Raw genomic sequence first — 55,131 nt, 5'->3', positions numbered from 1 at the left:
CTCGTCGGCCGTGACGCGGCTCTTCTCGTCGTCGTAGCGCAACGGCCGCACGACCGTGAACAGCGCCCCGTCGTACGCTTCCATCTTCGGCCGCTGACGGGCCTTGAGCGCGTCCTCGACGGCCAGCGGATGCAGGTCGAACTCGGTGGCGACCCGGTCGAACTCGCTCGTCGTCGGCTCGTGCATGCCGATCCAGACGAAGCAGTTCCCCGACGCGCGGGCCTCGGCGAGCGCGTCGGACAGGTCGTCCGGCGTCTTCTCGCGACGACCGTCCCGGTAGATGGCGCAATCCACGATCACGCGGTGATCCCTTCGGTGAACGTCCGCGGCCGTACCACCCACGCCCGCGCGGCTCCCAGGGCCCGTCCGGCCCTGGCCCGCTCCTGCCCGGAACGCGCCGCTTCATGGCCGGATCGCGCCTCCGCCGCGCCACGCCACCGCGCGACCCGCCCGGTCGGCGCGGATCCCGGCGGCGCGGCTGACAGACTGGCCGCATGCAGGACACCTCCTTCTCTCTGACCCGTGTCCGGCTGCGGCAGTACCGCAGCATCCCGGAAGCCGACGTGGCGCTCGGCCCGCTCGTCTTCCTGATCGGGCCCAACGGCTCGGGGAAGAGCAACTTCCTCGACGCCCTGCGCCTGGTCTCCGAGGGACTGCGGACCTCCCTCGACGAAGCACTCGACCGGCGCGGCGGCGTCGCGCAGGTCCGCCGCAGGTCGGCGGGACACCCGACCCGCTTCAGCGTCGACCTCGACTTCCGCGGCCCGCACGGCGACGGCGGCTACGGAATCCAGGTCGCGGCCGAACGCGGCGGCGGCTTCCGTATCGTCCGCGAGCACTGCACCGTACGGCCCGCCGCCGCCCGCGACGGCGCGGGCACCGCACCGGCCGAGGCCGCCTACCGGGTGGACGACGGGGTGCTGACCTCCAGCACCGAGTCCGGTATGCCCGCGGCCGACCGTCACCGCCTGCTGCTCGCCGACCTCGCCACCCGCAAGCCCTTCAAGCACGTCCACGACGGCCTCGCCGACATCGGCGTGTTCACCCTCAACCCGGAGGCCATGCGCGAGCCGCGGACGCCCGGATCCGGTCAACTCCTCCAGCGCGACGGCTCCGACATCGCCGCGGTACTGCACCGGCTGGGCCGGAGCGCGCGCGGCCGGGAGGACAAGGCGCGGATCGAGAGCTATCTGCGGCAGATCGTGCCGGGCATCCACGGCGTGACCCGGCGCACGCGCGGGGGCCGCGAGATCCTGGAGTTCACCCAGGACGTGCCCGGCGCCAAGGCGCCCTGGCGGTTCGGCGCGCCCTCCGTCTCCGACGGCACCCTGCGCGCACTCGGCGTCCTCACCTCGCTGTTCACCCCCGCGGGCGGCGCCTACAGCACGGTGGCCGTCGAGGAGCCCGAGACCGCCCTGCACCCCACGGCGACCGGCGCGCTGCTGGCCGCGCTGCGGGACGCCAGCGACCGCCGCCAGGTCATCGCGACCAGCCACAGCCCCGACCTCCTCGACACCGACGAGATCGACCCGGCGGAGCTGCTCGCCGTCCGCGCGCCCGGCGGCCGTACCGTCATCGCCCCGCTCGACGCGCCCGCCACCTTCGCGCTCCGCGCCCAGCTCCACACCCCCGGCCAACTGCTGCGCGCCGACCAGCTCCTGCCGCACCCGTCCCCGCCCGCGGGGGAAGAGCACGCGCGTGTGAGGTGAGACGGGCCGCCGTCCGCCCGCCCCGCGCGTCCACCGGTGAGCCGACGGCCGCCACGACGGAGTGAAGGACCGGTCGTGGCGCGCCGGGCGGCGCGGCGGCTGCCCTAGGGTGACGACGATGACTACCACGATCGTGTTCGACATCGGCGAGACCCTGATTTCCGACGCGCGGCACTGGGCGGGCTGGGCCGACTGGCTCGGCGTCCCGTCACACACCGTCTCGGCCCTGGTGGGAGCGGTCGTCGCCGAAGGGCGCGACGACGGCGACGCGCTGCGGCTGATCACCCCCGGCCTCGACATCCCCGCCGCCTACGCCGCCAGGGAGGCGGCCGGGCGGGGCGAGCACCTGGACGAGACGGATCTGTACCCGGACGTCCGCCCCGCGCTGGCCCGGCTGCGGGAGGCCGGCATCAAGGTGCTCGCCGCCGGCAACCAGACCGCCCGGGTCGGGGAGCTGCTCCGCGGCCTCGACCTGCCGCTCGACCTGGTCGCCACCTCCGCGGAATGGGCCGTCGCCAAACCGAGCCCCGGCTTCTACGCGAAGGTCGTCGAGGTCGCGGGGGCCGAACCCGAAGAGATCCTCTACGTCGGCGACCACCCCGGCAACGACGTCTTCCCCGCGAAGCGCGCGGGACTGCGCGTCGCCCACCTGCGCCGCGGGCCCTGGGGCCACCTGTGGGCCGACGACCCCGACGTGGCCGCCGCCGCGGACTGGCGGATCAACTCCCTGACCGAACTCGTCGCCATCGCGTCCCGCTGACCGGCACCGGCACCGGCACCGGCCTGGGCACCGGCATCGGAAGCCGTACCGCGCGCGGACCGCGACGGGATTGATCATCCGTTCCGTGGGGAGGCGGAGGAATGGGGAGGCGGAGGAATGAGGAGAGAGGGCGGGGACATGAGCACGAGCTACCAGGACGGCTGGATCGAGTGCACACCTGACGCGCTCCGGATCCGCGGCTACTACTTCCCCTGGGGCACGAAGACGATTCCGTACGCGTCGATCCGCACGGTCACCCGCGTGAAGATGGGCGTGTTCAGCGGGCAGGGCCGCATCTGGGGCACCGCGAACCCCCGTTACTGGGCGAGCCTCGATCCGCGGCGGCTGTCCAAGACGGAAGGTCTCGTCCTGGACACCGGGAAATTCGTCCGGCCCTTCATCACCCCGGACGATCCGGCGGCCGTCGAGAGCATCCTGCGCGAGCGCTCCGGCGCCGGACCGGACGACCGGGATTCCTAGGGCCTGACCGATCCCGTACGCCTGTCCGCAGCGGGGCCGATCGTACGGAGGGCGTCAGCCGAGCGCACCCGCCACCGTCACGGCGGGCCCGGTCCGGCCGACGTCACCGGTCCCCGCCGCGATCAGCGCCGAGGCGGCGGCCCGGGCGGCGACGGCCGCCGAGGGGTCGCGGTCCATCCGGGCGGAGATCCCGGCGCCGTCGTAGAGCAGATGGAGCTGGCGGCCCAGCGACCGCGGGTCGGCGGCGCCCGCCTCACCGGCGAGGCGGGTGAACAACTCCCGCAGCCAGGCACGGTAGTTGTCCGCGGCCCCCTCCACGAGACTGCCGGGACCGGCCTCCGCGCCGGCCCGGACGAAGGCGCAGCCGTGGAAGTCCGGTTCCCCGAAGAGCGCGCCCTGCGCCTCGAAGACCGCCAGCAGCCGCTCGCGCGGAGTGTCGCGGCTGTCGACCGCGTCGGTGATCCGCTGGGTGATGCCCGCGTGGCGGCTGTCGAGGTAGGCCCGGATGAGCTGTTCCTTGCCGCCGAAGGTGTTGTACAGCGACGCCTTGGCCACGCCCGCGTGCTCGATGACCCGGTCGATGCCGACGCTCCGCACGCCCTCGGCGTAGAACAGCTCGTCCGCGGCGGCGAGCAGTCGCTCACGCGCCGACGGCTTCGTGGTGGTCCGGGAAGTCGCCATGACCGTCACCTTTCGGACAGATCTGTCTGCATTATGCCCCGACGGCGGGACAAGCCCGGGGGCGGCGAGCCGGGACGGTCGGGGGGCGGTCGCGCCCGGCCCGGAGTCCGAGGTCACACGGCCGGCCGGGGGGACTGCTCGGAGGCGGCCCAGGTCAGTTGCTTGAGCTCCATCCGGGCGGCCGGAGCCGTTCCGGGCAGCGACGCCCAGTAGGGATGGGTGGAGATCCGGACGGAGAGCCTTTGCAGGCGGCGCCGGAGCACGGTGGTCTGCGTACCGGCGGGAGCGTCGGCGAGCAGGCGGTAGGTGATGTACCAGTCGCGCTGCGCCTCGATGAGATCAGCGGGGAAGTCGTGCTGCTTCATGGGGGCAATCCTGGCACGTGTTCGAATAATTGTGCGAGTCCATCTCGTCACGTTCGTACGACAGCCGCCCCTCCGCCGCCGGTGGCCGGGGACGCGGCCGGGTGGAGAGGCGGTGGAGGGGCGGAGAATGGGGGAGAGGGGGACAATCGGGGTGTTCGCCCGCGTGTCGCGGCTCACGCGCCGCGGCTCGCCCCCGGTGGAGGAGGTCCGGACATGAACGAGGCAACGCGACGGCAGGGCGCGACCGTGTGGGACCCGGCGACGGACGGCGGCACCGCGGGCCATGGCATGGGGGACCGGCCCAAGGGGCCGCACAACATCCAGAACCACTCCGAGGAGTTCGACCAGTCGGTCCGGGACGCGGAGACCGAGGCCGCCACCGCCGACCGGGCCCGCTTCCACGGCGTGTCCGTCCGGCTGCTGGAGTCGGGCACGGCGGTGCACGACATGATCCAGGCGCTGTTCAACAGGGAGACGACCGCCCCGGCCGATCTGCGGCCTGTGGCCGACGCCTTCCGTCGGCACTGCGCCGCCAAGGACGCCACGGCGGGGCGCGCGCTGGAGTCCCACCCGCCGGTCGCCGAGGCGGTCAGGCGCGACCGCGAGGAAGGCGCGTACCTCCTCGCCCTCCTCGACGGCTCCATCGCGTCGCCGGGTCCGGCCGGAACGCGCGCCCAGACCGTCAACGGTGTGCTGGCCGACATCGACCAGTTCCTCGGCCACGAACAGCGCGACTTCATCCCGCTGATCGAGCGCGAACTCCCGGTCTCGCAGAGCAACCGCCTGGCCGCCTCCTTCGACGGCTGACGGCTGACTACTGACGGCCGGAGGACGACGCGTATGCCTGACGCCTGCGACGCCTGCGCCTCACACCTGCGCGTACGCCCGAACCCCGCGCTCCGACCGGCGGCCCCGCTGCCGCCTCACTACCTGCCCATCAGCTCCCGCGCCGCCGACGCGACCGCGTCCGCCGTCAGCCCGAAGTGCTCGTAGAGTTCGGCGGCCGACGCCGACGCGCCGAACTCCTGGACGCCGATCGACCGGCCGTCGAGGCCGATCAGGTCGTACCAGCCCTGACCGACGCCCGCCTCGACCGCGATCCGGCGGCGTACGCCCGGCGGGATGACACTGTCGCGGTACGCCGCGTCCTGCGCGTCGAACCACTCACGGCACGGCATCGACACGACGCGCGCCCGTATCCCGTCCGCGGCCAGCGCCCGCGCCGCGGCGACGGCGAGCTGCACCTCGGACCCGGTGGCGATGACCACGACGTCCGGGTCGGCCGGACCGGCCGACGGGTCCGCGACGGGCGCCTCGTACCGTACGTAACCGCCCCTGACCGCCTCGGCGGCCGAGCCGAACCCGTCCGTGCCGTCGGGGAAGACCGGCAGGTCCTGACGGCTGAGGCTGAAACCGGTCGGCCCGGCGGACCCGGCCGCGCCGAGCACCTTCCACAGGGCGACGGCCGTCTCGTTGGCGTCACCGGGCCGCACGATGTCCAGGCCCGGTATCGCGCGCAGGGACGCCAGGTGCTCGACCGGCTGGTGGGTCGGGCCGTCCTCGCCGAGGCCGATGGAGTCGTGCGTCCACACGTAGAGCGTCGGCAGCTTCATCAGCGCGGCGAGCCGTACCGCCGGGCGCATGTAGTCGCTGAAGACGAGGAAGGTGCCGCCGTAGGGACGGCTGAGGCCCGACAGCGCGATGCCGTTCATCGCGGCGGCCATGAAGTGCTCGCGGATTCCCCAGTGGACGGTGCGTCCCGCCGGGTCGGCGCCGGGCTGCGCGCTCGACGCCGGAAGGAAGGACGAACTGCCCTCCACCGTCGTGTTGTTGGAGTCGCCGAGGTCGGACGAGCCGCCCCACAGCTCGGGCAGTTCCGCCGCCGCCGCGTTCAACGCCCGCCCGAACGCCTTCCGCGTGGCCACCTGGGTGTCCGCCGCGAAGACCGGACGCGCGTCCTCGAAGGCGGCGGGGAGCCCCTTGGCCGTCAGCCGGTCGAGCAGCGCCCGCCCGTCCGGATTCCCGCGCGCCCACGCGTCGAACGCCGCGTCCCACTCCCGGTGGGCCGCCGATCCCGCCGCGCGCGCCGCCGACGTCAGCCGGTCGTGGAGATCGGCCGATACGTCGAAGGCGGTGTCCGGGTTCACGCCGAGGACGGACTTCGCCGCGCGGACCGCGTCGGCCCCGAGAGCGGAGCCGTGCGACTTCGCGGTGTTCTGCGCGCCGGGCACCGGCCAGGAGATGATGCTGCGCATCAAGACGATCGACGGCCGCGTCGTCTCGGCGGCGGCTTCCTCCAGCGCCCGCGACAGTGCGGACACGTCGATGTCGCCGTCGGCCGCGAGGCCGACCCGCTGCACGTGCCATCCGTACGCCTCGTAGCGGGCGCCGACATCCTCGCTCGTGGCCAGGTCCGTGCTGCCCTCGATGGAGATCCGGTTGTCGTCGTAGACGACGACGAGGTTGCCCAGGCGCTGGTGACCCGCGAAGGAACCGGCCTCGGCGCTGATGCCCTCCTGGATGTCGCCGTCGGAGCACAGGACGAACACCCGGTGGTCGAAGGGGCTTGTCCCCTCGGGCGCGTCGGGGTCGAGCAGGCCGCGCTCGCGGCGGGCGCCCATCGCCATCCCGACCGCGGTGGCGATGCCCTGGCCGAGCGGCCCGGTCGTGGTCTCCACACCCGGCGTGTGCCCCCATTCGGGGTGCGCAGGGGTGAGGCTGCCGCGCTTCCGGTAGGCGCGCAGGTCGTCCAGCGTGAGCGGATATCCGGCGAGGTAGAGCTGGATGTACAGCGTGAGGCTGGAGTGACCGCAGGACAGGACGAACCGGTCCCGCCCGCGCCACCGGGGGTCGGCGGGGTCGTGGCGCAGGAAGCGCCGGAATATCAGATGGGCGGCGGGCGCCAGGCTGACGGCGGTGCCGGGGTGACCGTGGCCCGCCTCCTGCACGGCGTCCATGGCCAGGACGCGGGCGGTGGTCACGGCCCGCTGGTCGTCCTCGGTCCAGGGTATGTGGGCATGCTGAACGTACGTGCTCGTCACGAGCGCTCCTTCGACACGAAAAGAGGGTGCGGGCGGGGCGGGGCCCGCCGGCTCACCAGAGGGTGTAGCCGCCGTCGATGACGAGGATCTCGCCGGTGACGAAGGACGAGGCGGGGCTGGCCAGGTAGAGCGCGGCCGGGGCGATCTCCGACGCCTGCGCGTACCGCTGCATGGGCACTTCGTCGATCCAGTAGTGCTTGTACTCGGGCAGGTCGATGTCCGAGATCTCGGTCTTCGTGTAACCGGGCGCGATCGCGTTGACCCGTACCGACCTCGGCGCCCACTCGGCGGCCAGGGACTTGGTCAGGTGGTGCACCCCGGCCTTGGACACGGCGTAAGGGGCGTGCCACTGCGGGCGGTTGATGATCATGCCGGACATGGAGCCGACGTTGACGATCGATCCGGTGCCGCGCTCGACCATCGACTCGCCGACGACCTGGCTGACCTTCCAGACCGCGTCGAGGTTGGTGGCCATCACACGGTCCCAACTGTCGTCGTCGATGGTCAGGGACTCGCCGTGGATGCCGATGCCCGCGTTGTTGATCAGGACGTCGACCGGGCCGAGCTCCGCGGTGACCCGCTCGTTCATGGCCACGATGTCCGCGCGGCTGGTGACGTCGGTCCTCGTCGAGATCGCGGTGGCGCCCAGCGCGGTGAGTTCGGCGACCGCCTCGGCGTTGCGCGCCTCGTCCCGGCCCGCGATGGCGACGGACGCGCCCGCTTCCGCCAGCGCGGTGGCGATGGCCTTGCCGATGCCGCGGTTTCCGCCGGTGACGACGGCGACCTTGCCGTTCAGCCGGAACTGGTCCAGGACACTCATGCCGATTGCTCCTCGGTTGACGTCGGCGCTGACTGCGCGTTGGGCACCCGGACGATCCGGTCCGCGCGGGTGCGGGTTGCGTGAATGAGTTCTGCGTTGCGCTGGTCGGAGCCGTGCGACCGCTCGTACGCCTCCGCCGCCGACCGGCCGTACCGCATGTGCCGGGCGATCAGCCGTTCCATGCGCACGTCCTCGTCGGGGTCGACGTACCAGCACGCGTCGAGCAGCGGCTGTACGGCTCCCCACCGGGGCCCGTCGACCAGCAGGTAGTTGCCCTCGGTGACGACCAGCGGGACGTCACGGGGGACGGGCACCGCGCAGGCTATGGACTCCTCGATGGCGCGGTCGAAGAACGAGGCGTAGACGACCTCCTCGTCGCGGGCGCGCAGCCGGCGCAGGAGGTTGATGTAACCGGCCGCGTCGAAGGTGTCGGCGGCCCCCTTGGAGGCGTGGCGGCCGAGCCGGTGCAGTTCGGCGTTGGCCAGGTGGAAGCCGTCGAGGCTGACGAGCACCGCCTGGTCACCGAGCGCGTTCACCAGGGCTTCGGCGAGAGTGGACTTCCCGGAGCCGGGCGCGCCCGTGATTCCGAGGATCCGGCGCTGCCCGGAAGTGATCAGCGCCCGGGCCGAGTCGATGAGGGCGTCGTAGTCCGCGCCGTCGGCCCCGGGATTGTGCTGGGGGTCGGCGGCCGGTCCTGGGGGGTTCAATTTTCGCCTTTCGAGAGATCCGTCGGTGCCGCGTGCGCGCTCTGCGGGGCGGAGTCCCCGGCGGGTGCTTCCACGCCCACGAGGGTGTCCGGCGCCTTGGCGCCGGTCATGACGGCGACGGCTTCTTCCATGCTGGTGTCGTTCTTGTCGACCAGGGCGATACGCCGCCCCAGCCGGTGGATGTGGATCCGGTCCGCGACCTCGAAGACGTTCGGCATGTTGTGGCTGATGAGCACCACCGGCAGGCCGTTGTCGCGGACGCGCAGGATCAGGTCGAGGACCTGGTTCGTCTCGCGCACGCCGAGCGCGGCGGTCGGTTCGTCCATCACCACGACGCGGGTCGCCCACGCGGCGACGCGCGCCACCGCGACGGCCTGCCGCTGCCCGCCGGACAGCGTCTCGACCTTCTGCCGGATGGACTGGACGCGGATGCCCAGGTCGGCCATCTGCTGGGCCGAGCCGCGGCGCATGGCGCCCTTGTCCAGCTGCCGGAAGACCGTGCCGAGTACGCCGCGACGGCGCTGCTCCCGGCCGAGGTAGAGATTCTGCGAGATGTCCAGGGCCGGGGCCACGCCCAGCTCCTGGTACACCGTCTCGATGCCCGCCCTGCGCGCGTCGAGCGGGCTGCGGAACTGCACTTCCTCGCCGTTCAGACGCAGGGTGCCGGAGCCGGGGACGACCGCGCCGGTCAGCGATTTGATCAGCGTCGACTTGCCCGCGCCGTTGTCCCCGATGACGGCCAGGATCTCGCCGGGCCGCAGGTCGAAGTCGGTGTTGTCCATGGCCACGACGTGGCCGTAGTGCTTGGTGAGGCCGCGGCCCTCCAGCACCTTCGGCTGGGACCCGGACTCGGCGGGCTGGGACCCGGTGGGGGTGTACCTGCCGGGAGCGGACCCGTCGGGCAGGGATGCGGAGTGCGTCATCGCGACTGCCTCCTTCGTACGAGTTGGTCGACGCCGACCGCGACGACCACCAGGACACCGGTGGCGACCTGCTGGTAGAGCGAGTCGATGCCGGCCTGGGTGAGGCCGTTCTGCAGCACGGTCACGATCAGCGCGCCGATGAACGTTCCGATGACGCCGCCGCGACCGCCGAACAGGCTGGTGCCGCCGATGACGACCGCGGTGATGCTGTCGAGGTTGGCGGTCGAGTAACCGCTCGGGTCGGCGGTCGGGGTACGGCCGAGCGCCTGCCAGGCGGCGAAGACGTAGACGACCGCGGCGACCATGTACACCCCGAGGAGCAGGCGCTTGACCTTGATCCCGGCGAGTTCGGCGGCCTTGTGGTTGTCACCGAGTGCGTAGACCCGCGTGCCCCAGGAGGTCTGTCCGAGGGCGTAGGCCAGGACGGCGGTGAGGCCGATCCAGAGCATCACGCCGTAGGTGATCGTCACCCCGCCGACCGTCACACCGTTGTTGAGGCAGGTCAGCAGGCTGGAGTTGATCGGGTACGTCTGCGACGAGGTGTAGAGCCTGGCCGCCGCGGCCACCACGGACATCACGCCGAGGGTGACGATGAACGGTGGCAGTCTCAGCAGCGAGACCAGCGCGCCGTTGACCGAGCCGACCGCCACGCACACCACCAGGCCGACCAGCAGCGCCAGGGCCGGGTTGTTGTGGACGGCGATCTTGCCGATCACGACAGAACCGAGCACCATGATCGCGCCGTTGGCCAGGTCGATCCCCGACGTCAGGATGATCAGGGTCTGTCCGAGGGCGAGGGTGCCGACCACGACGGACTGCTGGGCGATCAGCGACAGATTCTCCGAGTTGAAGAACGTGCTGGTCGACAGCGTGAAGACGATCACCGCGACGATCAGGGCGGCGAGCGGTCCGGCGATCTGGTTGCCGGCGAAGGCGCGGAGCAGGCTGCCGCGCGAGATCCCCGTCTCCAGCGCCTCCGCGTCCGCGTCATGCGTCGTCGTTCCTGTCACTTCGGACCCCAGCAGTGGTCGAGGCCCCAGGCGGAGGTCTCGGAGGCGATGCCCTTGACCGGCTTGTCGGTGATCAGGACGGTGCCCGAGTCGGTGACGCCGGCCTTCGGCTTGGTGCCGTCCTTGATGTAGGCGGCGGCGGCCTCGACGGCCATCTCACCCATCTTGCTGGGGAACTGCATGGCGGTGGCGCCGATGACGCCGTTCTTCACGTCCTGGACGCCGGAGCACGCGCCGTCGACCGAGACCAGCGTGGTCTTGCCCGCGAGGCCCTTGTTCTTGATCGCGGTGTAAGCGCCGTGCGCGGTCGGCTCGTTGATCGTGTAGACGACGTTGATGTCGGGGTGGGCCGACAGCAGGTTCTCCATCGCGGACTGCCCGGTGTCGATCGTGCCCTGGGTGAGCGCGGTGCCCGCCACCTGCGGCGACTTGGCGGTGATGCCGTAGCCCTCGAGGAAGCCGTCGTGGCGTCCCTTGGCCGGACCGTCGGACAGGTCGAAGTCGAGCATCGCGATGTGCGGGTCCTGCGGCGAGGACGCCTTGGCCCACTGGCCGATGAGCTTTCCCGCGGCGACGTTGTCGGTCGCGTAGGTGGCGTCCGCGGCGCTCTCCGGCGACAGCGGCGAGTTGACGGTCATCACGAGGATGCCCTTGTCCCTCGCCTGCTTCACCACGCCGTTGAGCGCGGTCGCGTTGGCCGGGGTGAGCACGATGGCCTTGACCTTGTTGGCGATCATGTTCTCGATGGCGGTCACCTGGGTGGCGGAGTCACCGGGCACCTTGGCCTCGGCCTTCATGACCTTCCAGCCCTTGGCCTTGGCGGCGGCCTCGGTCGCCTTCTCCAGGGTGCCGAAGAACGGGTTGCTCAGGTTCAGCTCGACGATGCCGATCGTGACCGCTCCGCCGGAACTGCCGGTGGTGCTGCCGCTGCTCGAACTGCACCCCGCGACGGCGAGGGCACAGGTTCCGGCCAGGGCCATGACTCCGAGCTGTGCCGGTCTGCTGGCCCATCGGGTGATCTTCATGGGGTTCCTCCTGGATGCGGGGCCGTTAACTCGGCCAGTCGGCAGAGCACGGGGCGATGACAGAGATATTTCGCAATGTTTCACTGGCTGTCAAGCAGAAATATTTATCTTTTGTCTTTCCACCGACAAAAGAACGTGCTTCACTAAGCTCTGGCCGACGTCCGAGACCGGGAGTGAGATGACTGCGACGACCAGTACGACGACAGGCGGCCCGTCACCGTGGCGAGCCGACGAGGGGCCTGGAAGAATCCTGGAACTCATCACCACGGGCCAGGCCCGCACGCGGTCCGCCCTCACCCAGGTCACGGGCCTGTCCCGGTCCACGGTCGGCCAGCGGCTCGACGCGCTGTTCGCCGCCGACCTGATCCGCGAGGGCGCGGAGAACGTGCCCTCGCGCGGCCGGCCGTCCAAGACGCTCCAGCTCAACCACGCGGCGATGCTGATGATCGGCGTGGACATCGGCGAGGAGCGGACCCGTATCGCGGTCACCGACCTCAACACCAACATCCTGGTCGACCGGGTCGAACGACTCGCCCTCGGCGAGGGCCCCGACGTCCTGCTCGACAAGATCACCGAGACCGTGCGCGACATGATCGTCCAGGCCGGACTGGGCGACATACCGGTGGCGGGCATCGGCCTCGGCCTGCCCGCGCCCGTGGACTACGACGCGGGCAAGGTGCTCGGCTGGTCGATCATGTCCGGCTGGGACGGCTACGACATCCGCGGCCACCTGCGCAGGACCTGGCAGGTCCCGATCCTGATCGACAACGACGTCAATCTGCTCACCCTGGCCGAGCACCGGCGGTTCTGGCGCGACGAGCCGCACCTGCTCTACATCAAGGCCGGTACGGGGGTCGGCAGCGGCATGGTGATCGGCGGCCAGATCAACCGCGGCGCCCAGGGCGCGGCGGGCGACATCGGCCACGCGCACATCGGCGGCTTCGGCGACCCCCAGTGCCGCTGCGGGAACCTCGGCTGCCTGGAAGCCCTGATCGGCGGCTGGGCCCTCGCCCGCGACCTGCGCAGCCGCCAGCACAGCGACAGCCACGACGCGCGCTATGTCGTCACCCAGGTCAAGCGCGGCGACACCGAGGCCGTCGCCAGCCTGCGGGCCGCGGGCCGCGTCCTCGGCGAGATGGTCGCCTACGCCACCAGCCTGCTCAACCCCGACGTCATCGTCCTCGGCGGCATGCTCGGCACCACCGGCGACCACCTGCTGGCAGGCGTGCGCGAGGTGATCTACCAGCGCTCACTCCCCCTGGCCACCCGGCAGTTGCGCATCGTGCCCACCCGCTACAAGTCCCGCGCCGGGATCGCGGGCGCGGGCTATCTCGTCCGCGACCACGTCCTGAATCCCGCGACCCTCGACATCACCCTGGCCGCCGGAGGCTCCCCGATCGCGGTGACGTGACCCCCGGCCCCCGCGGCTACGTGGTCGCCAGCAGCGTGGCGACCAGGCCGCGCGCCCATGCGCTGGAAGCGGGCCGGGCGCTGAAGATCGCGCGGTAGTACAGCGGGCCGAGCAGCGTGTCGAGCGCGCGCTCCAAGGACGGGACCTTGCCGCCGCGCGCCTGCTCGCGCTCGATGATCGCGCGGAGCTGGTCGTGCCGGTCGGCCGTGCACGCGCAGCCGCCCTCCGGGCCCGAGCCGATCGTCGCGCGCATCAGCGCCAGCACGTCGGGGTCGGCGAGGTCGGTGGCGACGTCGCCCATCCACCGCTCCAGGTCACCGGCCAGCGAGCCGGAGTCGGGTACGACGATGTCGCCGCTGAACCTGCTGGTCGCGACATCGGCCAGGAGCTGCGCCACCGAACCCCAGCGCCGGTAGACGGTGGTGGGGTGCACCCCGGCGCGCGCGGCGACGGCAGGAATGGTGAGCGCGTCGCCCGGTTCCGTGGCGAGCGATTCCTCGACGGCTCGGTGCACTGCGGCCCGTACGCGTGCGGAACGGCCACCGGGACGGGTCTGGACTGCTTCGGTCATGCGGAAATTATCGCACCAATCGCTGCGTTAGCATGAACGTCGCTAACGCAACGATCACTGCAATCGGAGAGTCGTATGACCGGCGCGCTGACGCCCCAAGAGAAGAGCCCCGCGTCCCCGGGTGTCACGTCCCGGGGCGCCGAGCCCGTGGCGATACCGGGCGCGGGGAACGGCTCCCGGCGGCGCGGCCTGAGCCGTCCCGTCGCCTTCGCCGCCATCGCCGCGATCTTCATCCTGTTCATGGCGGCGTCGAGCGCGCCGTCCCCGCTCTACGTCGTCTACCAGCACGAATGGAACTTCTCCGCGTCCATGCTGACCACCGTCTTCGCGGTGTACGTCGTCGGCATGATCGGCGCGCTGCTGGTGCTCGGGGCGCTGTCGGACCACATCGGCCGCCGCCCCGTCCTCGTCTCGGCCATCGCGCTCGAAGCCGTCGCGATGCTGCTGTTCATCGTCGCGGGAGACGTCTCCGTGCTGCTGGTGGCCCGCTTCGTCCAGGGCATCGCCACCGGCGCGGCCATGACGACACTCGGCGCGACCCTGGTCGACCTCAACCCGCCGCACGCACCGCACCGCGCCGGAGTCATCAGCGGCGCCGCCCCCACCTTCGGCCTCGGAGTGGGCGCGCTCGGCTGCGGCTTCCTCGTGCAGTACGGCCCGCACCCGACCCGCCTGGTCTACGTACTCCTGCTCGCCGGTCTGGTGCTCGCGGGCCTGCTCGTCTCCCTGCTGCCCGAGACCTCGCAGCGGCGGCCCGGCGCGGCGCGCTCGCTGCAACCGCGCCTCGGCGTCGCCCCCCGGCTCCGCGCCGACCTCGTCGGACTCGTGCCGATCCTCGTCGCGAGCTGGGCGCTGGGCGGTCTGTACCTCGCGCTCGGCCCCTCGGTCGCGGTGGGACTGTTCGGCCTGTCCAGCCACGTCATCGGCGGACTCGTCGTCACCCTGCTGTGCGGACCGGCCTCGATCACCGCCTTCGCCCTGCGCGGCTGGCCCACCGAACGCACCCTCGCGCTCGGCGCCGCCCTGCTGGTCACCGGCACCGCCGTCGGCCTGGCCGGAGTGCAGGCCGAGTCGGTCACCACGGCCGCCCTCGGCACCGCCGTCGCCGGTGTCGGCTTCGGCGCCGCCGGTCTGGCCAGCTTCGGCACCCTCGCCCGGATCGCCGAACCGGCCGAGCGCGGCGAACTCTTCGCCGTCGCCTTCGTGATCTCCTACCTCGCCTTCAGCATCCCCGCCGTGGTCGCCGGATTCGCCACCACCGACGTCGGCCTCCACCGCACCGCCGTCGTCTACAGCGCGGCCGTCATCGTCTTCGGCGCCCTCGCCCTGATCGCCCAACGCGTCCGTATCAGCCGCACGGCGGCGAACGCGTAGCACCGACGCGCGGCGCCTACCCGCAGCACCCGCGGTCCTCGGCCCCACGGCCGAGGACCGCCGGGCGTCAGCGGGTGAGCAGCGCGGCGACCGCCCGGGCGGTGGGGAGGGATTCGCCGTGGGTGAAGACCGCGTTGACCGCCTCGGGCAGGACGTCCTCGGTGCCCGGCCAGCCGAGGCACACGACGACAGCGCCGGGGGAGAGGGCCAACTGCCGTGCGAGCGCCGCGTCCTGGGCGGGATCGCTGCCGGGCGTGCCGACCAGGACCACATCGGCCGGGATACCGGGGGAGGCCGTACCGTCCTGCGCCTCGCCCGGTGTCAGGTCCCCCTGCTGGGCCCGGCCCTCGACGGTGGCCGTCCGCGCGAAGACCGCCTCGACGGTCGAGCCGGGCAGCCGGTTGAGCAAGGCGTCCGCGACCAGGTCGGAGAGCCGCCCGGTCGCCACATTGCGCCGCCTGCGCACGTCCACGACGCGCACCGCCCCGCTCAGCGAGCCGGCGACCTGTCCGCGTACGCGCAGCGCCCGCCGCGCCGCGGCGGCGTTGGCGTCCGTCACGTCCGACGTCACCGAAGCTTCCGAGACGTCGCCGCCTCGGGCCCCTTGAGTCCAGTCCGCGAGGGCGTGGACGCGGGCCGCCGCCTCTTCGAGCCGGGCCACCGGCAGGCGGCCCTCGGCGACCGCCCGCGTCACCGCGTCCAGCACCGCGCGGAACTCCTCCTCGTCGGTGGGCGTGCCACCGGTCAGCGGCAGGCCCGGATTGCCCAGGCACACCAGATCGACGCCCGCGGCCAGCGCCCGTACCGCGCTCTCGGCGAAGCCGATGGTCTCGGCGACCGCCAGCATGCTGATCGCGTCGGAGACGATCACGCCGTCGAAGCCCAGACCGTCGCGGAGCAGGGCGACGACGGCGGGACTAACCGTCGCCATCGCGCTGTCCAGCGCGGGGAAGACGATGTGCGAGGTCATCACGCAGCGCACCCCTGCCGCCACCGCGCCCGCGAACGGCACGAGGTCCCGGCTCCGCAGCGTCTCCAGATCGACCGCCACGACCGGCAGGCCCACATGCGAGTCGACCTTCGTGTCGCCGTGGCCGGGGAAGTGCTTGGCGCAGGCCGCGACCCCCTCGGCCTGCATCGCGGTCACGAACGCGGCCGTGTGCGTGCCGACCAGACCGGGGTCCGCGCCGAAGGAGCGCACCCCGATCACCGGGTTGGCGGGGTCGGAGTTGACGTCCGCCACCGGCGCGAGCGCCAGGTCGATGCCCGCCGCCCGTACGTCACGGGCGATCCCGCGCGCGACCGCCGCGGTCAGCGCGAGGTCGTCGGCGCGGCCGAGCACCGCCGCACCGACGTGCGGAGAGCCGCCGCGCACATGCAGCCGGGTGACACCGCCGCCCTCCTCGTCCATCGCGATGACCGCCCGCCCGGCCGCGTGGATCCGCTCCGACAGCGCCGCGGTCTGCTCGGGCGACTCCAGATTGTGCCCGAAGTAGCAGACGGAGCCCAGGCCGTCGCGCAGGGCGTCGAGCAGCCACGGCGGCGCCGACGTACCGGTGAAGCCCGGCATGAGGACGGCGTGGACCAGTCGCCGGGTCCGCTCGTCCACGGCGGGCGCCGTGCTCGTGGTGCTCCCGGAGGCCCCGGTGTTCACAGATGACATGGAGTCCTCACTTCACGGCGCCGGCCACCAGGCCCATGGTCAGCCGTCGTTGGGCCAGCACGAAGACGATCACGACCGGAATCGTCACCAGCGTGGAGGCCGCCATCAGGCCGCCCCAGTCGTTGGTGTTCTGGCCGAGGAACTCCGCGAGGCCGACGCCGACGGTCATCCTGTTCTGGTCGGACAGGAAGGTCAGCGCGAAGGTGAACTCCTCCCAGGCCAGGACGAAGGAGAACGCGCTGGTGGCGATGAGTCCCGGCACGACCAGCGGCAGCAGGATCGAGCGGAACATCCGCCACCAGGAGCAGCCGTCCAGGTAGGCGGCCTCCTCCAACTCGACCGGCACGGCGGCCACGAAGCCCCGCAGATTCCAGATCGCGAACGGCAGCGCGAAGGCCGTGTAGACAACCGCCAGGCCCAGCAGCGAGTTGAGCATCCGCAAGTCCTTCATCTGAAGGAACAGCGGGATGACCAGCGCCTCGGCGGGCAGCATCTGCACCACGAGGATCAGCACCAGCACGGTGGTGCGCAGCCGGAACCGGAAGCGCGCCATGGCGACCGCGCCGAGCAGCGCGAGCACACCCGAGGCGACCACCACGATCACGGTGACGATCGCCGAGTTGACCATGTAGCGGCCGAAGCCGCCCGAGGCCCCCGAGGACATCACCTTCGAGAAATGCCCCATCGTGAAGTGCGTGGGGAACAGGCTGTCCGTGCCCGAACTCGCCCGCCCGTTCAGGGCCGTGGAGAGCATGAAGTACACCGGGAACAGCGTGAAGAGCAGGACCAGCGCCGTGGCCGCGAACTTGCCGGTCCTGACCCAGCTGGAGGATCTGGCAGTCATCGGATCTCATCCTCTTTGAACAGCACCCGCAGGTACACCGCGGTGATCGCCAGCAGTACGACGGTGAGCAGGACGGCGATGGCCGCGCCCAGCCCGTACTGGTTCTGGTTGATCGCCTTCATGTAGGACCACACACCGAGGTTGAGCACGTCCGGGTTGGAGCCCGCGCCGCCCGGCATCAGGTAGATCTGGGTGAAGACCTTGAAGTCCCAGATCGTCGAGAGCACGGTGACCACGGCGAACACCGGCCGCATCACCGGCACCGTGACGTGCCAGAACCGCTGCCAGGCGCTCGCGCCGTCCAGCCGGGCCGCCTCGTGCAGTTCCTGCGGCACCGTGGTCAGCCCGGCGAAGACGGTGATGGCGACGAACGGGTAGCTGTGGTGGATCACGTTCAGCTCGGCGATCGAGTAGAACGACAGCCGGTCGGTGAACCAGTTGTACCCGTCGGGACCGAGCAGCCCGACACTCTGGAAGACCCGCCGGGCCAGGCCCGAGTCCGGATCGAAGATCCACACCCAGACATAGGTGCCGGTGACCGCGGGCAGCGCCCACGCGATGAGCGCGGAGGCGATGACGGCGGCCCGCGACTTGGGACCCAGGGTCTGGAGCAGCAGCGCCACCAGCGTCCCGAAGACGATGGTGCCCGCGACGGCGACCAGCGCGAAGAGCACGGTGTTCGGCAGCACGGTGTGCCACAGATACGAGCCCGCCAGCGCCTCGCGGTAGTTGTCCACACCGATGTACGTCGGGTGGCCGGAGATGATCTCCTTCAGACCGTAGCGCTGGAACGACAGATAGGTGACGCGCACGATCGGGTAGAGCAGCAGCGCCGCGATCACGGCCAGCGGCGCGGCGAGCAGCAGCCACGGCCGCAGCCGGGCCACGAGCGGCGGCGTGCGCCGGACCGGACGGCGCGCGTCCTCCACGAGTGCGGGGACGGTGCGCACGCCGTCGGTCACGGTGACGTCCTCCACGTCAGCTCCCCTGGAGCGTCTTGGTGATGGAGTCAGAGGCTGTCGTGGTGGCCTTCTGCACCGAGGTGCCGGTAAGGATCGACTGGAGCATCTGCGTCACGGTCTGGTCGCCCTCGACGGCGCCCCACTGCGGCGCGCTCGGCACGTTCTTGCCCGCTTCGAGCATCGTCTTGGCGAACGGCGCCACCAGCGGGTCGGGGCTGTTGGCGTACTGCTTGAGCTGCGTGGTGGTGCTGGGGAAGTAACCCGCCTGGTCCGCCCACTGCTTGCTCAGGCCGCCGGTGGTCATCATCTTGATGAACTTCCAGGCCAGATCGGGGTTCTTGCTGGTCTTGAGGACCGCGAGGTTGGAGCCGCCGAGGAACGCGGGCGCGATGCCGCCGTCCTTGCCCGGGATCGGGAAGGCGCCGATCTTGTCCTTGAGGGTGGGGTCGGTGGCGACCGCGGTCTTCGGGGTCCAGTTGCCCTGGATCACCATGGCGGCCTTGCCCTTGACGAAGGAGTCGAGCAGGTCGGTCTCCTTCCAGGTCGAGGCGCCGACGCTGGAGGAGTCGTCCTTGAGCGCGAGGTTGGTGTAGAACTCCAGGCCCGCCCGGGCCTGCGGCGAGTCGAGGGTGCCGGTCCACTTGCCGCCGCTGTCCTTGGCGAAGTCACCGCCCGCACCCCAGATGAAGGGCGCCGAGGCGTACGAGCTGGCGCCGGCGATCGGCATGGGCATCATGTCGGGCTTCTTCTGCTTGAGCGTCTTCACGGTCTGCTCGAGCTCGGCCCAGGTGGCCGGGGTCTTCAGGCCCAGCTCGGTGAAGACGTCTTTGCGGTAGACGATCGCCCGCACACCGGCGTACCAGCCGACGCCGTACTGCTTGCCGTCGTAGGTCGCGGAGTCCTTCAGCGCGGGGATCAGATCCTTGGAGATGCCCGCGGAGTCGATCTGCTGGGTGAGGTCGGTGAGCCCGCCCGCGGCGGCGAACTCCGGGGTCCAGGTGGTGCCGATCTCCGAGACGTCGGGACCGCCGCCGCCCGCGAAGGCGCGGACCAGCTTGTCGTGGGCGTCGGCCCACTGCACTTCCTGGATCTTCAAGGTGGCGCCGGTCTCGGCGGCGAACTCCTTCTTCGCCGCGGCGTAGAAGGCCGTCGCGTCCGGGTTGGTGCCCTTCATGACCCACCAGGTCAGCGACTTGCCGTCGGCCGAGGAGGGGGAAGAGGAGGACGAGCCGTCGTTCCCGCACGCGGTGAGCAGGAAGACGGCCGCGGTGAGCCCGGCAATGCCTGCCTTGCACATAGATCTCATCGAGCTGTGTCTCCTTCGCGGTGCGGTGCCAGAGGTGTCGGACGGGGACCCCGGCGGCGCCGTCCCCCGTACGCGCAGCCCCGCCCTTCGGGCGTACGGCATGGCCGGACGGTCCGGCTGCGGACCGCCCTTGGGCTGCGGTGATTCGGCAAGTATGGAGATGACGGCCTGACGCGTCAATAACTACCGCGAGCGGCGGTCATAGTGTTCGTTTTTAACATCATCTCCGGGCTACGCTGTCGCTGACGTCATCTGGAGGAAGCCATGGCCAAGCGCGCACTGTTGCCCGTGCCCACCGCGCAGGACGCGTCCGCCGCGGTCCCTCCGACCGCGGCGGCCCCTCCCGTCTCCGGCGTCACGGCGCACCGGGCGCCCGACGACGCGCGCGCCGGTGACGTACTGGTCAGGATCCGCGGCGCCGTCCCCTCCCTCCAGCCCGCGGAGAAGCGGGTCGCGGCGGCGATCCTGAGCGATCCGGCCGGGGCGGCGCGGCTGTCCAGCACGGCGCTGGCCGGGCAGGCGGAGACCTCGGTGACGACGGTGATGCGCTTCTGCCGGACGATTGGGCTGCGCAATTACCCGCACCTGCGCGTGGCGCTGGCCGGAGCGGCGGCGCGCGAGGACGCGCAGAGCGCGGACCGGCTACGGGCCAGCGGCGACATCAGCGAGGCGGACACCCTCGCCCAGGTCGTGGACAAAATCGTGTACAACGAGGCGCGGGCACTGGAGGAGACCGGCGCCAACCTCGACCTCGACACCCTGGAACTGGCCGTACGGGCGATATCCCAGGCCCGCAGGATCGACATCTTCGGCATCGGGGCGAGCGGCTTCGTCGGCCAGGACCTGCACCAGAAGCTGCACCGCATCGGCCTCATGGCGTTCATCTGGACGGACGCGCACGCGGCCCTGACTGCCGCCGCCCTGCTCGGCAAGAACGACGTGGCGGTCGGCATCTCCCACTCCGGCGCCACCGTGGACACCGTCGACCCCCTGGAGGCCGCCGCCGAGCGCGGCGCGACCACCATCGCCCTCACCAACTTCGCGGGCTCGCTGCTCACCCGGTCCGCCGACCTGGTGCTCACCACCGCGGTCCGCGAGATGCCCCTGCGGTCCGGCTCCACCGCCAGCCGGATCGCCCAACTGGCCGTGGTCGACTGCCTGTTCGTCGGCATCGCCCAGCGCTCGTACGACCGCGCGACCGCCGCGCTCGCGCAGACCTACGGCGTGGTGCACCAGCGCCGCCCCCACCCCCACCCCGGCCGACGCGCGTCAGCCGAGGACCACTGACCCCGCCACACCGCTCGACTCGCCCGCCGCCACCGCCCTGCCGCCTTCTGCGCCGACGCCCTCCGTGCGCGGTACTGCCCTCAGCCCAGCGCTCCGGTGCCGGCTCCGCGGCCGTCCGAGCCCCCTTCGAAGCACCTGACGAGGCCATGGCGGCCGGGCAGGACGTGAACTGACGGTGACGCCCGGTCAGTCCGGCTGCTTCTCGATGTGGTCCAGGATTCTCTTGGAGATCAGAGCGAGCGTGCTGAGCTGACTCGGGGTCAGGGCGTCGACGAACAGGCGCCGTACGCGCTCCACGTGCATCGGCGCGGCGTCTTCGATCGCCTTGTAGCCGGCGGGAGTCGCGACGACGAATGCTCCACGGCCGTCGTCGGGGCATTCCTCCCTGACGGTGAGCCCGCGTTTCGTCATCCGCGAGACCTGGTGGGACATCCGGCTCTTCTCCCACTCCACGGATTTGGCCAGATCCAGGAACCGCATGCGCCCCCCGCCCCTTTCGGTGAGGCTGGAGAGCACGATGTAGTCGGACGCGGACATTCCGGAGTCGGTCTGGACGTGGCGGGACAGCCGTCCGATGAGGGTCTCCTGCATGCGGATGAAGCTGTCCCAGGCGGCCTTCTCTTCCGGCTCGAGCCAGCGTGGCGTCACGTCCATGCGCACAGTCTATCGATGTTGTTGACATCTCACCTGCTTCCGTGGCAAGCAGGACGCGACCCGATGTCCCCACGTCAGGCCCGCGGATCCGCCGTATGAGTCGCGAGCGCGGGCGGTGTCGGCTGAGCGTGGTACGGCTCCTTCAGTTTCCGTTCGCGGCCGAGCGTGATGACTGCCGTTCCTGGTTCCGGAACTGTGCGGGCGATGAGCCGACGACGCGGCGGAACGCGGTGCTGAACGCGCTCTCGGACCGGTAACCCGTGGCGCGCGCCAGCTCGGAGATCGACAGAGTGTCGCGGGTGAGGGCGTCGCGGGCGAGGCTGATGCGCCATTGGATCAGGTACTCCAGCGGCGGGACACCGACGTGGCTCTTGAAGGCATGGGCGAACCCGGAACGTGACATGTGGCTGATCTCGGCGAGCTCCTTGAGGGTCCAGGAGTGGGCCACGTCCGCGTGCACGGCGCGCAGGGCGGCACCGATGCCGTCCTCGTTCAGGGCGCCCAGCCAGCCGATGGGCCGGTCGGTCTGACCGGCGTGGGCGCGGAGCATGTGCACGAGCAGGATCTGCGCGAGGTGGTTCTGCACCAGCGGGCCACCGGCGGCGGTGATCCCGACCTCGGTGGCGAGGAGATCGATCAGCTGGGCGAGCCTCCCGCCATGAGGATCGCCGGCGCGGACGATCACGAGCGGCGGCAGAAGATCAGTCAGGAGTGCCGCGTTCCTGTCGTCGAACGCGATGTGCCCGACGCAGAGGTAGAGGTCCTCCTCGGACTCCGGGCCGATCCGCACGAATCCGTCGTCGGCGCCCGCCCACACCGGCTCCGCGGGGCGCGGGCTTGCGTCGAGCGTGCTGGCCAGCACGTAAGGCGGCGGGTTGCCCAGCATGAAGGTGTCACCCTCCCGCAGGAGCACCGGCTCGTGCCCTTCGAGGATCAACCAGCACGTGCCGCGTACGAGGCCCCCGACCCGCACGTGAAGAAACGTGTCGAAGCGCAGAGCCCACTTTCCCGAGGCCCGGAGATTGGGCCCGATCACCGTGCGGGGCCGGAGCAGGCTGATCGCGTCGGCCACCGGATCCCCGAACCCGAGCATCGACGACACCTCCTGGACGATACGTAAACAATGGAGGACTATCTGTCATTGATCGTACTCCACTGCTCCCGCAGTATCGATGTCGTACAGATGGGCACCGGGACAGTGAGGGAGACATCCACATGGGACAGCTGGAAGGCAAGACGGCCGTGGTCACCGGGGGCAGCACGGGTATCGGTCTGGCCACCGCGATCCGGCTGGCGGACGAGGGCGCGTATGTCTTCGTCACCGCCCGCCGCGCGTCCGAACTGGAGGCCGCCGTCAAGACCATCGGAGCGGACCGGGCCACCGCGGTCGTCGGCGACATCGCGAAGCCGGAGGACCTGGACCGGCTCTACGCCGCCGTCCGGGCGCGAGGCAACGGCCTGGACGTGCTCGTGGCGAACGCGGCGATCGGCGCGTTCGTGACACTGGAACAGACCACCGAGGAGCACTTCGACCAGACCTTCGGGGTCAATGTCCGAGGCACCCTGTTCACCGTGCAGAAGGCGTTGCCGCTGCTCAACGACGGAGCCTCGGTCGTCCTGGTCGGCTCGACGGCCGGCGACCGCGGCGTGGAAGCGTTCGGCGCCTACGCGGCGTCGAAGGCGGCCGTCCGGTCCTTCGCGCGGACGTGGTCCAACGAGCTCAAGACCCGCGGCATCCGGGTCAACGTGGTCTCGCCGGCATGGATCGAGACGCCCGGGGGCACCGCCGCCTTCGGCGACGAAAAGACCGCCCGGGCCGTCAAGGAGAACGTCGCCGCGACCGTGGCCAAGGGCCGCATGGGCCAGCCCGAGGAAGCCGCCGCGGTCGTGGCCTTCCTCGCCTCGGAGCAGAGCAGCTACGTCGTCGGCGCGAACATCTACGTCGACGGCGGCACCAACCAGATCTGACGTGGACGGGACGATCCCGAGGTCACCTTCGGCGTCGCAGCCGACGAGCCCGTACGGAAGCGCCACCGGGCGTGCGATGTCGGCCCCCAAGGCCGAAGCGGCCGAGACGTGCGGCGGATCGACAGCGCGTCGGGGTCGGTCACCAGGTCGACCGGGAACGGTCCGTCGTGCGAGAGCGCCCGCCTCCGCAGTACCCCTGCATCTGCTCGGAGGTGCTGATCATCTCGCGGTATTCGCCGCACTCGACGAACAGCCGTTCCAGGTGCTCCTCCTGGAAGAAACCGGTGCCGATCTGACGGGACGGGATGGGTGAGGCGAGTGCCAGCACGGGCGCGCCGGAGCGGTGCGCGTTCCTGGTGCGAGCCGAGTCACAGGCCGGGCGGTGGGGAGGGCCGGCATGAACGCGTGAGCGATCAGTCTTGAGGAGCCTTGAGTTCGAGACTCGCCGGGAGCGCGGCGACGGTGCGGTTGAGGAGAAGGACGAGACTCTCCGCGCTGTCGCCGTCTTCCGGGCGCCGCATCCAGACTCGTTGGGCGTCACGCGAGGCGACGAGGAAGAGGTCGAGCAGGAGCCTGGGCCTGGGATCGTCCGCATCCGAAATGCCCAGGACCGGTGCCAGGGTGCTCAGCGCAGCCTGAACGGCCTCGTCGCAGAACCGGAGATTGTGCGCGGCGAACGACGGGTGGACGGCGTCGAGCCCGAGCGCAAGGAGCGTGAGCCGGGTCCAGTTCGCGTCCCGAGCCGCACATTCGCGGATGGAGGCGACCAAGGTGTCGCGCAGGACGGAGAGGACTGTCGCGTCGGCGTCGCGGGACTGCGGCTCCGAATCCAGCCGCCGCAGGAACTCGCGCCACAGATCCTGCAACGGCGTCATCGCCGCGTCTTCCTTGCTGGTGAAGTACCGGAAGAACGTGCGCTTCGAGACGCCCACCTGAAGGCACAAGTCGTCGAGGGTGACAGCATCCGCGCCGTGAAGGGTGAAGGACTCCAGCGCATGGACCACCAGGTCCCGGCGGGTCTGCGCCTTCTTGCGCTCCCTGAGTGTCTCCGGCCGGGCTCCGCCCTGCCCTCCGACCGGTCTGGCGCCATCCACGCGTGCAGCCTACCGTGAAACCCTCGATGTGCCACTTGGTAGCATGTGCCTCTCAGGGGCACATTGAGGAGGGCTTCCGTGAGGGCACTGATGGTCGACCACACACGCGGTACGGCGCTCCGGGTGGGCGAGGCCGAACCACCTCGGCCCGGCCCTTCCCAGGTCCTGGTGAAGGTAGACGCGTTCTCGCTCAACTACGGGGAGATCGTGACCGCGCGCGAACTGCCCGACGGTGCCATTCCGGGGTGGGAAGCGGCCGGACATGTCGTCGAAGCCGCACGCGACGGCTCCGGGCCCCCGGTGGGTACGCCTGTCATCACACTCGACGAGGCGAACGGCTGGGCCGAGTACAGGGTCGCGGACACCGCGATGATCGGTGTGGTTCCCCGGGACGCGGATCTCGGCGGAGTGAGCACCATCCCGGTCGCCGCCAACAGTGCTCTGCGCGCGCTACGGCGCATCGGCCCCATCATCGGCCGAACCGTCATGGTCACGGGCGCCACCGGGGGAGTCGGACGCTACGCGGTGCAACTCGCGCGCATGGGCGGGGCCACGGTCGTCGCCGTCACCGGCTCGGCCGCGCCGTACGCCGACGAGCTGCGCTCTCTCGGTGCCGCCGAGGTGGTCTCTCGCCCCAGTGAGTACGCCGGATCCGTGTACGGAGTCGTCGAGTGTGTCGGTGGCGCGCTCCTCGTGGAGGCGTTCGACCTCCTGGAGCGGGACGGGGTGCTCGTCGCCCTGGGGCACGTCGCTCCCGAGCCGGAGTCGTTCCCGCCGGGTGCCCTCATCGCCGGTCCGGCGCGTCACAACCGCAGCATCGTCACCTTCCACCAGCTCGACGGCGCTCCGCTGCCTCCCGACCTCAGCTGGTTGAGCGAGCGGGTCGCCATGGGGGACCTGACTCCGTCAGTGGCGTGGCGCGGCTCCTGGCACCGCGTCGACGAAGCGATCGACCGGCTCCTCACGCGCACGCTCCACGGCAAGGCGGTGGTCGAAGTCGGCCGCACAGAGGCTGACGGAAGCATCCGGCCGACCTCTGGGGCGTGAGGCGGGCGGAGTCGTTCGCGGCGCCGCTGACGAGAACTCAGCCGAGCGGTGTCCCCACTGCGCGCCGGGGCGCCGGTCGTGTCACTGACCGCAGGGCCCCGCGTGGTGGCAGTACGGCTGGAGGCGGCTCTGACCGCAGCCGCACAACACGGCCCTGGTCTCGGCGCGCACCCCTTGCGGCGTTGTTGGCGGTGGTGGTGTGCGGCAGCATCCACGCGCTGGCGGGATAGATGAGCCCGACCGCGCCCGGGCCTCCCGGATTGGTGAACAGCACACCCCGGACTTGGACGGCTGATCACTGGCCAGTCTGGAAACCGCGATCTCGATCTGGCGACCGTCGGGCCGGCTGTAGTCCAGGGGGACGTGCAGGGTTCCACTCCAACCGCGGCGCGGCGGCTCCTTTCGGGCACGGTTCCCACTTCAGGGGTGCCGCGGTGTCCTTGGGCGTGTCCGTCGTCGCCGCGGAAGCGGCCGCGAGCGCGGTCGCCGCGATCGCGACGACGGTGAGGGTGAGAGCGAGCACCTTCCGGCGGGGCCGCAGCGGCCCCCGCCGGTGGGCGGCACGGCCATGCGGGCCCGCGTCAGGCGAGGAATCCTCGTCAGGGGTCGGAGGTCTGTGCCCGGCCTCCCCTCGATCCACTGCTGTCGAGGGTGTCGCACCGGAATCTAGTTGACATCTCAACCATGAGAGTGGCATGGTTTACATGTCAACTAAAGCGACGGCGGTGCGGTCGCTGCACCTGACCGGCGGGGAATCCGCGCACAGGTCGCCAGGGACGGATGTCCCGCCCGGCGGTCACGAGCCACGCATCGCCATGCCCCGACCCGACGAAAGCGTTGAGCGAGTGAGCACGATGGACGTTTCGCAAATCGAGTTCGGCATCGACAGCTTCGGGGACCGGCCCCGGGACGACCAGGGCGTCATCGTCTCGCACGCCCAGGCCATCCGCGCCGCGGTGACTGAAGCGGTCCTCGCCGACCAGGTCGGTATCGACGTCGTCGCGTTGGGCGAGCACCACCGACCCGAGTACGCGATCTCCAGCCCCGAGACGGTGCTGGCGGGCATCGCGACGGCCACGAGGCGCATCCGGCTCGCCTCGGGCGTGACCGTGCTGTCCTCGGACGACCCGGTGCGGGTGTTCCAGCGGTTCGCCACGGTCGACGCGCTCTCCAACGGCCGCGCCGAGGTGATTCTCGGGCGCGGTTCTTTCACCGAGTCGTTCCCGCTGTTCGGGTACGACCTCAAGGACTACGACGTGCTGTTCGAGGAGAAGATCGACCTTTTCCATCGACTCCTGGACGAGAAGCCGGTCACCTGGGACGGCACCACGCGTGCCGCCCTGCGCGATGCCGAGGTGTACCCGAAGACGGAGTCGGGACGTCTCAACACCTGGGTAGGGGTGGGCGGGACACCGCAGTCCGTGCTCCGCACCGCGCGATACGGCTTCCGGCTCATGCTCGCCATCATCGGCGGCGCTCCCGACCGGTTCGCTTCCTACGTGGATCTCTACCGGCGGGCCAGCGACGAGTTCGGCACAACGGCCCAGCCGATCGGGACCCATTCGCCCGGCTTCGTCGCCTCCACCGACGAAGAGGCCAAGGAGCTTTTCTACCCCGGGTACAAGGAGATCCGCGACCGCATCGGGAGGCAGCGCGGCTGGCCGCCGCTCCGCCGGGAGGAATTCGACGCGGAGGTGGACCGCGGGTCGCTGTACGTCGGCTCGGCCGAGACGGTCGCGGCGAGGATCGCCCATGCCGTACGAGTCCTGGACGCGGGCCGGTTCGACATGATCTACTCCGCCGCCGGCACCGTTTCGGCCTCCGCGCGCCTGCGTTCGGTCGAGCTGTACGGCACCCAGGTCATTCCTCGGGTCCGTGAACTTCTGTCCGAGCGGCCCGCGGCCTCGGCGGGAGCCACGCGATGACTGACCCTGTCACCACGGTCGGAATCCTGGGAGCCGGGAAGGTCGGCACTGTCCTGGCACGCCTGGCGGTCGCCGCCGGCTATCGAGTCCTGATCTCCGGGTCCGGCGACCCCTCCAAGGTTGCGCTCACCGCCAGGGTGCTCACGCCCGGAGCGACCGCCGTATGGCCGGCCCGGGCCGCCGATGCCGCCGACGTGGTGGTCCTGGCCCTCCCGCTCGGCAAACACCGTGACCTCCCGGTCACGGAGCTGAAGGGCAAGCTGGTCGTCGACGCGATGAACCACTGGTGGGAGGTCGACGGTCCCCGCGACGAGATCCTCCCGCCCGACACGTCGTCGAGCGAGGCCGTTCAGCGGTTCCTGACGGGCGCACGTGTCGTGAAAGCCCTCAACCACATGGGCTACCACGATCTCGAGGACGGGGCCCGTCCAGTCGGCTCAGTCGGACGCAAGGCCATCGCGATCGCCGGGGACTCGCCCGAGGATCTCGCCGTCGTCGCTGACCTGATCACCGCACTCGGATTCGACCCCCTCGCCATCGGCGGCCTTGCGGCGGGCGTCCGGCTCGAGCCGGGAACCCCTGCCTTCGGAGCCAACGTCGACATCGACCGGCTCCGCGCGCTCACCGCCGCCCCCGAGTCCGGCACGGCTGCTTGAGCACTCGTCGCAGAAGAACAGCGGCGCCTCGACCGGACCGGAGAACCGCGGTCACGTCGTCGCCTTCCGCGCGGAAGGACAGTCAGACACACCGTCGTGCGGCGGTGCCCGACGCCGATTGCGCATGGAGGACGAATGCGGCCGATCATTCCCGACTATCGGGCAGAGGCACTGCGCCCTCTCAATCCCATGATCAACGTTGGTGCGATCACCGTGCACGCACTCGCCGGCGCGGTGAACCTGCTTCCGGCGGAGCGCGTGGCCTCACCGAGGACCCCGAGGCCGTCGTGGACGGTTGCATCCGGCAGTGTTCCGTGCGCGTCACCACGCGGGGTCGGCATTCCGGCGAAAGCGGGGTGGCAGGGGGCCTGATCGGCGCGCTCCCCGGACAGATCGGCATGGCCACGTTCTCACCACGCCTGGATCGTCACGGGAACAGCGTTCGCGGGGTGTCCCTGTTCGAACCATTCTTCGGGGGCATGGGACTGCGTGTGATGGAGGTCCCCGCCGCCGCGCGTGCGGTGGTGCGGTCCCACCATGACGTGGGCAGCGGACCGAACGCGCTCCGGGTCCTGCGACTGCAAGGCGGCATCGGCTTCGCCGCGGCCGAGAGGGTCGTTCAGGAAGCCATGGCCGTTCCGCCTTCGGCCGTAAGGGTGGCCTTGGACCTGACAAGGGTCCATTCGATGGACGGCGCGGCGCGGCGCGTGCTGCTGGAGGTCGTGCGTCGGCTGACGCTGAGTGGTCACGAGGTGTATCTCGCCGACCCGGAATCGATCATGCCCGATCCCGATCCCGGCGACGGTGGCCGCGTCACCGTCGTGGACACCGTGGACCAGGCCGTGCGTCCGCCGAGGGGCGGCCCGGCACGGGAAGCGGTCGGCGGCGGAGCGGGGAATCATCCGACTCGCCGCCGGTGAAACGGAGTTCTCGCACAGAAATCGAGCCATCGGGCTCAAAGACACGGGTCGGCGTTCGGTTCGTCGGCCGGAAAGGGAAAGAGACCATGGGTTACATCACCGTCGGCACGGAGAACAGCACGCCGGTCGAGCTCTACTACGAGGACCAGGGTTCCGGGCAGCCGGTCGTCCTGGTCCACGGCTACCCGCTGGACGGGCACAGTTGGGAACGTCAGACGCGCGAACTGCTGGCCCAGGGTTATCGGGTCATCACCTACGACCGCCGAGGCTTCGGCCAGTCCTCGAAGGTGAACTCCGGTTACGACTACGACACCTTCGCCGCCGATCTGAACACGGTCCTCGAGACCCTCGACCTGCGGGACGTCGTCCTTGTCGGTTTCTCGATGGGCACGGGGGAACTCGCCCGCTACGTGAGCCGGCACGGTCATGAGCGTGTCGCGAAGCTCGCCTTCCTCGCCTCACTGGAGCCGTTCCTCGTCGCCCGCGACGACAACCCCGACGGCGTGCCGCAGGAAGTGTTCGACGGCATCGCGGCGACCGCGAAGGCGGACCGGTACGCCTGGTTCAAGCAGTTCTACGCGGACTTCTACAACCTCGACGAGAACCTCGGCACCCGTATCAGCGAGGAGGCGGTGACCGGTAGCTGGAACGTCGCGGTCCTCAGCGCTCCGGTGGCCGCGTACGCCGCGGTCCCGGCATGGATCGAGGACTTCCGCGCCGATGTCGAGGCGGTCCGTGCGAGCGGCAAGCCCGCGCTGATCCTGCACGGAACGAAGGACAACATCCTCCCGATCGACGCCACTGGCCGCCGATTCCACAAGGCGCTCCCCGAGGCCGACTACGTCGAGGTCGAAGGAGCACCGCACGGCCTGCTCTGGACCCACGCCGACGAGGTCAACACCGCGCTGCGCGACTTCCTCTCGAAGTGACGGTGGCCTGACGGACGCGGCGCGGGAGCCGAGGCGCTGGAAGGCGTGGCCAGGAGCCGCGTCTCCCAGACGATGTTGCGTCAACCAGCGCCGCATGGGCCGTCGGCTTTGGTGTCGCGCAGGGAATGGATCATGCTTTGCAGGATTCGGAACGCGCCTGACTGCTCGGTGTCGGTCAGGCCGGCCAGCATTCTCACCTCGACGGAACGGACGGCCACGGTCGCCTTCTCCAGGCTCCGTCGGCCGCGCGGTGTGAGCCGCGTGGGGAGGACCTTCCCTACGGGCGCCGCCGCGGGCCTGGTCACGTAGCCGTCCCGTTCCAGGGTCTGGAGCAGCACGTTCATCGACTGCCGTGTGACGAACGCGCCGCGCGCGAGGTCGGAGTTGGACAGGCCCGGCCGTTGAGCCAGCAGTTCCAGGCAGGAGTAGTGCGTCACGGTCATTCCGAGGGGGCGCAGTACCTCCTCCATGGCCGCGCGCAGAGCGCTCGAAGCCTCTTTGAGCAGGTAGCCCAGTGATTTGTCCAGGTCGATGCCCGCGCCGTTTTGACTCATGTCAGTATTCTGACATAGATTGGTCTGTGTCAGGAATCTGACATGTAGAGAATGGAGCATCGCCATGCCCGCCACCGGTCCCGACTTCATCTCGCTCCAGGCGCGCGACCTCGGCGCCTCACAGGCGTTCTACGAGCAGTACCTCGGCCTCGTCCGCTCGCAGGCCGGACCTCCGCACGCCGTCGTCTTCGAGACGAAGCCGATCGCGTTCGCACTGCGCGACATCGTTCCCGGCACCGATCTCGCGTCCGTCGCCCAGCCCGGCATCGGTGCCGCGATCTGGCTGCACGCCACCGACGTCCAGGCCGTCCATGACGCTCTCGTCGCCGACGGTCACACCATCGTCTCCGCGCCGGTCGACGGCCCCTTCGGCCGGACGTTCACCTTCGCCGACCCCGACGGCTACCAGATCACGCTCCACGACCGCGCCTGATCGGCCGCTCATCGGCGCACGGCTCAACGGCGCACGCCTCAACGGCGGTACGCACAAGGCGATGCCGCCCAGCGTGTCCCCCCGCGGGCCGTCGGCCGTCGCCAGGCGGTACGGGTCAGACCGGCGGCAGGACGGCGAGGCGGCGCGGGCTCGGGGCCGGTTCCGGCAGCCGGAGCGGCGCGTCGCCCGGAGTGATCCGGCCCAGTACCCGCGGGGTCGCGGAGCCGGTCGCGCCGGGGACCACACCGGGAATCCCGTGCCAGGTGAGGAAGCCCAGCAGCGCCATCAGATACGCCTCCTTGTCGCCCGCGGGCAGCCCGCGCTCGTCACTGGTGACGAGGACCGCGGGGCTCAGCCGCTCGCGCAGCGCCGCCATCAGCGCCGGATTGCGCACCCCGCCCCCCGAGGCGACGACCTCGGTGAGCCCGTACCGGCGGCAGGCGTCCGCGACGGTGACGGCCGTCAGCTCCGTCAGCGTCGCCATCAGATCCTCGTCCGACACCGGCGGCAGCCCCGCGCACCGCGGCTCGACGTAGTCGGCCCTGAACAGCTCGCGGCCGGTGGACTTCGGCGCCTCCCGCCGGTAGTACGGCTCGTCCAGCAGCCGGGCCAGCAGGTCCGGGCGTACGGTCCCGGCCAGCGCGAGGCGGCCGTCGAGGTCGCTCCCGGCCCGGCCCCCGGTGACGCGGTGGGCGGCGGCGTCGAGCAGGCAGTTGGCCGGGCCGGTGTCGAAGGCGACGACCGGCTCGTCCCGGCCGCCGACCACCGTCACATTGGCGATGCCGCCGAGGTTCAGCGCGGCCCGGCGGGTCGGTACGGTCCCGGCACCGGCCGACGTGTCGTCCGCGAGCCACAGCGTGTCCAGCGTGCTGGCGAGCGGCGCGCCCTGGCCGCCCGCCGCGATGTCGCGGGCCCGTACGTCCGAGACGACAGGGAGTCCGGTCGCCTCGGTGATCCACGCGGGCTGGCCGAGTTGCAGGGTGCCGAGGGCGCGGCCGTCGGTGATCCAGTGGAACACCGTCTGGCCGTGCGAGGCCACGAGGTCGGCCCGGCCGCCCGAGAACCGCTCGATCGCCCTGACGACCGCCGCCGCGGACGCCTGCCCCACCAGCGTGTCCACCTCGCACACCTCGGCGAGTCCGACAGCGGACGGCGGCAGCAGGCCGAGCAGCCGCTCCCGCGTCTCGGGCGGCCACGGGTACTCCTCGGCCCCGAGCGGCCGCAGCGTCAGCACCTCCCCGTCGAACCCGAACTCACCGACGGCGACATCCAGGCCGTCCATCGAGGTGCCCGACATGAGACCGACGACGATCACGTGACTTCTCCAGGAGTGCGGGGTCTGCGGTCGCCCCAGTATGAGCGGACGTGTCCTCCCCGCTCACCCGGGGCTCCGCGCCGTCACGCGGCCGACGCGCGCGGCGGCACGAGGGCCGAGGCGGCGTGGACGAGCGGACGGCGAGCGGGGAGCACGGCGGCTCGGGTCTGCTCGGCACACGCCGCCGGGTCGCCGCGCTCGACGGCGAGGTCACCGCGTCCAGTCCGGTCGGCGGACCGACCGTCATCCAGGCGGAGTTGCCGTGCGTGTGGTGATCGCCGAGGACAACGCGCTGCTGCGCCAGGGGCTCGTCCTGCTGCTCACCTCCTCGGGGCACGAGGTGGTCGACGTCGTCGGCACCGGCCCCGAGGCGCTGCCCGCGCTGCTCGAACACCGCCCGGCCATCGCCGTGCTCGACGTCCGGATGCCGCCCGGCTTCCGGGACGAGGGCCTGCGCGCGGCGTGCGAACGCGAATTCCTCGCACTGATGGCGGAGGGCCACGACAACACCACCCTGCGGTCGTAGCGAGGCGGACCTGTGCGGGACCTAGCCGGTGAGGGCCTGGGTGATCTGGCGGGTGGTCTGCGCGGCGACTCGCGGATCGTCGGCGGCGTAGGACACGTAGGCGTTCAGGCCGGTGGCCAGTGCCCAGCCGCGACCGCGTGTCCAGGTGGCGTCGTCCACGCCGAGTGTGGCGCGGAAGGCGGCCCGGCTCCCGGCCGACATCAAGGTGAAGGCGACCATCAGATCGCAGGCCGGGTCACCGAGGGCGAGGCCGCCGAAGTCGATGACCGCGCTGAGGCGGCCGTCGACGGTCAGCAGATTGCCGGTGTGGAAGTCGCCGTGCACCCAGACCGGCGGCCGGCCCCACGCGGGGGCGCGCAGCGCCGCGTCCCACAGGCCGGCCATCGCCGCCGCGTCGAAGGCGTCGCCGACCCTCGCGACGGCGGCCCGGGTCGCGCGGTCCCGCGCGGCCAACGGGCTTGCCGCAAGGCCCGTTGGCCCGTCCGCGACCGCTTCCGGCGGCGCGAATCGCTGTAGGGCCAGCAGGAACTCCGCCAACTCGACCGCCGCGCCCACTGATTCGCCGAGCCGCTCGACGGTGGCCACCTCGCCGTCCAGCCACCGGGTGACCGCCCACGGCCACGGATAGCCGAGGTCGGGCCGTCCGACAGCTACGGGTACGGGGACCGCCAGCGGCAGGTGCGCGGCGAGCCGTGGCAGCCACCGGGCCTCCTTCGCGGCCTGGCCGATGGCGCCGCGGTGGCGGGGGAGGCGGACCGACAACTCCCGGCCCAGTCGGTGGATCACATGATCGGAACCGGCCGCGCCGAGCGGTTCCAGAGGAAGTGCGGCCCACCGCGGGAACTGTCTGTCGACCAGCCGTCGTACCAGCGCGGTGTCGATCGCGGGGCGGAAGTCCGCGGTGTCCAGGGTGTGTTGCGTGGTCAGGACGGCTCCTTGAAGCGATGCGATCGGTGCGGCTCGGCGGTCGCTGACGGCCGTGACTGTTCCAGCGGGCGAGGCGCGGTCCGCCGACCGGATTTTCCGCGTGGGCCCGGTGACGACCCGCCCGGCCCCGCCGAGGCGGCGGTTCACCTCAGGGCGCGAGCCGTGCGACGGCTCCCACCTCCAGGGCCGCCCAGACAGCGCCGTCCGGACCCACGGTGATGCCGTGCGGCTCCGATGAGGCGGTCGGCAGGTCGTACGCGGTGATCTCGCCGCTCGCCGCGCGGTGACCGATGCGGTTGGCTCCCCATTCGGTGAACCAGCAGTCCCCGACGCCGGCCGCGACGACGGCGTGCGGCTTGGCCGTACGGTCGGGGAGCGGGAACTCCTCGATCCGCCCGTCCGTCGTGATCCTGCCGATCTGCCCCGCCGCGATCTCGACGAACCACAAGGCGGCGCCGTCACTGGCGATGCCGACCGGCGCGGCACCCGGAGTCGGCAGGGGGTACAGGTCGACCGCGCCCTCGACGGTGACGCGGCCGATCGCGTTCGCCTGGTTGAGCGTGAACCACAGCGCCCCGTCCGGGCCTTCGGTGATCGCCGCGGGACAGCCGCCCTGTACGGGAAGGGCGTACTCGGTGATCTCTCCCTCGACGGTGATCCGGCCGATCCGGTCGGTGTTCATCTGCGTGAACCACAGCGCGCCGTCGGGGCCGGTGGTGATGCCGAAGGGGCCGTTGTCGGGCGTCGGCAGTCGGTAGGAGCGCAGTGCGCCGTCGGTGCCGACGCGGCCGATCGCGCTCGCCAGATGGAGGGTGAACCACAGCGCGCGGTCCGGGCCCGCAGTGATGACCGTGGGGCGGCTCTCGGGCGAGTCCAGCGGGAATTCGCTGAATTCGCCGTCGAGGGTAAGACGCGCGACGCTGCCGCTCTGCGCGAGAGTGAGCCACAGGGCGCCGTCAGGTCCTGCCGCGATGCCGTAGGGGCCGGCCTCCTTGTCCGCCACGGGGATCTCCGTGACGGCCGGGCCTTCAGAACGCTGCACGGCGATCCTCCTGCGGAAGCGAATGCGGGTAGCGCATACGGATGGCGGATACGGTTGGCGGATACGGAGGGGACGCCGATACGGTCACGGCTCGACCGACGTCCGTGGCCGGTGCGGTCCCCGTCCCGATCACCCCCGCACCCTGCTGACACGAGGCCACCGGGCGCAACTGATTTCCCGTACGGGCCCGGCGCGGGAACGGCCGGGCCGCGCGCTCAGCGGCCGGTGACCACCGCGTGCCGCCGCGCCCACGCGGTGATCGCGTCCGCGATGGCCAGCGGCTGGTCCTCCGGGGCGTGGTGCCCGGCGGGACCGCAGTGCCGGGTCTCCAGGGCCGCGATGTTCGCCGCGCACCAGTCCGCCGTCTCCGGGCCGATCAGCAAGGTGGGCGAGGAGTCGAAGGTGAGCAGCAGTTTGGGGACCTGATCGCTGCTCGCGAGCCACTTGTCGTACTGCTCGACGCGCTCGGTGACATCGGCCGGCTCGCCGTCCAGCGGCAGTGAGCGGGCCCACGCGAGGATCGGGCGGCGGCTCTCGGGCGTCGGGTACGGTGCCCGGTAGGCACGCAGGTCGTCCTCGCCCACCGGGTGCAGCACTCCGCCGGTGAAGGCCGACTCCAGGAAGACGTTCCGGTCGAGCACCAGGGCTTCGCCCTGCGGCCCGCGCATGGTCTCGGCGCGCGAGCGCGGTCCCTCGCCCAGTTCGCTCCAGGACATCGGCCGCACGATGGTCTCGAAGAAGGCCACACCCAGGACCCGGTCGGGGTGGCGGGCCGCCCAGTCGAAGGCGAGGGCCCCGCCCCAGTCGTGGCCGACGAGCACCACCTTGTCCAGGTCCAGCCGGTCGAACCACGCGTCCACGTAGCGCGCGTGGTCGGCGAACCGGTACGGCACGTCGGGCTTGCCCGAGCGGCCCATGCCGATCAGGTCGGGCGCGAGCAGGCGGGCGGGCAGGTCGATCGCGGGCAGCACCCTGCGCCACAGGTGGGACGAGCCGGGATTGCCGTGCAGGAGGACGACGGGAGTGCCGCTGCCCGTCTCCTCGTGGAACATCGTCGAATCGAGCACCTTCGTCACGGGCATGACGCTTCTCCGCATCGCTAGTCACACTAACGGTTATCTCGTGTCGAAGATAATCCGTTAGTGGCACTAACGCAAAGGGTATGATCGCGGCATGAGCAACGGCGCACGTGAGACGGGACCCCCGACCGCACCGCAGGCCACCGTCGCGGCCACTCCGGCGCGGCTGCGGAATCTGCGGACCCGGCTCCTGTCGCTCGCCGCGATCCGCTCGGACCGCCTGGTGAACGAGGAGCTGACGCGGGAGGGCGCCCGCAAATGGCACTACGCGGTGCTCGCCACCCTGGAGGAGTTCGGGCCCGCAAGCCAGGCCGAACTGAGCGGCCGTACGGGCATCTACCGCAGCGACATGGTCGCGGTCGTCAACGAACTGGCCGAGAGCGGGCTGCTCGAACGCTCGCCCAACCCCGCCGACCGTCGGCAGAACATCATCGCGCTCACCGAGCCGGGCCGCCGCCGGCTCCTGAAGCTCGACGGACTGCTGACCGAGGTGGAGGACCAGGTGCTCGCCCCGCTGTCCGAACCGGAGCGCGCCGAGCTGGCCCGGCTCCTCACCGCCCTCGTGGACCACCACGGGCAGCACATGTGAAACCGGCCCGTGCCCGCGCCCTCAAGCGCCCCTGGCTACGGCTTCCAGTCCGCGGCCAGGAGCCCGAGCAGGACCTCGTCCAGGAACTCGCCCATCACCCACGCGGACGAGCGCAGCACGCCCTCGCGGACGAAGCCGTTCCGCTCGGCGGAGCGCAGCATCGCGTCATTGTCCGCCAGCGTCTCGATCTGCAACCGGTGCAGGCCGCGCACGACGAAGCCGTACTGGCACAGGGCCGCGACCACGTCCGTCCCGTAGCCCTTCCCGCGAGCGGACGGCAACAGGCCCAATCCGATGTGCGCCGACCGGTTGTGGGTGTCGATACCCCAGAGCGTCGCGGTGCCGACCAGGGCACCGCCGTCCAACTCCACGACGGAGAAGGCGACATGCCCCTCCTCCTTGTCGTCCACGAACAGCCGCGGATCCTTCGACTCGGGCGAGACCGGCCGCCACGGGCCGCCCTCCGCTCGCGCGGCGTTGACCACGTCGTTGTAGAGCTCGGTCCGCAGGACCGGGATGTCATCCGCGTGCCGAGCCCTCAGCCCGACCTTGTTCCCCTTGAGCATGCACGTTTCCTATCCGAGCCCGTCGGCCGACGGCAAACCGAATACCGGCGTCATCGACCGAAGGCGACGCGTCGCGCGCGAGGCCGACTCCGGTCGTCCGGTTGTCCGGTTGTCCGGGGGGTACGTGGGCGAGCCGCCGCCTGGCCCGCGAGGCGGTTCACCGCACCGATAAGCTGCCTGATCATGATGCGTGCGTGGTTCCTGTCGATGCTGCTGATCCTCTGCGGCGTGGCCGCCGCGACGGGACTGATCCTCGGCGGGAGCCCCGGCCGGGCCGCGACCGTCCTGCTGGCCTTCGTGCTGCTCGCGGGGCTGAACTCGCCTCTGGTCTTCCCCCGGTCGATCGGCGCGTCCGAGGCGCAGCGCCTCAGCGCCGCCGACGGCCGGCCGATCGTCTACTGGCGGCCGGGCTGCAAATTCTGCCTGCGCCTGCGCTTCCGACTCGGCCGCAGGGCCCGCCGGTTGCACTGGGTCAACATCTGGCGTGACCCGGCCGCGGCGGAGGCGGTGAGGGCGGTCAACGAGGGCAATGAGACCGTCCCGACCGTCGTCGTCGCGGGCCGGCCGTACACCAACCCCGATCCCGCGTGGGTGCGCGAACAGCTCTCCCCGTCCGCTACGGCGTGAGGGCGCGGCGGTACGTCAGGCCGGGGCGGCCGGAGAACTGGTGCTCGCCGACGACGGTGAAGCCCGTACGGGCCAGTACGGCTCGGGAGGCCGCGTTGTCGAGGGTGGTTCCGGCGCGCAGGACGGTCAGCCCGTACTCGGTGGCGGCCGTGCGGCACAGTTCCCGTACCGCCCAGGTGGCCAGGCCCCGGCCCGCGGCGCGTTCGGCGATCCGGTAGCCGAGGTCGGCGCCGCCGTCGGCGACGTCGACGAGATTGATCCGGCCGAGGACGTCGCCCTCGGTGCCGGTCACGACGTGGAAGTAGCAGGCGCCGGTCTCCTGCTCGGCCAGCCGGTCACGGAGGTGGTCGTCGAAGCGGGCGAAGAAGTCGTCGCCCCGGTCGGGGATCGTCGCGGCGAAGTAGGCCCGGTTCTCCCGCTCGAAGGCGAGCAGCGCGGGGGAGTGGTCCGGATGGAGCAGTTCGATCTGGGGCATGGCCAGGAATATAGGCAGTTGGGCCGCCGCGCGGCCCGTGGTTTTCCGCCGGCCGAGGCACGCGGGGTCATTGGGGTCGGTCACGGCTCACGCCGCGGGCCCCGCAGACAGGTCGCCAGGAGGCGGCGGCAGGTGCTGTCCCAGCCGGGTCGGACGGCCGGAGCAAGTGCGCTCCGGCTGGGCGGGACGAGTTCTTCACCCCCTTCGGTGGGCCGGTCGCGACGCGGACCCAGCCGCCGCAGCCGCTCGACGCGGCGGCCGAGGCCGCTCTCCTCGCCCCCGAGCCTGATCGGCGCCGGCCATCTGCTGTTCGCCGACCGCGACGGACCGCCGCCGACACCCGCCGCGATCCGCAAGGTCGTCGCGGCCGTCCTCCCCGGCGCCTGAGGGACGGCTCACCGCGGGCTCCGGCCGGTCGCGGTGCGGGCCCGCTCGCCTCGCGGGCGCGGTTCAGGCCGCGGCCACCATGCGCTGCCGCGCCCACTCCTCGAAGCCGGTGAGCGGGATGCCGAGGTCCCGCGCGTACTGCGGGCGGCCCGGCTGGTCGACCGCGTTGAGCCACTCGTGCGAGGCGCCCATGGCCGGCATTCCGGCGGCGAGCGCCTCCTGCTCTGTCATGTCCGGCGCGGGCAGGTGCGTGCCCAGGGCCCGCGAGAGGACGTCGGCGATCTGAGTCATCGACAGATAGTCGCCCGCCAGCTCCAGTTCGACCCGGTCGAACCGCTCCGGATCGGCGAAGGCCGCCGCCGCGGCGCGGCCGATGTCGTCCACGGCGATGAGCGACAGATGGGTGTCCGGCCTGAGGACGCTCACCAGGCCGCCCTCGATGCCGCGCGGGAACAGGAACGCCATGGACGGAAGGAAGTTCTCCATGAAGAAGCCGGGCTTGAGCAGCGTCCAGTGGGGGAAACCCGCCGCGCGGACCGCGTCCTGGATCGCGCTCTTGGCGCCCAGGACGGGTTCCATGTAAGGCCAGCGGCCCTCGGCCCAGCCGGGCGCCTCGGTGTGCTGACCGGCGCCGGTCACGGAGGTGTGCACGAACTGCGGCACTCCTGCGGCCTTCGCGCCCTCGACGAGGTTGACGCCTTGCGTCACCTCTCCCTCGAAGTCGAAGCTCTCCGCCGTCATCTCGGGCATCTGTACGGAGAAGACGGCGCGGACTCCCTCGGCGGCCCGGACCACGGAGCCGCGGTCGCGCAGGTCGCCGGTGACCAGTTCGGCGCCGAGCGCCTCGACGGCCTTAGCCCGGTCGGTGGCCGGATCGCGGACCAGGGCGCGGACGGGGACGCCGGACGCGAGCAGGGCGCGGGCGGTGGCGCCGCCCTGCCGGCCGGTGGCGCCGGTGACCAGGACCGGTGCGGGGCGTGCGGACATGATGCTCCTCGGGTGCTCGTGCGGGGAGACGCTAAACGGCGGGGCCCGCCGTTTCTCTTCCGGGTACGATATGGCGGACCCCGCCACTTGGCAACCATGGAGGTAGGCCATGCCGGATGGCCAGCGCGCCGACGCCCGGCGCAACTACACGCGCATCCTCGCCGTGGCCCAGCAGGAAGTCGCCGCCCACGGCGCCGACGCCTCGCTGGAACAGATCGCCCGCACGGCGGGGGTCGGCTCCGCGACCGTGCGGCGGCACTTCCCCACCCGCCAAGCGCTGCTGGAGGCGGTCTCCCGGGAGCGGATCGAGGCCCTGCGCGTCCGCGCGCACGAGCTGACCGGCGAAGGCGAGAGCCGCGGCGCGCTTCTGGAGTGGCTCGGCGACGTCCTCACCTACTGCGTCTCCGCGCGCGGCCTGGCCACCGCGCTGTCCTACAACGCCGCCGGAGTCGACCCGGTGCACAACAACAGTTGCTCGGCCACGCTCGAAGAAGCGGCGGGCCCGCTGCTCCGCCGCGCTGCGCGGGACGGCGCGGTGGCCAAGGACGTCACCGCCCTCGACCTGATCACCCTGCTGGTCGGCATCGCCCTGGCCACGGAGCACGCCCCCGACCCGGCCGCCCGCGCCCGCCAACTCTTCGACCTGTCGGTGGCTGGCCTGAGCCCCCAGCGCTGAGCAACGGCGCCTGTCGCCGTCGGCCGCGCGGGCCCTAGTCGGGAGACGGCCCGTCGGCGAGCCGGTTGTTGCGGTCGATCTCCGGCATGTGGGTCTCGGCCCAGTCGCGCAGGGCGGCGAGGGGGTGTTCGAGGGACAGGCCGAGGTCGGTGAGGCGGTAGTGGACGGCGGGCGGCACCGTCGGTTCCACGCGGCGCGTGACCAGGCCGTCGCGGACCAGGCTCTGCAAGGTGGCGGACAGCATCTTCTGCGAGATGCCGGGGATGCGGCGCCGCAGTTCGGCGAAGCGGACCTCGCCCGGAGCCTGCTCGGCCAGCGTCTTGACCGCCATCGACGTCCACTTGGTGCCGATGCGGTCGAGCAGCTGGCGGGTCGGGCAGCGCGGATCCAGCAGGTCGCCGCGGTCGCCGGGCCGCGGCCCGTACGTGCCCGATGCGTCGGGCCCGGACGTGGTCACCTGGGGCTCACCACCTGAGGGGAAAGTGCCGTCTTGGGCGGACCAGGTTAGTTCCCTAGCGTGATCTTGTCACCATTGGTTACCACTCCTGGAGTCCCGTCATGCCCGAACTGCGCCGCGTGCCCGTCAACGGTGTCGAACTGAACGTCGCCCTCGCCGGATCGGGTCCCGCCGTCCTGCTGCTGCACGGCTTCCCGCACACCTGGGAGGTGTGGACGGACGTCATGGCCGATCTGACCGGCCGCTACCGCGTCATCGCGCCCGACCTGCGCGGCTTCGGCGCGAGTGGTCCTGCCCCGTCCGGGTACGACGCGGGCACCCTGGCCGAGGACGCCGCCGCGCTCCTCGCCGCGCTCGGCGTGTCGTCCGCCGCGGTGGTGGGCATCGACGCGGGCGCCCCCGCGGCCTTCCTCCTCGCCCTGCGCCACCCCGGCCTCGTCCGCCGCCTGGTCGTCATGGAATCCCTGCTGGGCGCGCTGCCCGGCGCCGAGGACTTCCTCGCCGCCGGACCGCCGTGGTGGTTCGGCTTCCACCGCGCGGCGCCCGGCCTCGCCGAGACCGTGCTGGAGGGTCACGAAGCCGAGTACGTCGACTGGTTCCTGCGCTCCGGCACGCTCGGTGAGGGAGTGCGCCCCGCACTTCGGGACGCGTTCGTGCGCGCGTACACCGGCCGCGAGGCGTTGAGCCGCGCGTTCTCGTACTACCGCGCCCTGCCCGAGAGCGCGGCGCGGATCGGTGAGGCGGTCGCCGCCCACCGCCTGACGGTGCCGACGATGGCCCTGGGCGCCCAGCCGGTCGGCGACGTGCTCGCACGCCAACTGCGCCCCCTGGCCGACGATCTCACCGCACACCTCATCGAGGACTGCGGCCACATCATCCCGCTGCACCGGCCGCGCGCCCTGCTCGCGCTCCTGCGCCCGTTCCTGGCCCGCGACGACGCGGGCAGGGCGTGACCGGGGCAGGGCGTGAGCGGGGCGGGCGTGAACGGGGGGCAGGGATGACCGCGGACGAGGCGTGACCTGGGCGGCGCACCACGGATCCCACGCCTCCCGCACGCCCCACTCGAATCGTTCACTGTGTGAATCCGGTGCATGTGCTTGACGGCTCGCCATGGCCACTTGACACTGCCTTACGGATTCGGGATTACCGCCATCCGCAGATTGAGAGCGTTTTCAAGAGACTGAATCAAAGGGCCAAGGCGGGACCTTGGCTCTGAATGTGCAGTGCCGAGCGCGATCCACCCCCACATCTCCGCGCTGACCCTGGTGTTCACTTCGCGAACCCAGGCGAAAGGACCCCCACACATGCGCAGATCCATCCTCCCGGCCCGTACCGAGGGCACGCCGCGTCGGCAGCGACGCGTGGTCGCCCTGCTCGGGGCCCTCGTCCTCGTTCTGGCCGGGATCATCGGCCTCACCCAGACCGTCGGAACCGCCTCGGCGGACGCGTCCGACTACACGCAGAGCGTCGCCCAACTGAACTCCACGCAGGCGCAGATCACGTTCAAGCCCACCACGGCCGCCGCCTACGTCGACGTCCACTACCTGGTCAACGGCGCGAATCAGCAGAACGTCCGGATGACCAACAACGCGGGCGTCTGGACCCAGACCGTCAGCTCGCTGACCACCGGCACCGTGCTCGACTACTGGTTCACGTACGAGAAGAGCGGCCCGCAGTACGACACGCCGCACTTCTCGTACACCCAGGGCAGCGGGAGTACGACCGGAGGCGGCACCGGCGGCACCGGAACGACCGTCGCCACGCCGACCTTCAGCCCGGCGGGCGGCACCTTCAGCTCGGCGCAGAGCGTGACGATATCCGACGCCACCTCGGGCGCGAGCATCCGCTACACGCTGGACGGCTCCACGCCGACCGTCTCCTCCACGCTCTACAGCGCGCCGCTGAACATCTCGGCGAGCACCACGGTCAAGGCGATCGGCATCAAGTCCGGGTCCACCAACTCGGCCGTGGCCACCGCCAGTTACACCATCGGCTCGACCTCGGCGAGCTGCCCGACGCAGTCGGACACTCCCAACTTCGGGTCGAACGTCCACATTTACGACCCGTCGATGTCCAGCGCCACCATCCAGGCGCAGCTCGACGCGCAGTTCGCGCAGCAGAAGGACACCCAGACCGCGCAGTTCAGCAACAACCGGGTCGCGCAGCTCTTCAAGCCGGGCACGTACAACGTGTCCGACAACGTCGGCTTCTACACCTCGGTGGCCGGTCTCGGCCAGAACCCCGACGACGTCACGATCAACGGTGACGTCACCGTGGACGCCTTCAACGCCTCCGACGCGGGCAACGCGACCCAGAACTTCTGGCGGTCCGCGGAGAATCTGGCGATCAACCCCTCTAGCGGCACCGACCGGTGGGCCGTCGCGCAGGCCGCGCCCTTCCGCCGGATCGACGTGCACGGCGGGCTCGCGCTCTACCCGGCCAGCTACGGCTACGCCAGCGGCGGCTACATCGCCGACACCAAGGTCAGCGGCCAGGCCGCGTCCGTCTCGCAGCAGCAGTGGTACACCCGCGACAGCAACCTCGGGAGCTGGGCGGGCGGCGTGTGGAACATGGTCTTCTCCGGCGTCAACGGCGCCCCGGCCAACACCTTCCCGAACCCGCCGGAGACCACGCTGGCCACCACGCCGGTCTCCCGTGACGTGCCGTACCTGTACGTCGACAGCGCGGGCAAGTACCGGGTCTTCCTGCCGTCGCTGCGCACCAACGCGTCCGGACCGAGCTGGGCCAACGGCAGTACCCCCGGCACCTCGCTGCCGATGAGCCAGTTCTACGTGGTCAAGGCCGGGGACACGGCCGCGACCATCAACACCGCCCTGTCCCAGGGCTGCAACCTCTTCGTCACCCCCGGCGTCTACCACCTCAACCAGACGCTCAACGTGACCAAGGCCAACACCACCATCCTCGGCATCGGCTACCCGACGTTCGTGCCCGACAACGGCGTCAACGCCATGCAGGTCGCCGACGTGGACGGCGTACGCCTCAAGGGTCTGCTCTTCGACGCGGGCACCACCAACTCCGCCGCGCTGCTGACCGTCGGCCCCTCCGGCTCCGCCGCGAGCCACGCCGCCAACCCGACCACCATCCAGGACGTCTTCTTCCGGATCGGCGGCCAGGTCGCGGGCAAGGCCACCACCAGCCTCATCGTGAACAGCGCCAACACGATCATCGACCACATCTGGGCCTGGCGCGCCGACCACGGCAGCGGCGTCGGCTGGACGTCCAACACCGCCGACACCGGTCTGATCGTCAACGGCGCCAATGTGCTCGCGACCGGACTGTTCGTCGAGCACTACCAGAAGTACGAGGTCGTCTGGAACGGCCAGGGCGGCAAGACGATCTTCTTCCAGAACGAGATGCCGTACGACCCGCCGAACCAGGCCGCCTGGGTCAACCCCAACGGGCAGAACGGATACGCCGCCTACAAGGTCGGCGCGAACGTCACCACCCATGAGGCGTGGGGGCTCGGCAGCTACTGCTACTTCAACGTCAACCCGGCGGTGAACAGCTACCACGCGTTCGAGGTGCCCAACACCTCCGGCGTGAAATTCCACAGCGCGCTGACCGTCTCACTCGGCGGCGTGGGCACCATCACCCACGTCATCAACGACACCGGAGCGGTCACCGCGTCCAACACCACCCCCAGCAATGTCGTGTCCTATCCGTGACCCGCTGATCCCCTCACCGTGGACCCACGGTGACGGCGGCCCGGTGCTCCCGTGCAGGCGGGAGCACCGGGCCGCCCCCGCGAACGGGTGAAGCCGGGCCCGTGACCCCCACCCGCGTGTGCGTCGGCGCCGCGCGCCGCCTACGCTGCGCCAGGGGAGTTACGTCACGGGAGGCCGACCCTGCTGGTGCTGTGTGTGTTCTTCGCGTTGCTCGGTGCGGCCAGCAACGCGGTGGGAACCGTCCTCCAGCGCAAGGCCGCGCTCGCCGTGCCGCCCAACGACGCGATGCGCCCGCGTCAGATGCTCGCGATGATCCGGCAGCCGGTGTGGCTGCTCGGCATCTGCGGAGTGGCGGGCGCCGCGGCCTTCCAGGCCCTCGCCCTGGTGGCGGGACCGCTGGCCCTCGCGCAGCCCGTCTTCATCCTGGAACTGCCGCTCGCCCTGCTCTTCAGCGTGCCGCTGCTCGGGCGCGCCCTGCCGCGCGCGGGCTGGAGCGGCGTCGCCTGCATGGTCGCGGGTCTGGCGCTCGCCCTGGGCGCCGCGGCACCGGGCGGCGGCGGCGCCCAGGCGTCCATGGCGCACTGGGTGCCCGCCGTCCTGCTCTGCGTGGGCGCCATCGGCTGGGCGGTCGTCATCGCCCGCCACCGGCCCTCCGGCGCGCCGAGGGCCGCCCTGCTGGGCGCCGCCTCCGCGGTGGCCAACGCGCTCACCGCGGCGCTGATGAAGTCCGCCGCCGACACCTTCTCCGCGCACGGCGGCGTCGCCTTCCTGACCGCCTGGCAGACCTACGGCTTCGCGCTGTGCGGCGTCACCGCGATCTTCCTGCTGGAGAGCGCCCTCCAGTCCGGGCCGATCATCGCCTCGCAGCCCGCCCTCACCCTCGGCGACGCCACCGTCAGCCTGGCGCTGGGCATCACCGTCTACGGCGAGCACATCCGTACCGGCTGGTGGGTCGTGCCGCAGTTGGCGGCCGTCGGCCTGATCGCATACGGCACCGTCCGGCTCTCCCGCGCGGTCCCGCTGATCAGGGAACTGGCGGGCTGACGCACGGGCCGCCCGGTCTCCGCCCGGCACCGACCTGACATCTGCCCGGCACCGGCTCGACAACGGCCCGGCAACGGCCCGGCAGCGGCCCGGCCCTGGCGCGGACCGCGAAGGGGAGCTTAAGTGAACCGGTAGCCGCTTCGGCTTCATCCCCGGAGCGGTTCGCCCAAGCATGGGGCCGTGACCGAACGATTCCTGCACCTCAACGTCAACGCCAACGGGCTGGCGAAACCGCCGAACAGCTGGCGGCACAGCTCTCCGCCCACCTGGTTCCTCGACGTCGCCTCCTGGGAGAAGCTCGGGCGGATCGCCGAGCGCGGCCTGCTGGACGCGGTCTTCCTCGCCGACCACCTCGGCGCCACCGACTTCAGCAAGCCGTGGCACGCCTTCGACCCGTTCATGCTCCAGACGGCGGTGGCCCGCGCCACCCGCCACATCGGTCTGGTGACGACCCTGTCCGCGACCTTCTACCAGCCGTGGGACATCGCGCGCCGCGCCGCGACGCTCGACATCGCCTCCGGCGGCCGGGCGGCGGTCAACATCGTCACCTCCGGCGAGGACGCGGCCGCGGCCCTGTACGGGCGGGGACCGCTTCCCGCACGCGAGGTCAGGTACGGGCGCGCCGAAGAGGTGCTGAACGCCGTCAAGCGGCTGTGGGACTCCTGGGACCCGGACGCGCTGGTCGCCGACCCCACGACGGGCGAACTGGTGGACGACGGCCGGGTCCCGACGGTGGACTTCGACGGCGAACACGTGGGCTTCAGGGGGCGGTTCCAGTTCCCGCGCTCCGTGCAGGGGCGGCCGGTCATCGTCCAGGCCGGAGCGTCGCCCCTGGGCATCGAACTGGCCGCGCAGCACGCGGATGCCGTGTTCTGCGCCTCCAACACCCTGTCGACCGGGCAGGAGTTCTACCGCGGGCTGAAGGCCCGCGCCGCCGCCCACGGGCGCGACCCCGACGAACTCCTGGTCCTTCCCGGCCTCAACATCACCCTCGGCGGCACCGAGGCCGAGGCGATCCGGCGCCGCGCCGATCTGGTCGGCCCCGTAGAGGCGGACGACGCCGCAGTGCGCGCGCTGGCCGTCCAACTCGGCGTCCCCGTCGACCTGCTGAGCCTGGACAAGGCCCTGCCCTGGGACTACATCAACTCGCCGCGGTGGAGCCCGCGCAGCGTCGGCGCCGCCAACGGCGTGCTGTCCGTGGCACGCCAGGGCGACCTCACCGTGCGCGAGGTCCTCGAACGCCGCGCGAACGCGCAGAACGCGATCGTCGGCACGCCCGAGCAGGTCGCCGACGAGATCGAGAGCTGGTTCACCCAACGCGCCGCCGACGGCTTCAACATCAACTTCGACATCTTCCCCTCCGGCCTGGAGCAGGTCGTCGACCACCTGGTGCCGGAGCTCCAGCGGCGCGGGATCTTCCGCAGGGAGTACGAGTCCACCACGCTGCGCGGCCACTACGGGCTTCCGCCCCTGGTGACCGACGCGAGCCGCGCCACCGCGCGCACGGCCTGATCAGGAGACCGCCACCAGTGAGCACACGCCGACTGCACTTGAACGTCAACGCCAACGCGCTGGGCCGAGCACCGGGGGGCTGGCGCCTGCGCGACGACCCGCTCGGCTTCCTCGACATCGACGAATGGGAGAACCTCGGCCGGACCGCGGAACGCGGCCTGCTGGACGCGGTGTTCCTCGCCGAGACCCTCGGATTCTCCCAGCAGGACTTCACCAGGCCGTGGAACGCGATCGACCCGTTCGTCGTGCTGACCGCGATCGCCCGCGCCACCACGCACGTCGGCCTGGTGGCGACCGTGTCGTCCACCTACCGCCACCCGTACCACATCGCCCGGTTGGGCTCCTCGCTCGACCTGGTCTCGGGCGGCCGGGCCGCGGTCAACGTCGTCACCACGCAGTCGCCGCGCGCCGGGGCCCAGTTCGGCCTCGACGCGCACCCCGACCGGGACGCCCGCTACGGCCGCGCGGACGAGGCGATCGCGGTGATCAGGGCGCTGTGGGAGTCATGGGACCCCGACGCGCTTGTCGGTGACAAGGCGTCAGGTGAGCTGACCGACCTGACGAAGGTGCGGGAGGTCGACCACGTCGGCGAGCACCTGCGGGTCAAGACCTGGTACCAGGTGCCGCGTTCGCCGCAGGGCCACCCCGTCGTCCTGCAAGCGGGCGCGTCGGAGCAGGGCATCGACCTGGCCGCGAAGTACGCCGACGCGGTCTTCTGCGCCGCGCACAACCTCCAGCAGGGCAAGGACTTCGCCGCCAAGGTGAAGGCCCGGGCCCGCGACGTTCACGGCCGCGACCCCGACGACGTCCTGATCCTGCCCGGACTGTGGCCGGTCATCGGCAGCACCGAGGCCGAGGCGCGCGAGCGCCGCGACCTGCTGGCCGGTTTGAGCACCGACACCACCGACGCCCTGACGTCGCTGGCGGCGCAGCTCGGCCTGCCGGTGGACAGCCTGGAGCTCGACCGGCAGCCGCCGTGGGACCTGATCAACTCGCCGGACTGGAAGCCGAGCAGCTATGGCTTCGCCAACTCCGTGCTCCAGTCCGCCCGCAATGAGAACCTGACGGTGCGCGACCTGCTCGACCGGCACATCGCCGGCGGCGGTCACCGCATGGTGGTGGGCACCCCGGAGCAGATCGCCGACGAGATGGAGGCGTACTTCACCGAGGGTGCCGCGGACGGGTTCAACCTGAACCACGACCTCTACCCCGACGGCCTCGACCTCATCGTCGACCACCTGGTGCCGGAGCTCCAGCGGCGCGGGATCTTCCGCAAGGAGTACGAGGCGAGCACGCTGCGCGGCAACCTCGGCCTGCCCATCCCGGCGGCCACCCCGGTCTGAGGCCGGACGGCAGCACGGCGCGACGGAGCCGCCCGGCGTACCGACCCCCATCCCACGGGGCCGGTACGCCGGGCGGCTCTTCGGGCTGCCGCCGGATCAGGAACCGGCGGCGTCCGGCAGGCGCGCCTCTGCCCCGATGGCGCCGGGCCGCAGCGCCCTGTCGCCCTCGACCCGCTCGGCGATACCGGCCAGTCGCGCGGCCTGCTCCGGTGTGAGCGTGACGTCGAACGCGCCGACGTTCTCCCGCAGATACGCGGCGTGCCGGGTGCCGGGGATCGGCACGATGTCCTCACCCCGCGAGAGCACCCAGGCGAGGGCCACCTGACCGGGCTCGGCGCCGAGTTCGGCCGCGACGGCGACGACCTCGTCGGCCAGCTTCACATTCGTGTCGAAGACCTCCTCGGCGAACCGCGGGTGCTCCAGCCGGCGGCCCGTCAGGTCCGCGCGGCTGCGCAGCCGACCGGTCAGCCACCCGCGGCCCAGCGGCGAGAACGGCACGATGCCGATGCCCAACTCCCGCGCGATGGAGAGCGTTTCGGCCTCGATGTCGCGGGTGAAGAGCGACCACTCGTTCTGGATCGCGGTGACCGGATGTGTGGCATGGGCGCGGCGCAGGGTCCGCGGACCCGGCTCCGACAGACCGATCCAGCGGACCTTGCCCGCCTCGACCAGCTCCTTCAGCGCGCCGACCGTCTCCTCGATCGGCACCGTCGGATCGACGCGGTGCTGGTAGTAGAGGTCGATGTGGTCGACGCCCAGGCGCCGCAACGAGCCCTCCACCGCCGACCGTACGTACTCCGGACGGCCGTCGATGGGGCGGGCGTCGGGGTTGGTGGCCCGGTCGAGCGGGTTGCCGAATTTGGTGGCGATGACCAGGCCGTCACGGCGGCCCTTGACCGCCTGCCCGAGCAGCGTCTCACTGATGGCCGGGCCGTAGATGTCGGCGGTGTCGAAGAAGTCGATGCCGAGGTCGATCGCCTCGCCCACCAACGCCGACGCGCTGTGCCGCTCGTCGGCGTCGGTGGAGCGCGCGAAGCTCATGAAGCCCAGGCCGAGGGCCGAGACCTCCAGCCCCTCGGTGCCGAGCCTGCGTCGAGTGATGTCGGTCAATGGTTACTCCTCAGCCGGTGGTTCGGGAGCGGCGCCGTGTCAGCCGGTCGTCACGTCGTCCAGCGCCGTGGTGTAGTTGAATCCGAGCTTGGACGTGACATTGGTCTTCAGCCCGCCGTACTTGTACGCGGCCTCGACGGTCGCCTGCTGGATCCGCAGGAACTCCGGGTCACCGATCTTGTAGAAGGTCGAGTGCCGGGCGTTCTCCCAGTTGACCTTGGCCACGTCGGGCGTCTGGCTGAGGACCTGCTGCTCGACCTTCTCGTACGCGGTCTCGTGACCGGGAATCCACTGCTCGTAGAAGGTCCGCAGCCGGCCGTAGAAGTCCTTGAGCGCCGCCAGCTTGGCCGGGTCGTCGAGCACCTCGGTCCTGGCGATCCAGCCGCTGCCGCCGAGGATGCCGAGCGTCGCGTTGTCGGCGATCTTGATCGCCTTTCCGGCGTCGACGGGCTTCTTCACGTTGCTGTAGCTGGTCACGACCGCGTCCAGGCGCCCGGCGTTGAAGGCGTTGGCCGCGGCCTGGTTGCTCGGGAACTGCACACCGTGGACGTCCTTGGGGCCGAAGCCGCCCTTCTCCAGCGCGACGACGTAGGCGGCGTAGATGTTGCCGCCGTAGTTGTAGCCGATCTTCTTGCCCTTCAGCTCGGCGAGCGTCGTGATGCCGGAGCTCTTCGTCACGTACACGGCGGCCGGGTAGGGCGCGTCGGGCGTCCAGGTCACCGCGAAGCCCTGGATCGGGGCGCCGGTCTTCGTCCAGTCGGCCGAGGCGTTGGCGGCCTCGAAGGCGGCGGTGTTCTCACCGACCTGGCCGACGTCGATCTGCTTGCCGTACAGCGCCGCCAGTTGGTTCGCCGGGCCCGCGATGATCGGGACCTTGTACTTGTACGGGGTGTCTTCGAACAGGCCCGACTCCTTCAGCAGCGCGGGGAAGTCGGCGGTCTGGTAGCTGATCGTGAGGTTGACGCCGGACAGGTCGACCGCGGCGGCGGAGGAGGAACCGCCCGTCGAGCCGCCGTTCGACCCGGAACCCGCGTTCTTCGCGGAGGTCGAGGCGCCGCCGGAACTGCCGCAGGCGGTGGCGACCATGGCGAGGGCGACGGCCGCGAAGGCGGTGAACGTGCGCTGGACGAAGGGGGAGTGCTTGCCGGTGCTGTACATGTGCGATGACTTCCTCGGGATGTGTCGGGTGAAGACGGTTCGTGGTGCTCTGATCTGACGGGCCGTCAATGGCCGGCGGCCACCTCCTCGTCGCTGCCGCCGACCGTGCGGGCCACGCCGAGCTGGTCGAGCAGCGCCGCCCGCAGTTCGAGGAACCGCGGATCGTCGCGGTGGCGGGGCTTGTCGATCTCGACCCGCTGGTCCAGGGCGATCGAACCGCGCGAGAGGACCAGGACACGGTCGGCGAGCAGGATCGCCTCGTCCACGTCATGGGTGACCAGGACGACGGCGGGCTCGTGCTTGGCGCACAGCGCCGCCAGCAGGTCGTGCATCTTGATCCGGGTCAGCGCGTCCAGGGCCGCGAAGGGCTCGTCGAGCAGCAGCAGATCGGGCTCGGTGACCAGCGCGCGGGCGAGTGCGACACGCTGCGCCTCACCGCCGGACAGCGTCCGGGGCCAGGCTTTGGCGTGGCTCTCGATACCGACCTCGGCCAGCGCGTCGAGCGCTTTGCCGTACGCGGCTCGCGGACGCCGCGCGCCGAGCACGACATTGCGCCACACCTTCTGCGCGGGAACCAGCCGCGGCTCCTGGAAGACGGTCGACCGCACGCGGGGCACGACGACATTCCCCTCGTCGGCGGTGTCGAGTCCGCCGACGATACGGAGCAACGTCGTCTTACCGGTGCCGGACGCTCCGAGCAGCGCGACGAACTCCCCCTTCCGCAGCCGGAGATCGACCCCGTCGAGCACCGCACGGCCGTCGAAGACCCGTCGGACCCCCAGCGCGGTGACGGCGTATCCCGCGCTGTCCGCGGCGAGGTCGCCCGGCGATTCAGTTGATACCGACACGGGCCCTCCAAGGCAGGACGAGACGCTCGACGCCGCGCATGACGAAGTCGATGAGGATGCCCAGCACGGCGTAGATCCAGATGCCGGCGATGACGATGTCCGGGCGCTGGTTGTTCTGGGCGTTGATGATCAGATAGCCGATCCCGGCGGTGGAGTTGACCTGCTCGGCCAGCACCAGCGACAGCAGCGAGAAGGAGCAGGCGAAGCGCAGACCGGTGAGGATGCCGGGCAGCGCCGTCGGGAAGATGATCCGGCGGGCGATCCGGAAGCCGCTGAGCCCGAAGGTCCTGCCCGCCTCGATGAGCTTTTGGTCGACGCCCTTCACGGCGTGGAACGTGTTCAGGTAGAGCGGGAACAGTGCCGCCGCGGTGATGAGGGCGAGCTTGGACGGCTCGTCGATGCCGAACCAGGTGACGAACAGCGGGACCAGCGCGATGAACGGCACCGTCCGCAGCATCTGGAGGGTGGCGTCGAAGATCTCCTCGCCGATCTTCCACAGACCGGCGAAGATCCCGAGCACCAGCCCCGCGCTGCCGCCGAGCAGCAGCCCCTCACCGGCCCGCCGCAGCGACACCGGTACGGCGGCCTGGAGCGAGCCGTTGTTCCACAGGTACTGGTACGCCTCGACGATGGTCTTCGGCGAGGGCAGCACGTCCTCGGTGGTCCAGCCCCAGGTCAACGCGAGCTGCCAGAGGGCGATCAGTGCGACGGGCACGCCGACGCGCAGGGTCCAGCCGCTCCAGAAGCGGACCCGCTTGCGCACGCTCTCGCGCCCGCGGTTGCGCGGGCTGAGGTCGATGAGCCCCGCCGCGCCCCGCGGAGTCCTCGTGGCGGTTGGCGCACCCGGCGCGGGCGCGGTGTCGGTGACGGAAACGGCGCCGGTCACCGCGTCACCTCGGCGGCGGTGTCGACCGGCCGGGTGGTGAGGGGCCTGGCGATGGCGGTCATGAGCGTGTCCTCACAGGGGGTCAGTGCCTCAGGCGAACTTCTCGAACGGAACGGTGTCGTCCTGCGCCAACTCGGCGACCAGGCCGAGCTCCCAGGACAGATAGCGGCGGAATCCGGCCTTGCGGTCCTCGGGGTCGCTCTCGCGCCAGCCGGAGGCGACGACGTCCTCCGGGGCGTGCAGCCACTCGGCCCGGTCGGTCTCCACGGGCAGACCGGCCGCGCGCCACGCCGCCGTGCCGCCGTCGAGCACCCGCACCGGACGGTCGGTGGCCGCCGCGAGGTCGGCGGCGGCGTAGCGCGCGAGCACCCCGTCGGAGGAGGTCAGCACGACCGGCCCGGTGCCGGGCAGCTCGGCCGCCGACGCGGCGAGGCGGGCGCGGATGGCGAACCGGGCGCCGGGGACGTGGCCGGTGCGGTACTCCGGGCTGGGCGCCACGTCGAGCACGAGCCGGGTGTCGGCCGGGGCGCCGTCCAGCTCCTGCGCGGTGACCGTCTCGAAGCCGCCGGACGGCGGGTCGAGGACGGGCCGCGGCACCGGGCCGGTCTCCAGGTCGACGCCTTCCAGGGCCCGGTCGAGGACGAACACCTGCGCCCAGCCGATCTGGGCGATCCAGGAGGCGGCGACCGCGGCCCGTACGCCGTCGTTGTCGACGAGGACCACACGGGAATGGTGCGTGCCGACGTGCCGGAACACCCACGGTGCGACATCCCAGCTCGGCGCCGACAGGGAGCCGGGCAGGTGACCGGCCTCGAACTCCTCGGGCGTGCGTACGTCCAGGACGTACAGCGAACGCGTGTCGTCCTTGCCGAACGCCGCGAGCGCCGCCGCGTCGATGTGCTCGATCCCGAAGCGCTCGCCGAAGCGGACCGCGCTCTCCCGCGCCGCCTCCAGCGCCGCGCCGGTCGGCGGCGCCACCGAGGACGTCTCGCCGTGGTCGAGTTCGTGCCCCTCCAGCACCCAGGACTGGGTGCCGCCCTCCAGCGACACCACCCGGTTCGGCAGGCCCGCGTTGATGAGCACCTGGGCGCCGAGGATGCTCCGCGTGCGCCCGGCGCAGTTGACCACGACGAGCGTGTCGGGCGACGACACCGCCTCGGCCGCGCGGTAGACGAGTTCGGCGCCCGGTATCGACGTCCCGCCGGGCAGGCTGTGGTCGCGGAACTCGCCGATGGGGCGGCTGTCCAGCAGCACGATGTCCTCACCGGCCGCGCGGCGGCTCAGGAAGTCCGGCACGCTGATGTGCGGCGTCTGGTACACCTCCTCGATCCACTCGCCGAAGGCCTGCCCGATGACGTGATCGCCGCCGCTGTGGACCTTGTGCCCGGCCGCGGCCCACGCGGCGAGGCCGCCGTCGAGCACCCGGACGTCGGTGTAGCCGAGCGCGCGCAGCCGGGCCGCGCCCCGCCCCGCCAGCTCCGCGTCGCCGCCGTCGTAGACGACGACCGGCGTGTCACGGCGGGGGACCAGCGCCCCCACCTTCAGCTCCAGGACGCTGAGCGGGATCGAGACGGCGAGCAGGATCGACCCCTGCGCCGCCGTGACGCCGGACTCACGGACGTCGACGAGCGCGTACTCCTGGCCGCCGTCGAGCAGCGCGCGCAACTCGTCGACGGCGATGGCGGGGGCCACGGATTCGGTCATGGGAACTCTCCTGGACTCTGGTCGGATCAGTAGTGGATGGCGCCGGGCACGCCGCCGCCGGCGTAGACGCCGTCGCCGACGACGGCCACGCTGCGCGGCGAGGCGAGGAAGGCGACCACCCACGCCACCTCGTGCGGCTCGATCACCCGGCCGATGACGTTGCCCGGCGCGGCGGGCGCCGCGCCGTCGGCCGCGCTGCCGCTCTGCAGCTCGACGTACCGCTCGGTGCGGGTGGGACCGGGGTGGACGACGGTGACGTTGACGCCGTGCGGGCCGAGTTCGTCGGCGACGTTCTTGGTCAGCGCGATCACCGAGGCGTTGCGGACCGAGCCGATCACCGAGACGGTCGAACGGGACCCGGTGCCGCTGATGTTGATGACACGGCCCCAGCCGTTCTCGATCAGCAGCGGCGCGACGGCCTTGATGGTGCGCAGATAGCCGATCACCTTGACGTTGAGCTGCCGTTGGAACCAGGCGTCGTCGGCGTCCTGGAAGCTCGGCCCCTTCTGCGCGGGCTGCTCGGCGGCGTTGTTGACGAGGATGTCGATACCGCCGAAGGCCGTTCTCACGGTGTCGACCAGCTCGCGAACCGAGTCGTCGTCACCGGTGTCGGCCCGCACGCCGAGCACGTCGGCGCCGGTCGACTCCCTGATCCGTACGACCGCGTCGTCCAGGACGTCCCCCCGCCGTCCGGTGATCGCCACCCGCGCACCCTCGCGCGCCAGTTCCTCGGCGATGGCGTAACCGATGCCCGTGCCGCCCCCGGTGACGACGGCGCGTTTTCCTTCGAGTTCGAGACCCATGGACTTCCCCGATCGAGTGCCCGACGGCGACGCCGAGCTGCGAATAGGGCCTCAGCCTGCGGGGACGGGAAGGGGCGAACAAGAAGATCTGGCTACAGCAATAGCCGGGACCTGGCTTAACAGTGGGGTGGGCGGGGGAGGCCGGGGCGGCACTGTGCGAATCGACACGATCTAGGTGTATTGATCACGAGCGTTGTTGACATGTGCCGGTGCTTGATCATGGCGAAGACCTCCGGTGTGGTGGAGCTGTCTAGGACTGCACCGC

General features: G+C 71.3%; 55 protein-coding genes and 3 pseudogenes (1 of these 58 only partly in view). 25 read left to right on the top strand and 33 right to left on the bottom strand.

What is annotated here, in order from left to right; genetic code table 11:
* Positions 1-300: the 5' end (the start) of a magnesium/cobalt transporter CorA gene (gene corA, locus ACFZAM_RS36035; protein ID WP_355347640.1), read on the bottom strand. The gene continues 684 nt to the left of window position 1, outside the view; only the first 300 of its 984 coding nucleotides appear in the window; it begins with the start codon at positions 298-300; its stop codon lies off the left edge, out of view.
* A gap of 194 nt (positions 301-494) precedes the next feature.
* Between corA and ACFZAM_RS36030 the strand changes: the two genes are divergently transcribed.
* The 3 genes from ACFZAM_RS36030 (at position 495) to ACFZAM_RS36020 (ending at position 2,949) form a co-directional block, all read left to right on the top strand.
* Positions 495-1,709 (top strand): AAA family ATPase, encoded by a 1,215-nt coding sequence (locus ACFZAM_RS36030; protein ID WP_391052510.1) that lies wholly within the window; start codon positions 495-497, stop codon positions 1,707-1,709.
* A gap of 118 nt (positions 1,710-1,827) precedes the next feature.
* Positions 1,828-2,469, top strand: a complete 642-nt coding sequence (locus ACFZAM_RS36025) for an HAD-IIIA family hydrolase (protein WP_355347634.1) — start codon at positions 1,828-1,830, stop codon at positions 2,467-2,469.
* A gap of 138 nt (positions 2,470-2,607) precedes the next feature.
* Positions 2,608-2,949 carry a hypothetical protein gene (locus ACFZAM_RS36020; RefSeq protein ID WP_355347631.1) on the top strand — a complete coding sequence of 114 codons (342 nt, stop codon included), beginning with the start codon at positions 2,608-2,610 and terminating at the stop codon, positions 2,947-2,949.
* Between the two features lie 54 nt (positions 2,950-3,003).
* On the opposite strand, the gene ACFZAM_RS36015 is transcribed toward ACFZAM_RS36020, so the two are convergent.
* Together ACFZAM_RS36015 and ACFZAM_RS36010 are read right to left on the bottom strand one after the other, a co-directional pair.
* Positions 3,004-3,630 (bottom strand): TetR family transcriptional regulator, encoded by a 627-nt coding sequence (locus tag ACFZAM_RS36015; RefSeq protein ID WP_391052507.1) that lies wholly within the window; start codon positions 3,628-3,630, stop codon positions 3,004-3,006.
* A 113-nt stretch (positions 3,631-3,743) separates the two neighbouring features.
* A complete protein-coding gene (locus ACFZAM_RS36010; protein WP_355347625.1) occupies positions 3,744-3,995 on the bottom strand; it encodes a hypothetical protein in 252 nt (83 codons plus the stop codon).
* A 213-nt stretch (positions 3,996-4,208) separates the two neighbouring features.
* On the opposite strand from ACFZAM_RS36010, the gene ACFZAM_RS36005 reads away from it, so the two are divergent.
* On the top strand, positions 4,209-4,802 hold the full coding sequence (locus ACFZAM_RS36005; RefSeq protein ID WP_391052503.1) for a hypothetical protein: 594 nt from the start codon (positions 4,209-4,211) through the stop codon (positions 4,800-4,802).
* Between the two features lie 119 nt (positions 4,803-4,921).
* On the opposite strand, the gene tkt is transcribed toward ACFZAM_RS36005, so the two are convergent.
* Genes tkt through ACFZAM_RS35975 form a run of 6 tightly spaced genes read right to left on the bottom strand, consistent with a single transcriptional unit; the run spans position 4,922 to position 11,521 of the window.
* The gene (tkt, locus tag ACFZAM_RS36000; protein WP_391052500.1) at positions 4,922-7,036 is read right to left on the bottom strand and encodes a transketolase; all 2,115 of its coding nucleotides are present in this window, start codon (positions 7,034-7,036) and stop codon (positions 4,922-4,924) included.
* 52 nt (positions 7,037-7,088) lie between these two features.
* Complete coding sequence (locus tag ACFZAM_RS35995; RefSeq protein ID WP_355347616.1) at positions 7,089-7,856, bottom strand: glucose 1-dehydrogenase; 768 nt, start codon at positions 7,854-7,856, stop codon at positions 7,089-7,091.
* Positions 7,853-8,563, bottom strand: coding sequence for a nucleoside/nucleotide kinase family protein (locus ACFZAM_RS35990; protein WP_391052497.1), 711 nt, complete (start codon positions 8,561-8,563; stop codon positions 7,853-7,855). The genes ACFZAM_RS35995 and ACFZAM_RS35990 overlap by 4 nt, the downstream gene beginning before the upstream one ends.
* Positions 8,560-9,486 (bottom strand): ATP-binding cassette domain-containing protein, encoded by a 927-nt coding sequence (locus ACFZAM_RS35985; RefSeq protein ID WP_391052495.1) that lies wholly within the window; start codon positions 9,484-9,486, stop codon positions 8,560-8,562. Before ACFZAM_RS35985 ends, ACFZAM_RS35990 begins: the two co-directional genes overlap by 4 nt.
* On the bottom strand, positions 9,483-10,496 hold the full coding sequence (locus ACFZAM_RS35980; protein ID WP_355347608.1) for an ABC transporter permease: 1,014 nt from the start codon (positions 10,494-10,496) through the stop codon (positions 9,483-9,485). Before ACFZAM_RS35980 ends, ACFZAM_RS35985 begins: the two co-directional genes overlap by 4 nt.
* Entirely contained in the window at positions 10,493-11,521 is a 1,029-nt protein-coding gene (locus tag ACFZAM_RS35975) for a substrate-binding domain-containing protein (protein WP_355347605.1), read from the bottom strand. The genes ACFZAM_RS35980 and ACFZAM_RS35975 overlap by 4 nt, the downstream gene beginning before the upstream one ends.
* A 178-nt stretch (positions 11,522-11,699) precedes the next feature.
* On the opposite strand from ACFZAM_RS35975, the gene ACFZAM_RS35970 reads away from it, so the two are divergent.
* Positions 11,700-12,932 carry an ROK family protein gene (locus ACFZAM_RS35970; protein ID WP_355347602.1) on the top strand — a complete coding sequence of 411 codons (1,233 nt, stop codon included), beginning with the start codon at positions 11,700-11,702 and terminating at the stop codon, positions 12,930-12,932.
* A gap of 16 nt (positions 12,933-12,948) precedes the next feature.
* Here ACFZAM_RS35970 and ACFZAM_RS35965 read toward each other — a convergent pair whose 3' ends face one another.
* The gene (locus tag ACFZAM_RS35965; protein ID WP_391052490.1) at positions 12,949-13,503 is read right to left on the bottom strand and encodes a TetR/AcrR family transcriptional regulator C-terminal ligand-binding domain-containing protein; all 555 of its coding nucleotides are present in this window, start codon (positions 13,501-13,503) and stop codon (positions 12,949-12,951) included.
* A 75-nt stretch (positions 13,504-13,578) separates the two neighbouring features.
* Here ACFZAM_RS35965 and ACFZAM_RS35960 point away from each other — a divergent pair, with 75 nt between their 5' ends.
* Positions 13,579-14,877: an MFS transporter gene (locus tag ACFZAM_RS35960; RefSeq protein ID WP_355347595.1), complete on the top strand. Its 1,299-nt coding sequence runs from the start codon at positions 13,579-13,581 to the stop codon at positions 14,875-14,877.
* 67 nt (positions 14,878-14,944) lie between these two features.
* Here the strand turns inward: ACFZAM_RS35960 and ACFZAM_RS35955 are convergent, their stop codons facing one another.
* Genes ACFZAM_RS35955 through ACFZAM_RS35940 form a run of 4 tightly spaced genes read right to left on the bottom strand, consistent with a single transcriptional unit; the run spans position 14,945 to position 19,652 of the window.
* On the bottom strand, positions 14,945-16,540 hold the full coding sequence (locus ACFZAM_RS35955) for a glycoside hydrolase family 3 N-terminal domain-containing protein (protein WP_391052487.1): 1,596 nt from the start codon (positions 16,538-16,540) through the stop codon (positions 14,945-14,947).
* A gap of 7 nt (positions 16,541-16,547) precedes the next feature.
* Positions 16,548-17,384, bottom strand: a complete 837-nt coding sequence (locus tag ACFZAM_RS35950) for an ABC transporter permease subunit (RefSeq protein ID WP_391052484.1) — start codon at positions 17,382-17,384, stop codon at positions 16,548-16,550.
* A complete protein-coding gene (locus ACFZAM_RS35945) occupies positions 17,381-18,361 on the bottom strand; it encodes an ABC transporter permease subunit (protein WP_391052481.1) in 981 nt (326 codons plus the stop codon). Before ACFZAM_RS35945 ends, ACFZAM_RS35950 begins: the two co-directional genes overlap by 4 nt.
* A 1-nt stretch (position 18,362) precedes the next feature.
* On the bottom strand, positions 18,363-19,652 hold the full coding sequence (locus ACFZAM_RS35940; RefSeq protein ID WP_355347582.1) for a sugar ABC transporter substrate-binding protein: 1,290 nt from the start codon (positions 19,650-19,652) through the stop codon (positions 18,363-18,365).
* Positions 19,653-19,916: 264 nt separating this feature from the next.
* On the opposite strand from ACFZAM_RS35940, the gene ACFZAM_RS35935 reads away from it, so the two are divergent.
* Entirely contained in the window at positions 19,917-20,939 is a 1,023-nt protein-coding gene (locus ACFZAM_RS35935) for an SIS domain-containing protein (protein WP_391052478.1), read from the top strand.
* A 186-nt stretch (positions 20,940-21,125) separates the two neighbouring features.
* Here ACFZAM_RS35935 and ACFZAM_RS35930 read toward each other — a convergent pair whose 3' ends face one another.
* Positions 21,126-21,593 carry a MarR family transcriptional regulator gene (locus ACFZAM_RS35930; RefSeq protein WP_391052476.1) on the bottom strand — a complete coding sequence of 156 codons (468 nt, stop codon included), beginning with the start codon at positions 21,591-21,593 and terminating at the stop codon, positions 21,126-21,128.
* A gap of 142 nt (positions 21,594-21,735) precedes the next feature.
* Positions 21,736-22,665 carry a cupin domain-containing protein gene (locus ACFZAM_RS35925; RefSeq protein ID WP_391052473.1) on the bottom strand — a complete coding sequence of 310 codons (930 nt, stop codon included), beginning with the start codon at positions 22,663-22,665 and terminating at the stop codon, positions 21,736-21,738.
* A 143-nt stretch (positions 22,666-22,808) separates the two neighbouring features.
* Here ACFZAM_RS35925 and ACFZAM_RS35920 point away from each other — a divergent pair, with 143 nt between their 5' ends.
* Positions 22,809-23,561: an SDR family oxidoreductase gene (locus ACFZAM_RS35920; protein WP_391052468.1), complete on the top strand. Its 753-nt coding sequence runs from the start codon at positions 22,809-22,811 to the stop codon at positions 23,559-23,561.
* A gap of 139 nt (positions 23,562-23,700) precedes the next feature.
* On the opposite strand, the gene ACFZAM_RS35915 is transcribed toward ACFZAM_RS35920, so the two are convergent.
* Positions 23,701-23,889: a hypothetical protein gene (locus tag ACFZAM_RS35915; protein WP_391052523.1), complete on the bottom strand. Its 189-nt coding sequence runs from the start codon at positions 23,887-23,889 to the stop codon at positions 23,701-23,703.
* Between the two features lie 85 nt (positions 23,890-23,974).
* Positions 23,975-24,655, bottom strand: coding sequence for a TetR family transcriptional regulator (locus tag ACFZAM_RS35910; RefSeq protein ID WP_391052465.1), 681 nt, complete (start codon positions 24,653-24,655; stop codon positions 23,975-23,977).
* A 123-nt stretch (positions 24,656-24,778) separates the two neighbouring features.
* Between ACFZAM_RS35910 and ACFZAM_RS35905 the strand changes: the two genes are divergently transcribed.
* From ACFZAM_RS35905 to ACFZAM_RS35885, 5 genes are all read left to right on the top strand, one after another.
* Positions 24,779-25,702: a zinc-binding dehydrogenase gene (locus ACFZAM_RS35905; RefSeq protein WP_391052462.1), complete on the top strand. Its 924-nt coding sequence runs from the start codon at positions 24,779-24,781 to the stop codon at positions 25,700-25,702.
* A gap of 854 nt (positions 25,703-26,556) precedes the next feature.
* Positions 26,557-27,627, top strand: coding sequence for an Atu2307/SP_0267 family LLM class monooxygenase (locus tag ACFZAM_RS35900; protein WP_391052521.1), 1,071 nt, complete (start codon positions 26,557-26,559; stop codon positions 27,625-27,627).
* Positions 27,624-28,283 (top strand): NAD(P)-binding domain-containing protein, encoded by a 660-nt coding sequence (locus ACFZAM_RS35895; RefSeq protein WP_355347573.1) that lies wholly within the window; start codon positions 27,624-27,626, stop codon positions 28,281-28,283. The genes ACFZAM_RS35900 and ACFZAM_RS35895 overlap by 4 nt, the downstream gene beginning before the upstream one ends.
* A gap of 314 nt (positions 28,284-28,597) precedes the next feature.
* Complete coding sequence (locus ACFZAM_RS35890; RefSeq protein ID WP_391052459.1) at positions 28,598-29,203, top strand: glutaminase; 606 nt, start codon at positions 28,598-28,600, stop codon at positions 29,201-29,203.
* Between the two features lie 86 nt (positions 29,204-29,289).
* On the top strand, positions 29,290-30,132 hold the full coding sequence (locus tag ACFZAM_RS35885; protein ID WP_355347567.1) for an alpha/beta hydrolase: 843 nt from the start codon (positions 29,290-29,292) through the stop codon (positions 30,130-30,132).
* Between the two features lie 80 nt (positions 30,133-30,212).
* On the opposite strand, the gene ACFZAM_RS35880 is transcribed toward ACFZAM_RS35885, so the two are convergent.
* Positions 30,213-30,686, bottom strand: a complete 474-nt coding sequence (locus tag ACFZAM_RS35880; RefSeq protein WP_391052456.1) for a MarR family transcriptional regulator — start codon at positions 30,684-30,686, stop codon at positions 30,213-30,215.
* 64 nt (positions 30,687-30,750) lie between these two features.
* Between ACFZAM_RS35880 and ACFZAM_RS35875 the strand changes: the two genes are divergently transcribed.
* Positions 30,751-31,119 (top strand): VOC family protein, encoded by a 369-nt coding sequence (locus tag ACFZAM_RS35875; protein WP_391052454.1) that lies wholly within the window; start codon positions 30,751-30,753, stop codon positions 31,117-31,119.
* A gap of 115 nt (positions 31,120-31,234) precedes the next feature.
* On the opposite strand, the gene ACFZAM_RS35870 is transcribed toward ACFZAM_RS35875, so the two are convergent.
* On the bottom strand, positions 31,235-32,434 hold the full coding sequence (locus ACFZAM_RS35870) for an anhydro-N-acetylmuramic acid kinase (protein WP_391052451.1): 1,200 nt from the start codon (positions 32,432-32,434) through the stop codon (positions 31,235-31,237).
* Positions 32,435-32,523: 89 nt separating this feature from the next.
* On the opposite strand from ACFZAM_RS35870, the pseudogene ACFZAM_RS35865 reads away from it, so the two are divergent.
* Positions 32,524-32,709, top strand: a pseudogene (locus ACFZAM_RS35865) (sensor histidine kinase); the annotation flags it as partial.
* Positions 32,697-32,897 (top strand): annotated as a pseudogene (locus ACFZAM_RS35860) (response regulator); the annotation flags it as partial. The pseudogenes ACFZAM_RS35865 and ACFZAM_RS35860, both read left to right, overlap by 13 nt.
* An 84-nt stretch (positions 32,898-32,981) precedes the next feature.
* Here the strand turns inward: ACFZAM_RS35860 and ACFZAM_RS35855 are convergent.
* The 3 genes from ACFZAM_RS35855 to ACFZAM_RS35845 all read right to left on the bottom strand — a co-directional run bounded on the left by ACFZAM_RS35855 (position 32,982) and on the right by ACFZAM_RS35845 (position 36,011).
* The gene (locus ACFZAM_RS35855; protein ID WP_391052518.1) at positions 32,982-33,887 is read right to left on the bottom strand and encodes a phosphotransferase; all 906 of its coding nucleotides are present in this window, start codon (positions 33,885-33,887) and stop codon (positions 32,982-32,984) included.
* A gap of 148 nt (positions 33,888-34,035) precedes the next feature.
* Positions 34,036-34,929, bottom strand: a complete 894-nt coding sequence (locus tag ACFZAM_RS35850; protein ID WP_391052449.1) for a virginiamycin B lyase — start codon at positions 34,927-34,929, stop codon at positions 34,036-34,038.
* 215 nt (positions 34,930-35,144) lie between these two features.
* Positions 35,145-36,011: a haloalkane dehalogenase gene (locus tag ACFZAM_RS35845; RefSeq protein ID WP_391052446.1), complete on the bottom strand. Its 867-nt coding sequence runs from the start codon at positions 36,009-36,011 to the stop codon at positions 35,145-35,147.
* Between the two features lie 91 nt (positions 36,012-36,102).
* Here ACFZAM_RS35845 and ACFZAM_RS35840 point away from each other — a divergent pair, with 91 nt between their 5' ends.
* Positions 36,103-36,597 (top strand): MarR family transcriptional regulator, encoded by a 495-nt coding sequence (locus ACFZAM_RS35840; RefSeq protein WP_391052443.1) that lies wholly within the window; start codon positions 36,103-36,105, stop codon positions 36,595-36,597.
* A 35-nt stretch (positions 36,598-36,632) separates the two neighbouring features.
* Here ACFZAM_RS35840 and ACFZAM_RS35835 read toward each other — a convergent pair whose 3' ends face one another.
* On the bottom strand, positions 36,633-37,163 hold the full coding sequence (locus ACFZAM_RS35835; RefSeq protein WP_391052441.1) for a GNAT family N-acetyltransferase: 531 nt from the start codon (positions 37,161-37,163) through the stop codon (positions 36,633-36,635).
* Between the two features lie 183 nt (positions 37,164-37,346).
* Between ACFZAM_RS35835 and ACFZAM_RS35830 the strand changes: the two genes are divergently transcribed.
* Positions 37,347-37,790, top strand: a complete 444-nt coding sequence (locus ACFZAM_RS35830) for a glutaredoxin domain-containing protein (protein ID WP_391052438.1) — start codon at positions 37,347-37,349, stop codon at positions 37,788-37,790.
* On the opposite strand, the gene ACFZAM_RS35825 is transcribed toward ACFZAM_RS35830, so the two are convergent.
* A complete protein-coding gene (locus ACFZAM_RS35825) occupies positions 37,780-38,265 on the bottom strand; it encodes a GNAT family N-acetyltransferase (protein WP_355347546.1) in 486 nt (161 codons plus the stop codon). The genes ACFZAM_RS35830 and ACFZAM_RS35825 overlap by 11 nt on opposite strands.
* A 279-nt stretch (positions 38,266-38,544) precedes the next feature.
* On the opposite strand from ACFZAM_RS35825, the pseudogene ACFZAM_RS35820 reads away from it, so the two are divergent.
* Positions 38,545-38,652: pseudogene (locus tag ACFZAM_RS35820) on the top strand (TetR/AcrR family transcriptional regulator); the annotation flags it as partial.
* A 63-nt stretch (positions 38,653-38,715) separates the two neighbouring features.
* Here ACFZAM_RS35820 and ACFZAM_RS35815 read toward each other — a convergent pair.
* The gene (locus ACFZAM_RS35815; RefSeq protein WP_391052434.1) at positions 38,716-39,639 is read right to left on the bottom strand and encodes an NmrA family NAD(P)-binding protein; all 924 of its coding nucleotides are present in this window, start codon (positions 39,637-39,639) and stop codon (positions 38,716-38,718) included.
* 109 nt (positions 39,640-39,748) lie between these two features.
* Here ACFZAM_RS35815 and ACFZAM_RS35810 point away from each other — a divergent pair, with 109 nt between their 5' ends.
* Complete coding sequence (locus ACFZAM_RS35810) at positions 39,749-40,315, top strand: TetR family transcriptional regulator (RefSeq protein WP_391052431.1); 567 nt, start codon at positions 39,749-39,751, stop codon at positions 40,313-40,315.
* 34 nt (positions 40,316-40,349) lie between these two features.
* On the opposite strand, the gene ACFZAM_RS35805 is transcribed toward ACFZAM_RS35810, so the two are convergent.
* Positions 40,350-40,772, bottom strand: a complete 423-nt coding sequence (locus ACFZAM_RS35805; RefSeq protein WP_391052430.1) for a winged helix-turn-helix transcriptional regulator — start codon at positions 40,770-40,772, stop codon at positions 40,350-40,352.
* A 101-nt stretch (positions 40,773-40,873) separates the two neighbouring features.
* On the opposite strand from ACFZAM_RS35805, the gene ACFZAM_RS35800 reads away from it, so the two are divergent.
* From ACFZAM_RS35800 to ACFZAM_RS35780, 5 genes are all read left to right on the top strand, one after another.
* Complete coding sequence (locus ACFZAM_RS35800) at positions 40,874-41,725, top strand: alpha/beta fold hydrolase (protein WP_391052428.1); 852 nt, start codon at positions 40,874-40,876, stop codon at positions 41,723-41,725.
* 351 nt (positions 41,726-42,076) lie between these two features.
* Positions 42,077-44,458, top strand: coding sequence for a chitobiase/beta-hexosaminidase C-terminal domain-containing protein (locus ACFZAM_RS35795; RefSeq protein ID WP_391052425.1), 2,382 nt, complete (start codon positions 42,077-42,079; stop codon positions 44,456-44,458).
* A 180-nt stretch (positions 44,459-44,638) separates the two neighbouring features.
* Positions 44,639-45,502 carry a DMT family transporter gene (locus ACFZAM_RS35790; RefSeq protein WP_355347646.1) on the top strand — a complete coding sequence of 288 codons (864 nt, stop codon included), beginning with the start codon at positions 44,639-44,641 and terminating at the stop codon, positions 45,500-45,502.
* 180 nt (positions 45,503-45,682) lie between these two features.
* Positions 45,683-47,014 carry an NtaA/DmoA family FMN-dependent monooxygenase gene (locus ACFZAM_RS35785; RefSeq protein ID WP_391052422.1) on the top strand — a complete coding sequence of 444 codons (1,332 nt, stop codon included), beginning with the start codon at positions 45,683-45,685 and terminating at the stop codon, positions 47,012-47,014.
* A gap of 17 nt (positions 47,015-47,031) precedes the next feature.
* Entirely contained in the window at positions 47,032-48,357 is a 1,326-nt protein-coding gene (locus ACFZAM_RS35780; protein ID WP_391052420.1) for an NtaA/DmoA family FMN-dependent monooxygenase, read from the top strand.
* Between the two features lie 96 nt (positions 48,358-48,453).
* On the opposite strand, the gene ACFZAM_RS35775 is transcribed toward ACFZAM_RS35780, so the two are convergent.
* From ACFZAM_RS35775 to ACFZAM_RS35750, 6 genes are all read right to left on the bottom strand, one after another.
* Positions 48,454-49,458, bottom strand: a complete 1,005-nt coding sequence (locus tag ACFZAM_RS35775; protein WP_391052515.1) for an aldo/keto reductase — start codon at positions 49,456-49,458, stop codon at positions 48,454-48,456.
* A 48-nt stretch (positions 49,459-49,506) separates the two neighbouring features.
* Positions 49,507-50,625: an ABC transporter substrate-binding protein gene (locus ACFZAM_RS35770; protein ID WP_391052417.1), complete on the bottom strand. Its 1,119-nt coding sequence runs from the start codon at positions 50,623-50,625 to the stop codon at positions 49,507-49,509.
* Between the two features lie 65 nt (positions 50,626-50,690).
* Positions 50,691-51,473, bottom strand: a complete 783-nt coding sequence (locus tag ACFZAM_RS35765; RefSeq protein WP_391052414.1) for an ATP-binding cassette domain-containing protein — start codon at positions 51,471-51,473, stop codon at positions 50,691-50,693.
* Positions 51,457-52,359: an ABC transporter permease subunit gene (locus ACFZAM_RS35760; protein ID WP_391052412.1), complete on the bottom strand. Its 903-nt coding sequence runs from the start codon at positions 52,357-52,359 to the stop codon at positions 51,457-51,459. The genes ACFZAM_RS35765 and ACFZAM_RS35760 overlap by 17 nt, the downstream gene beginning before the upstream one ends.
* 90 nt (positions 52,360-52,449) lie before the next feature.
* Entirely contained in the window at positions 52,450-54,063 is a 1,614-nt protein-coding gene (locus ACFZAM_RS35755) for a rhodanese-like domain-containing protein (protein WP_391052408.1), read from the bottom strand.
* A 26-nt stretch (positions 54,064-54,089) separates the two neighbouring features.
* Positions 54,090-54,866: an SDR family oxidoreductase gene (locus tag ACFZAM_RS35750; RefSeq protein WP_391052404.1), complete on the bottom strand. Its 777-nt coding sequence runs from the start codon at positions 54,864-54,866 to the stop codon at positions 54,090-54,092.
* Positions 54,867-55,131: the final 265 nt, after the last annotated feature.

It is taken from the genome of Streptomyces sp. NPDC008079 (assembly GCF_042957385.1).
Taxonomy (GTDB): domain Bacteria; phylum Actinomycetota; class Actinomycetes; order Streptomycetales; family Streptomycetaceae; genus Actinacidiphila.
The sequence above is the reverse complement of the archived record's forward strand: the minus strand, read 5'-3'. Positions and strand labels throughout refer to the sequence as shown.

What these genes read in the sequence shown, in the direction of transcription:
- ACFZAM_RS36030 (WP_391052510.1), top strand. Translation starts at nt 495, where the DNA reads ATGCAGGACACCTCCTTCTCTCTGACCCGTGTCCGGCTGCGGCAGTAC.
- ACFZAM_RS36025 (WP_355347634.1), top strand. Translation starts at nt 1,828, where the DNA reads ATGACTACCACGATCGTGTTCGACATCGGCGAGACCCTGATTTCCGAC.
- ACFZAM_RS36020 (WP_355347631.1), top strand. Translation starts at nt 2,608, where the DNA reads ATGAGCACGAGCTACCAGGACGGCTGGATCGAGTGCACACCTGACGCG.
- ACFZAM_RS36015 (WP_391052507.1), bottom strand. Translation starts at nt 3,630, where the DNA reads ATGGCGACTTCCCGGACCACCACGAAGCCGTCGGCGCGTGAGCGACTG.
- ACFZAM_RS36010 (WP_355347625.1), bottom strand. Translation starts at nt 3,995, where the DNA reads ATGAAGCAGCACGACTTCCCCGCTGATCTCATCGAGGCGCAGCGCGAC.
- ACFZAM_RS36005 (WP_391052503.1), top strand. Translation starts at nt 4,209, where the DNA reads ATGAACGAGGCAACGCGACGGCAGGGCGCGACCGTGTGGGACCCGGCG.
- ACFZAM_RS35995 (WP_355347616.1), bottom strand. Translation starts at nt 7,856, where the DNA reads ATGAGTGTCCTGGACCAGTTCCGGCTGAACGGCAAGGTCGCCGTCGTC.
- ACFZAM_RS35985 (WP_391052495.1), bottom strand. Translation starts at nt 9,486, where the DNA reads ATGACGCACTCCGCATCCCTGCCCGACGGGTCCGCTCCCGGCAGGTAC.
- ACFZAM_RS35975 (WP_355347605.1), bottom strand. Translation starts at nt 11,521, where the DNA reads ATGAAGATCACCCGATGGGCCAGCAGACCGGCACAGCTCGGAGTCATG.
- ACFZAM_RS35970 (WP_355347602.1), top strand. Translation starts at nt 11,700, where the DNA reads ATGACTGCGACGACCAGTACGACGACAGGCGGCCCGTCACCGTGGCGA.
- ACFZAM_RS35965 (WP_391052490.1), bottom strand. Translation starts at nt 13,503, where the DNA reads ATGACCGAAGCAGTCCAGACCCGTCCCGGTGGCCGTTCCGCACGCGTA.
- ACFZAM_RS35960 (WP_355347595.1), top strand. Translation starts at nt 13,579, where the DNA reads ATGACCGGCGCGCTGACGCCCCAAGAGAAGAGCCCCGCGTCCCCGGGT.
- ACFZAM_RS35955 (WP_391052487.1), bottom strand. Translation starts at nt 16,540, where the DNA reads ATGTCATCTGTGAACACCGGGGCCTCCGGGAGCACCACGAGCACGGCG.
- ACFZAM_RS35950 (WP_391052484.1), bottom strand. Translation starts at nt 17,384, where the DNA reads ATGACTGCCAGATCCTCCAGCTGGGTCAGGACCGGCAAGTTCGCGGCC.
- ACFZAM_RS35940 (WP_355347582.1), bottom strand. Translation starts at nt 19,652, where the DNA reads ATGAGATCTATGTGCAAGGCAGGCATTGCCGGGCTCACCGCGGCCGTC.
- ACFZAM_RS35935 (WP_391052478.1), top strand. Translation starts at nt 19,917, where the DNA reads ATGGCCAAGCGCGCACTGTTGCCCGTGCCCACCGCGCAGGACGCGTCC.
- ACFZAM_RS35930 (WP_391052476.1), bottom strand. Translation starts at nt 21,593, where the DNA reads ATGGACGTGACGCCACGCTGGCTCGAGCCGGAAGAGAAGGCCGCCTGG.
- ACFZAM_RS35920 (WP_391052468.1), top strand. Translation starts at nt 22,809, where the DNA reads ATGGGACAGCTGGAAGGCAAGACGGCCGTGGTCACCGGGGGCAGCACG.
- ACFZAM_RS35900 (WP_391052521.1), top strand. Translation starts at nt 26,557, where the DNA reads ATGGACGTTTCGCAAATCGAGTTCGGCATCGACAGCTTCGGGGACCGG.
- ACFZAM_RS35895 (WP_355347573.1), top strand. Translation starts at nt 27,624, where the DNA reads ATGACTGACCCTGTCACCACGGTCGGAATCCTGGGAGCCGGGAAGGTC.
- ACFZAM_RS35885 (WP_355347567.1), top strand. Translation starts at nt 29,290, where the DNA reads ATGGGTTACATCACCGTCGGCACGGAGAACAGCACGCCGGTCGAGCTC.
- ACFZAM_RS35880 (WP_391052456.1), bottom strand. Translation starts at nt 30,686, where the DNA reads ATGAGTCAAAACGGCGCGGGCATCGACCTGGACAAATCACTGGGCTAC.
- ACFZAM_RS35875 (WP_391052454.1), top strand. Translation starts at nt 30,751, where the DNA reads ATGCCCGCCACCGGTCCCGACTTCATCTCGCTCCAGGCGCGCGACCTC.
- ACFZAM_RS35845 (WP_391052446.1), bottom strand. Translation starts at nt 36,011, where the DNA reads ATGCCCGTGACGAAGGTGCTCGATTCGACGATGTTCCACGAGGAGACG.
- ACFZAM_RS35840 (WP_391052443.1), top strand. Translation starts at nt 36,103, where the DNA reads ATGAGCAACGGCGCACGTGAGACGGGACCCCCGACCGCACCGCAGGCC.
- ACFZAM_RS35835 (WP_391052441.1), bottom strand. Translation starts at nt 37,163, where the DNA reads ATGCTCAAGGGGAACAAGGTCGGGCTGAGGGCTCGGCACGCGGATGAC.
- ACFZAM_RS35830 (WP_391052438.1), top strand. Translation starts at nt 37,347, where the DNA reads ATGATGCGTGCGTGGTTCCTGTCGATGCTGCTGATCCTCTGCGGCGTG.
- ACFZAM_RS35825 (WP_355347546.1), bottom strand. Translation starts at nt 38,265, where the DNA reads ATGCCCCAGATCGAACTGCTCCATCCGGACCACTCCCCCGCGCTGCTC.
- ACFZAM_RS35815 (WP_391052434.1), bottom strand. Translation starts at nt 39,639, where the DNA reads ATGTCCGCACGCCCCGCACCGGTCCTGGTCACCGGCGCCACCGGCCGG.
- ACFZAM_RS35810 (WP_391052431.1), top strand. Translation starts at nt 39,749, where the DNA reads ATGCCGGATGGCCAGCGCGCCGACGCCCGGCGCAACTACACGCGCATC.
- ACFZAM_RS35800 (WP_391052428.1), top strand. Translation starts at nt 40,874, where the DNA reads ATGCCCGAACTGCGCCGCGTGCCCGTCAACGGTGTCGAACTGAACGTC.
- ACFZAM_RS35795 (WP_391052425.1), top strand. Translation starts at nt 42,077, where the DNA reads ATGCGCAGATCCATCCTCCCGGCCCGTACCGAGGGCACGCCGCGTCGG.
- ACFZAM_RS35770 (WP_391052417.1), bottom strand. Translation starts at nt 50,625, where the DNA reads ATGTACAGCACCGGCAAGCACTCCCCCTTCGTCCAGCGCACGTTCACC.
- ACFZAM_RS35755 (WP_391052408.1), bottom strand. Translation starts at nt 54,063, where the DNA reads ATGACCGAATCCGTGGCCCCCGCCATCGCCGTCGACGAGTTGCGCGCG.
- ACFZAM_RS35750 (WP_391052404.1), bottom strand. Translation starts at nt 54,866, where the DNA reads ATGGGTCTCGAACTCGAAGGAAAACGCGCCGTCGTCACCGGGGGCGGC.